Genomic DNA, 45,726 nt, shown 5'->3' on the forward strand with positions numbered 1-45,726 from the left:
GTCACGGCAGGAAGGCCCGGCCATCCCACCACACCGCACTGACATCACACTCAGTCAGACTCCACGTGGGCGGACTCCATCGCGGCCTGCTTGGTGGGTTCGATCGCCTCGCCGGTCTTTTCGGAAATCTGGGAGGCAGCCCGCTCCTCGGCCAGCGAGGTGGGCAGAAGCGAAGAGGCCAGAGCCCGGCACCGATGGCGATCAGTCCGGCCGCCGGCGGATTGCCCTGCGTCTGCCTCACGGCCTGCTCCGGCGCGTTGCTGACGGCGTCAGCGACCTGGCCGGCCGTCTTGCGCATGGTGTCGGTTGCAGGTCAGAGGTCACCTCCGACAGCGGCTCTGAGGGCGGGGCGCCGTTCCGGTGGCGTGCACGATCGACGACTGCGCGGCAGTTGAGCAGGATCTCCGGCGATGCTGCCAAGGCGTTGACCACTGCGGGTCCGCGCGTCGAGCCGCACCGCGAGGACCGGCTGATCGCCACCGCGCAACACCTTGCTGGAGCGGATGCCGGGCGGCGCAGGCCAAGCATCGGTGCTCGACAGGAGGCGGGGTTCACCCCTCAACGTCGGCCCGCCTTTCATGCAAGGCGGGCCGACATCGCATTGCACAACCCGACGGGGCCGACAGGGCCCGCGCAACCACAGGCATCCGTGCACACCGCGCCCCACCCGCACCGTCCACACCTCCTGACCGGCGGTTACGCAGAGGGGACAGCCCGACGTGCGAGCCCCCTCCCGGCGCGGTTCAGAACCAGAGTTGGTGGGCCGAGTTGTTGCAGGGGAACGCGCGCACACCCTGCTCGCTGTCGTCGAGGCACTGATCCGTGGCCCGGTTGCTCAGGATGATGTTCCGGCCGACGCCGACCGCGAGCCACTGCTGGTGGTGCGACTGGTGATCACACGGCACGGTCTTCAGACTCCCTGCCCACCCTCCCTCGTCCACGAGGCAGTCGGCCGTCACGAGGCTCTCCAGCACCGCGTACGCGTTGTCGACGCGGTGCACGAACCACTTCTGGTAGGCGTCACCGTTGCAGCTGAACGTGCGCAGGCCCGCCTCGTGACTGTCATCCAGACACAGTCCGGTGCTCACGTTCTGGTACGTCTGCAAGGGAGCCGCCGTGGAGAGGCCGGCCCTTGTGTCGGAGGCGGGCGCCGACGACGCGGAGGTCAGCGCATACGCGGCCGTGAGAAGCACCGCGCAGGTCAGAGTACGGATTCGCATATGCCGGACAGTAGGGAATGAACCGACCGGCATATGCCCTACGCGCGAGGCATCACTCCAATGGGCGCAATGATCACCTTGTCACGATGGGTAGTCATCGGCCTGTCGAGCAGTCCGGCCCGCACCCTCGGAGATTCCCATGCGCAAGACCCGCACCACCGCAGTGCTGTCCCTCCTCGGCGCCGTGGCGCTCACCCTCGGATCCTCCTCGCCGGCGAGCGCGGCAGCCGGAGCCAGGCGCCAGATCTGTCCTGACCACACGATGTGCGTGTTCTGGAGCGACGACTACACCGGCGAAGCGGAGTACTTCTACCCCATGACGCCCGGCTGCACCTGGCTGGTGACGAGGCGGTACTCGGTGATCAACAACACGGACCAGGCATTCGTCTTCTGGAAGAACGTCAGTTGCTCGCACGGAGGCGAGCACAAGCGTGTCGACGGCGGCATCATGGAGCCACTGCCCTTCGGTGCGGCGACACTCTCCCCGGTCTGACAGCAGCGGGGGCTTTCCGCGCCGCCGCCATGCCCGTTATCGAACCCTCCTCATCCGCTGAGCTTGGTGTTCAACTCGTGGGAGCCAATTCATTTGGGCGGGTCATCAGTTGACGATTGCCCGTGCCCTGCAGCCCACTTGTCATCGGCTGGTCATTCGGAGGTGATCTGCAGGCCGGGAACACGAAGACGGGCGTCGAGCTTGATGAAGCTCGGAGCAACGGTGAAGCGGAGGGTGAAGTGGTTCGCGGCTGTCGTCGCAGGGGCGGCAACCTTCATGGTGTGGTCGGCCGGTCCCGCGGAGGCAGGCACGGCGGACGTCCGCCGGACTCTCTACCTGACGGATTACCCGAGACGGAGTGATTCGCAGCACCCAGATCCGTCACATCTACCTGGCAGCGGACTACTACCTCTGAGCGGTGCTCCTGTTCGACGAGAGCTCCCACCAGATAGTGCCTGGCAGCCGGCTGCGGCGAACCAGCTGGCTCCGAGCGAACACCTATGCCTGGCCTTGCGCCATCGGAGGCGCCACCAGCGGTCTCTACCGGAACTGGTGCACGCTTTCGGCCGGCACCGACAAGGCAGAGGTAGGACCGACCGCCTTCGGCATAGAGGGCAGCGGAAACTACACGATCACCGGGCGCCTCCTCGGGTCGTAGTCAGCCGGGCCCCGTCCTCTGGGATTGCCGGGCGGTCTGCCGGAACCCCTCCCTGCTGACCGGGCGGCTCGCGCGGCTTCGCGGCGGCAGCGCCAGGACTGCGGACAGGCGGCGCGGTGATGACCGTAGGCACGGTCCGAGTTGGCTGCTGCACGCGGCGCAGGTCGCCAGCACCTACGAAAGAGCTGCCGAGACCGAGTACGACTCCAAAGGACTGAAGCCGCAGCCCAGAGGACTGCGGCCGCGTCGCCGTCCTGGCACCAGCCACCCTGTCCGCCAGGCCACGTCACAACAGCGAAGGCAAGTGATCAGCGCGAAACCGGGCCCAGAATCACCACGGCCGAGGAACTGCCCTCACGCGGCTGCACCGCACCAGTACGGCACCACTGCTCGTACCCCGAGTAGACGCCCGATCTCAGCCGTCTCCGCAGATCTGGAACGGATGGGCGGTCATATCCGCGTGGGCGCCCAGCATGTAGGCGGGTTGGCGCTCTGCCAGCGCGGCCCGCACATGGGCGTTGATGCAGTGGGCGGCATCGGCCACCACGACCAGCCGCGTTCAGCCGACGAGTTCAACAGCCAGGCCGGTTTTTGCAGCACCGGCCTGGCTTTCCTTATCCCTGCGGGATGGCGTCGATCACCCTTTGCGGAACGGTCCACACGACCGTCCCGGTGTCTTCCGTCAACAGCCGCTGACCACCGGACAACAGCCAAATCGCATCAGCGGCAGGCGCCTTGAGTCGGGTGCCGTCGGCTATCTGGCGTGGCAGTCCGTCCCAGATGCGAGCTGGGACGGTTTGGAGGGGTTTTGTGCCGTAGCCGGTTTCGTTGCGTTCGGTGGCGGAGTGGAAGGGTATGAGTGCGCCGCCGACGATGGCTGCTTCTCCGGTTGTTCCTGCCTTGCCGAGTCGGGTGCCGTCGGCTATCTGGCGTGGCAGTCCGTCCCAGACGCGTGCTGGCACGGTTTGGAGGGGTTTTGTGCCGTAGCCGGTTTCGTTGCGTTCGGTGGCGGAGTGGAAGGGTATGAGTGCGCCGCCGACGATGGCTGCTTCTCCGGTTGTTCCTGCCTTGCCGAGTCGGGTGCCGTCGGCTATCTGGCGTGGCAGTCCGTCCCAGACGCGTGCTGGCACGGTTTGGAGGGGTTTTGTGCCGTAGCCGGTTTCGTTGCGTTCGGTGGCGGAGTGGAAGGGTATGAGTGCGCCGCCGACGATGGCTGCTTCTCCGGTTGTTCCTGCCTTGCCGAGTCGGGTGCCGTCGGCTATCTGGCGTGGCAGTCCGTCCCAGACGCGTGCTGGCACGGTTTGGAGGGGTTTTGTGCCGTAGCCGGTTTCGTTGCGTTCGGTGGCGGAGTGGAAGGGTATGAGTGCGCCGCCGACGATGGCTGCTTCTCCGGTTGTTCCTGCCTTGCCGAGTCGGGTGCCGTCGGCTATCTGGCGTGGCAGTCCGTCCCAGACGCGAGCTGGCACGGTCTGAAGGGGCTTTGTGCCGTAACCGGCCTCCTGCAGTTCCTCGATGTGGATGAAGGGGACGACTGCACCACCGACAACGGCTCCCTGGGCCGTGGCACCGCTCCTGCCCACCAGCGTGCCGTCCGGGATCGTCGTGCTCATGGCGTCCCACACACGAGGCGGAACGGCCTGGAGGGGCCGGTTCCCGTACCCGGTCGCGTTGCGCTCCTCCTCGGAGTGGAAGTCGATCCGGGCTCCACCGACCACCGCCGCCTCCGATGTCGTTCCGCTCCTCTGCAGACGCGTACCGTCGGCGATACGCGTGCTCATGGCGTCCCAGACACGAGCAGGGAGCACATGGAGGGGCCGGTCGCCGTACCCGGTCGCGTTGCGCTCCTCCTGGGAGTGGAAGTCGATCCGGGCTCCACCGACCACCGCCGCCTCCGACGTGGTGCCGCTCTTTCCGATACGGGTACCGTCAAGAATCTTCGTGGGCAGGGATTGGAACGCTCGGGCCGGTATGTACCGGAGGCGTGTTCCCCAGTCGGTACCAAATCCGGAGTCAACGACTTCCTGCGGGTTGGCGAAGTCAATCCGGGCGCCGCCCATGATGGCCGCCACCGGCGTCGTTCCCTGCGAGCCCTGGATCAGCAGGCCGTCATGGGGTACGGGCGGGAGCGTGTGGAAGTGGCGGGACGGAATGCCGCGGACCTTGCTGGTCCAGTTGTCGCCGTAGCCCGCATCGATGACCTCTTGGGGGTTGGCGAAGGGAATCGCCGCTCCTCCGAGGATCATGGCCACCGGGGTAGACGTTCCTCCGCCGGCACCCTGGACCAGCGTGCCGTCGGCCGGAATCGTGCCGAGGCTCCGATAACTTCCGGGGGAGATGGCGACGACACGGCTCGCCCAGTCCTGGCCGTACCCGGCGTCGACGACCTCCTGCGGGGTGGCGAAGGGGATGAGGGCGCCGCCCACGGTCACGGATACGGGCAGGTCGGTCGAGCCGCTCTTCGCCTGAACCAACTGCCCGTCGGAGGGTGACTGGTTCATGTGGTCACGGGCGTCCACGGACCACGACGACACCTTGACCGGGGTGCCGCAGTTGACGGGCGGGTCGCAAGTCTCTTGCCATAGCGGTGCACCGCCCACGAACAGGTGGACTCGTCCCTGCTGGTCGATGACGGTCGAACCGTTCCTGGGGGTCTTGGGTCCGGCGTCGATGACCGCCTGAGTAGTGGGGTGCGGCGTGGTGGGGCAGATGCCCTCGGCGCAGGTTGCCTGCCAGATGGGGGCGCCACCGACCATCTTGTACACACGGCCGGTGTCAGTGGTCGCTAGGAGCGTTCCGTCGGCGAGGCCGTGCACCGAGGTCACAGGCTGGGGGCCGGTGGGCGGGACGGGAGTGGCACCGGGCGCGGAGCCGCCGCCGCCCTCCCCACGGCCGTGGGGAGGGCATTTCGCCTGGCTTGGCAGGCCCGTGAAGACACAAACCCACGAGAACACCGGTATCGTGGCGAAGGCCTTTGTCGTATCAGGACTGCGCTTGCACCAGTAGGCTCCCCCGAAGTAGGCCATTTCCGACGGGCCTGACCTGCTGTAATTGATCATCAGGTACCGGACGTACGGCTGAGCGTATAGGCCCGTGTGCGGTGGCACCGGGTAGGTTTCCTCGTTGAGGGTCGTCGTCTTGTCGATGACCTTCTCGGCCCACCCCGCCTCCAACACGGCTTTTATGACGTAGGTTGCCTCGACGGAACCGGTCACGGATGTAGTGGTCTCGACCTCGTGCGCGGTCGTGTAGCCGACCTTATGACTGCCCTGTAGATCCGTGCTGTTGTAGACACCAGTAGCACTACCGAAAGGCCGAACAACGTACTTGCGGCTCGACAGATTGACGTCGACCTTGGGTATGTCCTGGCACAGATACCAGCCGAAGATGTCGGCGCGGGCTGGTGAACTGCCGGCCAGCAAGCCGCTCACCGCCAACACCAGGGTCAGTGCCGCAGTCAGCAACGCGGCAGGCAGGCGATGTCTCACCCGTGTCATCCCCCTTGAGTTCGCACGGCCTTCAGCAGGCGGTGCAGTCGAATTGCGGCAGTCAGCCGCAGCGGCACGACATGTGATGCCGGATGTCGCGCTCCAGGCGGTGCTGCGTGGCAATCATCGCCATGCGGCCTCCACAGTGCAAAGCATTCGAAAATCTTCGTAATGTTGGCGTGTCACAGGCTGGAGTCGAGTCGGCCTGATGCCCGTCAGGGCTTGCTCACGTCGAAAATGTCGCTTCCTTCATCCAGGGCGGTTCCTGGTTCCGTGATGGGGGTGGGCTGGTTGACGGTTCGTGCTGGTGGGGGCCGGGAGCAGTGCAGGCGTGGGGGTCCTGATCATGGCGGAAGGTGCCCAGGCCGGTGCCTTGGGTTTGTCCCCGCTGGGCGATCGCGGGCCGGATTTCGCGCTGCCGCAGGATCCGGCGGTACTCGTCGTGGTCGTAGCCGCGCTCGGCGAAAAGCGTGTCGGGCCGCCTGCGCCGACGCCCGACAACCCCGGCCACCGCTGCGATCCTGTTGAGCAGGGGCAGGAGTTGGGTGACGTCGCCCGAGGTTCCCGCCGGTCCGCGGGGGAGTGAGACGGAGCGTTGTGGCGGCGCTCAGCCCTCAGTCGAGTGCGGAGATCTCCGTCATGGCTGCGGCGAGCTGGCCGGGGAGGTCGTCAATGCCGGCACTCCGCCGACCTCGCCGGGGGTAGGCTGCCGTGGGTGTGATGTGTGCGCCGTCGGCCAGGACCGTCGTCGCGCGGAACATGGTGGCGGGGCTGATGCCGGCTTCCAGAGCGAGGTTGTTCTTCGTGAGCCGGCCGTCGCTGTGCTGCGATTTGCGCGCCAGGAGCCGGTCCATGGCGTTCGCGCTGCGGAGCTTGGCGAGGAGGACCTCGTGCAGCTGGGGCCACACCCCGGCCTCGGTCCACTCGGCCAGGCGGCGTCAGCAGGTCATGCCCGAGCCGAAGCCGAGTTCCTGCGGCAGGTATTCCCAGACGCTCCCGGTGTGCACGACGAAGAGGATGCCCTGGCACACCAGCCGGTCCGGATGCCTCTTCCGTCCGGGGTGCCGGGCTCGACGCTCGACCCCGGGCAGCAACAGATCGCTCTCCGCCCACAGTTCGTCATCGACGTCCCACGGGTTCGGCCGCGCCACCCCGCACCCCCGGATCATCGGTCCCGCAGTGATCCAACCACCTTGAAGATCATTTTCTTAGGAGTTCTTGGCCGTAGGGTCGCGCGCGGCGGCCCATGGCGAGCGGGAGGCTACTCAGCTGGTACCTCACCGGAGGGAGGGTTCTGTGGGTCCGCCTGGTTGATCAGGCTGAGCAAGTACTCGGCCACGCTCCGGGCACGGGTACCAGTCATGCCCCTCTGCCGCCCCCTGAGCACGAGGCTCACGGCGCCTTGGGACAGATTCGTAGCTGCCGCAATCTGTCGGACCGAGGGGGCCCCTGCCAGCTCGCGCAGGGCTCCCCACATCGCAGGACTGTGCCGTTCATGAACGAGGTACGGCAGAAGCTCCTCTTGAGCGGAGCGCCGCATATAACTCTGCACCTGGGTCCGCCAGAACTCGTGCTGATCACGCCAAGCCCACCTGGGGAAATGGTCATCAGCTTGTTCGTTGGCGTACCTCTCGGCGAAAGCAGCCGCCTTCAGCTCCGCTACACCTCCAGTGGATTCGGCTTGTTCCTCGCCCACAAGTAGCCCCGACAGTACGCCGGCTCGTCGCAACAGTTCCAGCACGCGTTCGACAAGCTCAGGGTCCGACGCCACATCGGCTCGTCGCAACTGCTCCAGCACGCGCTCGACAAGCTCGGGGTCCGAGGCCACGTCGGCTCGTCGCAAATCCTCCAGCACATGCTCGACCAGCCCAGGGTCTGGCCTCGTCTGCATGCGGCGGATGTCCTGCCGAACATTCTCGTCGCGGGCGATTAGGCAGTGTACGTTCTCCCTTGCCTGCTCGCGCAGGGCTGCCAGACGGCGCCGTTCGATCTCGGTCTCCGTCTCCATGCGTCGCGTGAGCCAGTGCACTTCATCACCACCCCAGGCGCGGACGAGAGCAGCGAGGACCGGCACGCTGGGAAGTCGTTCGCCGCGCAACGCGGCATAGAGGGTCGACCTAGGCATGTTGTTGGCAGCCGCGATCGCATCGACGGTCTTGGCCTCGAACCCTGCTTCAACGCGCAGCTGGCGCAAGGCGAGGGCGAATTGAGCTAAGGGGCCGTCGTCGGGGTCCAGAGGAGTGGGACGTCGAGGCATGTGGTCTACACCTGTTGTCTCGCGTAGTGCGCGGTTTGTCAGCGCATTGTCTCGACCCCCTTACGGGGCGGCAAGAGCGTCGCGAAACTTGGAACCACCAACTCAGCGGCCACCAGGCGCCTCTGCCTCGCAAGCATCGTGAGGACGCCTGGCAGCCGGACCGCCGCTCTCGCGGCAGATAGGACGGCAATGATGCTGACGCCCTTTGGCCATGATGGACCCCGCCACCCCCTCCACCGCAAGCCCCGTCTCAAGCTTGTTGTTGTTGGCGTGCTTGTGGTCGGAGTCGCCGCGGTGATCCCGCCGGACCACATGAGCGCTGTCTCGCAGGCGGTGGGGGCCGCCGCCGCGTGCACGATGGTGCTGCGCAGCACGCAGGAGGACGGGCTGGTGCTCGGCTGACCGTCTGCACGAGGCAAGGCCCCGGCTTCGGCCGGGGCCTTCTTACCGGACCGCGCCGGTCTACTTCTTCGGGTCGTGCTCGCGGATTTCTCACTGCCCGGGGACCCCTTGGCGACGCCGTCGGCGACGCTCTTGTGCTGCGAGGAGTCGGTCATGACCTATTCCGCACACCGGAATATCCGAACCTACGCACATGGATGGAGCACACTCGGCAGGCCGCCTTCGCGCTCCGGGGGGGGGAGCGGCCCATGTCGACCAGGCCGCTCACGTCCTGGCGCTCCTGGTTGCTGCACTGTTCCTCGCCGCTGTCTGACCGACCTTGCCGCCGGTCTGAGACACCACTTCGGGTGATCGGCCATGGACGCTCGTCGCCCCATTCGGTCCGCGATTCAAACAGACGGGACGACTCGGCGACGGCGGTGTCACCACCGTGCCGCTCTGCTCCGGTTCGTGTGCCCTCGCCTCGGCTGGGGTCGGCCATGCGTTCGTGTCGATCGGGTGCGGGCTGACCAGGCGTACGCCTCCCGCAGGAACCGCGCCTGCCTGCGCCGTCGCGGGATCCGCTGCACTGTCCCGGACAAGGCGGACCGGGCCCGCGACCGCCGCAAGCTCGGCTCCCGTGGTAGCCGACCGCCGCGCTTCGACCCGGTCGGCTACCCGTCAGCGCCGTGCGGTCGAGTGTGGGATCAACCGCCTCAAGAGGCACCGTGCTGTCGCCACGCGATACGACAAGCTCGCCGTCCGCTACGAGGCGATCGTGCTGGTCGTGGCCGTCAGCGAGTGGCTGTGACCTTGGGCCGTCACGTGGTGGGATCCACGTTCCATGCCGCGGGCAGATCGCTGCCGCAGAAGACACAGACGAAGTCGTCCTCACGGACGATGTTGTGCTCCTGGCAGTCGGGGCATCGCCGGAACACCACCTTGTGGGTGAAGTCGGATGGCCGCCGGAGCTCTGCAGCGTCCAGGGCGCGGGCGACTTCCGCCCAGGAGGTGACATCTGGGCAGTAGCCGGTGGACTGGTTGCTGACCTCGCTCACGGTCCACCGGTCTGCCTCGCGGATGAAGCTGATCTCGCCAGCGCTCAGGACCATGTCTCCGCCGGCACAGGCCACGTGCTCGCTCCGGCGAGGCGCCAGCCGAAGCACCCCGTCCACGCCGACCACGAAGGTGAACGGTTCGGCCAGCTCGGCTGCTGGTTGCTCCAGGATCCAGCCGTCGAAGTCAGCTGCCGAGCCGATACGACGCCCGCCGTCACCGGGCCGGACCGCGGCCTTCAGCTCGACCGGTCCGACGTATCGATAACTCCGCCCCCGCTCAGTCACGTCAGCCAACCTAGAGCACTTCCGACACACGCCTAGGCCGTTTCCTTCGGATCATCTGATCGTTGGTTGATGTGTGTCGTTGACTGACGCCCAGTGGGCGAGGATCGAGCCCTTGCTGCCGGACCGGACGCCGAAGCGGGGTGGGCGGTGGCGTGATCACCGGCAGGTGGTCGACGCGATCTCGTTCAAGTACCGCACGGGCACGCCGTGGATGGACCTGCCCGAGCATTTCGGCTCGTGGAAGGGCGCCCGCAACCGCCTGCGGAAGTGGGCCGCAGAGGGCACCTGGGAGAAGGTCTTCACCGCCCTGCTCGCCCAGGCCGACACCGAAGGTGATCTCGACGGGATCGTCGCGGTCGACTCCACGATCGTCCGGGCTCATCAGCACGCTGCCGGGGCCCGTCAAAAGGGGTCCCGGTCGGCGAGCCGGACGACCATGCCCTCGGACGGTCCCGCGGCGGTCTGACCACGAGGATCCACCTCGCCGCGGACAGCCGCTGCCGCCCGCTCGCCTTTCGCCCTCACCCCCGGCCAGGCAGGCGATGCACCCGCGTTCCCGGAGGTCATGGCCCAGTTACGGGTGCCGCGGCCGACCGCCGGCCCAGGGCCACCCCGGACGTGGTCCTGGCCGGCAAGGCCTACTCGTGTCGGCGTACACGTGAACCTGCCCAGGCACGTACGGATGAACATGCTCACCTCCTGACGTATCGGAGATTGATCGTGGGCAGTGTGCTGCCGGCCTGTGAAGGGTGGCGGAGGGCGGCCGACCGTGGTCTTGGACCCGCAACGATGGATGGAGCTTCGACGCTGCGCGGGCTGTTCGAGTCCGGGGCGATGAGCCTGTCGGAGTTCGCGAAGGAGAGCGGACTCAACCGCCGAACGGTCCAAGCGCTACGAAAACGGCTCGATCATCTTGACCTCGAACAAGACCTTCAGCGAATGGGGACAGGTGCTCGGCGACGAAGTCCTGGCCACAGCCATCCTCGACCTACTCCTGCATCATTGCGACGTCGTCTCCATCAACGGACCCAGCTACCGGCTCAAGAACCGGCTCGCCGCCATCGAACGCGACACCAACGTGGCCTGATCACATCAACTGCCCGTCACCCGTCGTCATCCCGCCGGCTTCCTAGGCGGGCTGGCGGGGAGGCAGAGCCGCACGGGCACGCCAGAAATCCGCGTCGCGAGGGTCGGTGAGCCATCCGATCAGACGCTCAGCACCAGCTTCGAAGGCGCGGGGCAGTGAGGTCTCCTCGCCAACGACAAGCCTGAGGGCGTCGACGTCATGGCTAGCGTGATCGGTGTCGCACCAGCAGGCCACGTTCACCGCCGCGTCGACCGCGAGCTGGCCGAAGTCTGTCCACACGACTTGAAGCAGGAACTCCAGCTGATCACCCCCATCCGCATGCTCAATGACATCCAGGCCAAGCACGACGGGCGTCCACGGCTGCGGGCCCGGGAAGACCACGTGATCCAGTGCCCACTCCCACTCGGCCTTGTCTCCTTGCGCGCGAGCCGCATCGACTGCACGAGCGGTTTGTTCCAGGGATTCCACGTCGGCAGGCGACAGGCGGGGGAAGAGCGTGGTCAATGGGACATCGTCGAAGACACCTTGCATGAGCCGATCATGCGTTCGCTTTGCCGCCAACGACAAGGGCCCACCGCCCTGAGGTTTCCCACCACACGACCGGCATCCCGACGCTCACGAAGCTGAGCACGTTCATCCGTACCTGGCTGAGACCTTCAACGAGTACGCCGACAACTCGTCCCGCGCGATCCCGGAGCCACCTGCGTCGGCGCGGGATCCGGGCGGTGATCCCTCAACCCTCCGACCAGGTCGCCAAGCCCAAGAAGCGAGGCCGATCAGGCGGCCGCCCACCTGCCTTCGACCGCGAGGCATACAAGCAGCGCAACACCGTCGAGCGGTGCATCAACAAGCTCAAGCACTGGCGCGGTTTGGCCACTCGATACGACAAGACCGCCACCGTCTACCTCGCCGGACTCCACATCGCCGCCATCTTCATCTGGTCGGCGAAGTGATCCGCAGGAAACGGCCTAGCGCTCTGGGCCTGCCAGCAGCAGGGTGCTCCGGGCGCGGCCGGCGCAGGAGGACCAGGCGGTCGAGGCCCTCGAGGACGGCTTCGTCGTCGAGGTTGGCGGGCCGTGCTGGCTACGATGGTGTCGGTGGCCACGGTGAGGCTGCACGTGGCAGCTGTCGCCGTCCGCGTCGTTCGGGCCGTCGGGAGCGACGGCCCACCGGCGTTTCTCGGAGTGGACGAAGGCCCGCGTGTGGGCCAGGCTCTACCGCCTGGTCTTCGACGAGGGCGGCTCCCCGGGGCGAGCCGGTGCTGGTCCCGTTGTGTGATCGACTCGGTGAACATGCGGGCGGTGAAAAGGGGGGCCTGACAGGCCGTAACCCTGTGGACCGGGGCAAGTGCGGCTCGAAGATTAACCTGGTCACCGAGCGGACCGGTCTGCCCGTCTCCGTGGGAAGCTCGGCAGCGAGCCTGTACGGCAGTCAGGCCCTGATTCCGCTGGTGAAGGGCATACCCCCGATCCGGTCCCGCTGCGGGCCCCGGCGGCGCAAGCCGGGCAAGCTTCACGGCGACAACGGTTACGACTACTCCCACCTGCGACAATGGCTGCGCGAACGTGACATTACCGCCGCATCGCCCGCAGGGGCGTCGAGTCCTCGCAGCGACTGGGCCGTCATCGCCGGGGCCGTCAAAACGCATCATGGCCTGACTCGCCGGCTGCCGACGACTCCACCGCCGCTACGAACGCAAAGCGGCACACTTTGTCGGCTTTGCCGCCATCGCCCGCACCCGCATCTGCTACCGCAGACTCGGCGGCCTCCCGCCTCGCCAAAATTCGATGGCGCCCGTGAAGTGGTGTGATCACCCTGATCCAGTGACAGAACCCAAGCATCAGATCCGAGCCCTTCACACGGACGCCACGGTCACCGTCTACCAGGCGTACTCGCCGGAGATCGCTCTGGCGGCGGCCCGGAACGGCCGCTTCCCAGCAGAGTGGCAGCGGGACCGGATGACGTGGATCAAGCCGTCATTCCTGTGGATGATGTACCGCTGCGGATGGGGCACCAAGGAACGTCAGGAGCACGTCCTCGCCGTCGAGATCACCCGGGAAGGCTTCGAGTGGGCGCTGCGGCACGCCTGCCTGTCGCACTATGAGCGCGGACTCCACACCGACCGCAACGCCTGGAGACGCCAGCTGAAGCGGGCCCCTGCCCGCGTGCAGTGGGATCCGGAACGCGACCTGCACCTTCAGCCTCTTCCCCACCGAACACTCCAGCTCGGCCTGGCCGATGAAGCCTCCCACCTTTACGCCGACGAGTGGATCGTCTCCATCACCGATGTCACAGCGCTGGCCCGCCTGGTGCATGCCCATGTGCAGGGCGGAGAGCTGGACGCTGCCCAGCAGCTCCTACCGCATGAACGTCCTTACCCCGTGAGTGATGAGGTTCTGGCTCACCTATACGGGTAGCTACACCACCACATGAGATGACGTCCAAGGATCCGAGGCGACCCGCTGGGAGAGGTTCGGCGCCACGCTCACGGCCGCCGGCTACCCAGTGCCCCGGACCGTGCGCGACCTGTCCGAGCTCAGGATCGTGTCTCGCCGTTACACGGGTGCTGGCTGCGGTTCCTCGAGGACCTTGGCGACCTTCCGCGCGAGCGCGGGGACGTGGGGCGGCAGGTAGCTGTCGAGCGCTTCGACGTCGGCGCACAACCGGGCCCGCAGCCCGTGCAGACATGCCTCGGTGAGCAGCCGCTGCTATCAGGCTCGTACATCAGCCTGCCTTCCGCGTGCCCCTGGCTCATCGAGTACGACCGCCGCGCGTCGTGATCGTTCTCGGGAGGAAGCGACGTGCCGAGCGTCCCGGCGACGCCGTGGTGGTCGGAATCCCTCGGGCCAGCCGCCCTGCTGCGCTGCTGCCGGATGTGGAGGTACAAGGACCGCGGCATCGGGGCGCCGCTCGGCCCGCTCGGGCTGCTCGCCGCCCAGCGCCGCGTCCTGAAGAAGGTCGCCAGGCTGCACCCACGACAACACGCAGCCCGCCACGACCACATCCTGGCCCACCTGCGCGCTGCCGGTCTCGGAGCGTTGGCCAACCTCGGCTTCCGCGGCCGGGACAACGACATCCTCGACCCGTGGTCGTCACCGAGCTGGAGAGGTTCACCGCCGACCCGGTCGGGGCCGCGGGGAAGGTGTGGCGCAGGCTCGGACGGGAGAGTGGCAGACGCTGGTCGAGGGGCTGGACCCGGACGGTGACCGGCTGTACGCGCCGCAGCGGGAACAGGCCCGGCGACGGAAGGCGGAGAGGGAGGCCGCTGAGCGGGAAGCGCGGTGACCGGTGTGCACGAGCTGCGGGGCGGAGTTCACTAACGACCGTTTGGACGAGGTGCGCGGGCGGGGCCGGTCCTGGTGTAGCGGGAGCGACGGCCTGTGTGCGGCCTGCGCGGGGGCGGTGAGCGTTCGGGGCGAGGTCGAATGCCTTGCTCGCCGTCGGGCGGAAGAGGTTGTTGTCCGCGCGGCGGTCGATCTTCCGGCGGCTCGGAGTTGCGGTGTGTGCGGGATCGGGCGGCGCCGGTAGCCGTGGGCAAGCCCGAGGGGGAGTGGGTGAGCCGTCTCTGGAGGGTAGCTTGCCCGATCCGGCCGGGCCCCCTCAGAACGGAGAGGGCCCGGCGTTCATCGGCGGTCAACTGGCGTAGGTCGCTCTGCTGCCGACGTATGTTGGGTGATCAGGAATAGTCGTTTCGATAGGAGCGGCGAAGGATGTCGCGTTCCTGTCTGGTCTGGTCGTCCTCGTAGTCGATCATGATGGTGGGCTTGGCCGGCCGGGCGCGTACGTGCCTCCCATAGGCGTCGGTTGCCTTCAGCAGAAGGGCATCCTGGTGCGCTGCGGGCCAGCTCTGGATCAGGTATGCCTCCACGACCCCGCGTACCGATGACCCGTCGATCGCCAGGCCCCTGCCAGTGGCGTGCACACGCAGCCGGTAGCTGCCAGGGCCCTGGAACGCGAGGGAGGGCAGGTCTGCCGGGTCGTCCATGAGGGGCGTAACCAGCATCTCCCCGGACGGGGAGTGGCAGGAGATCTCGGCGATTTCTTCCCAGTCGCCGACCGGGTCGGGGCGCTGTGTGTGCAGTTCGACGGTTACCTCGACGTTGCCGGTGTGGATCCCCGTCAGCACCTCGATGTTGCCGCCGAGGGCGGATACAAGCCCGTTGTCGGTCCGGTGAACGTCATCGCTCAGCGCCCCTTCCGGGTCTTTGATCTGGAAAAGGTGGTACTCGGCGAATACCAGAGCTGTACGTGCGCCGTCTGGTTGGTTCACTGCGTTCCTCATCCGGGTCGATACCTGGGCTACTTGATCCGGACGACGAGGAACCGGTCGCCCACCAGGACGCGCTGCAGACGCAGCCGTTGAGCGCCCGGCCTCCGTCGGTGTGGTGGGCCCTGGTCGATCATACGGCGGCTGAATCGGCCGCCGCTGTGCTTTGCACCCTGCCATGTACTGGCGAAGGGATTCTCGTCCAGGACTTACCGGGCGGGCGCTGCAGGCTTCGCGGGCACGCCTCGTCTCAGTTCTCGTCCTTTTTCCCGAGGTCGATGAGCCGCGTGAGGTAGTTCGTCGTTCCGTACCTGCCCGGGGCCCGGTGGCCTGGGCGTCCCTGATGTGGTCAGCCGGTCCTGGCCACGGCCCGTTTTCGTAGATGAGCAGCGGCACGCTGCGGAGGTTCACGCAGCCGACCTGGCGGGTAGCTCCGGGCATAGCAGTGTCACAGCGGACTTCGAAGCTGGACAGCTATACGGGGTTCAAGGGACCGAGCGGTGCAGGCGTGCCGCGACCCCTTGTGCTCAGAACCAGGCGACCTTCCACAAGTTCCCGGCGCTGAAGTGGTGGATGCTGGCCGGTGACGGGTTCTTCGTGACCCTGCCGGGATTCGAGCACTGCTCGCTGGTGGCAATCGCCTGCACGTGGCACAAGATTGGCTGATTGCACGCTCATACAGCCAAAGCGGCGGGACGAGGCCAGACCCGGAGGACTGGCCTCCTTGACTTCGGTGATCAGCCGGTCAGCGGCTGCCACCGGTCTTCCCGCTCGGGGTCGATGCTGCTCAGCCACACCAGCGTCCCGTCGATCAGGCCAGGCTTGTCCCGCACGGCCAGCGCTGGTGATTCGAGCATGTCGGCGGCTTCCTCCAGGTAGGTGACCAGCGTGTCGCGCTCCTCGCCGGCGTCTTCGCTGTAGCGGGACCAGCGGTCCAACAGGCCGGTTTCCGTGTCGAGATACAGTCCGGTGGTGCGGTCGGCGGGGCCGAGGGCGACCACCGGGATCCAGGTCGGTTTCCACACGATGGTCCGCTCGTCCGCGGTATTGGAGATGTTCTGACCGGCCTGGAGGTCCATCCTCAGCCGGTAGACGGCGGCCACCGCGTCCAAGGTCATCAGGGCCCAGTTGCCGGGCATGCAGCCCCAGCCGTTGGCCCCGTCGTCGCCCTCGGCCAAGAGCCAAAGCGTGCGAAGCTCCGCGGGTATGAAGACGCCGAGTTCGGCCTCAAGGGCGGCCAGGGCATCGGGGCTGGCGCCCGCACGGAGCGCGGCACGAGAGGCGGGGGCATTGCGCCGGAGCCAGCTCGTGATGCGGTGCCAGGCGTCGGCGATCTCCCGCACGACGACCGCTTCGGTCGCAGGATCAGTAGCCCTGACCTTCTCCTGCGCAGACTCCTCGCCCTGGGCGGTCACGTCGGATTCGGGCGACGGAACTGCGTTGATGTACCGGATCTCGATCCGGTCGGGCTCGCGGACGTACCCTATGGCGAGAGCGGGGCAGTCCTCGATCATGTCTCCGTCGATCGACACCGTGAGGACGCCGGGACGTTCTGACGGCTCGCCCATATCCGGGTTATCGGTCAGCCAGCCGGCCACAGCCTTCAAGGCGTAGGGGGCGCCGCCCCCTAACCGGGCGGCGGCGCTGCGGGCGAGCGGATCGATCTCGACGTTCACGGCCCAGGCTCCTTACCGATCGGATGCGGGACATCGCCCCTGACACCCTAAGCCGCCCCTGTTCACTGGTGGATCGTGGCGGAAACCAGCATGTGCAAAAGCGTCCTGTCCGAGGATGTGGGGTGCGAGACGGTCCGATCCCAACTGCCGCCGCGTGAGGTGTGGTTGTGACCCCTTTCACAGGTCTCCGCCCGCCGATGAGGCAGGGACGTCCAACCGGTAGCCGGGCGGAGTGTGTCTGATACGTGAGCAGCGGGACCACTGGCTTCGGACCAGCTGGCCCGCAGTGGTGACAGCTCACCTTGAACACGCGGAATGTGCCTGGACGTGGACGGTGAGCCCCGCATGTGGAGACCGCGACCAAGCGACAGGGGATCCGGTGCAAGCCCAGGTCCGGTCAAGCAACAGTTGTCCGGAGCCGATTCACGACGGCACCTCCGCCCGCCCATCCGTCCGGGCCTGCTCGGCTTCGGCGTCCAGCCGCTCGACGCGTGTCTCGCTCTTGATGAGGACATCGGCGTGAGACGCCCCGTGGTGGTCGAGCATCAGCGTCTCACGCCCAGGCCGGCTCAGCCCTTCCGGGCCGCCTTCAAGGTGTCCCGCAGCGCGTAGAAGGCGGGCTTGCGGACGAAGTCGTCGGTCATGACGTTCGCGAAGCCCTCGCCCTCGAAGAACACCGGCACCCACGAGTACTTGTCGGTGAAGCCCCAGATGGTGAAGGAGTCACAGCCGTCGACGGCCAGGCACGCGGACAGCGCCCGCTGGTAGTACTCGGCCTGCCGGCGCTGCTGCGCCTCGGTGGGCACCCCGCCCTCCGGCACGTCCATACGGACGTCCAGTTCGGTGATGGCCGTCTCCAGACCGAGCGCGTCGAACCGCCGCAGGTTGGCCTCCAGGTCGCCCGGGAAGCCGTAGCGCGTGCTCAGGTGGGCCTGCGCGGAGAAGCCGTGCACCGGCACGCCCTGCTTGAGCAGGTCCTGGACGAGGGCGTGGTAGGCGTTGCTCTTCGTGTTGACGCTCTCGACGTTGTAGTCGTTGAGGAACAGTTTCGCCTCGGGGTCGGCCTCGTGCGCCCAGCGGAAGGCGTCGGCGACGATGCCGGGGCCCAACTCGCGGATCCAGATGTTGTCCTGGGTGCGCAGTCTGCCCTGGTCGTCGAAGATCTCGTTGGCGACGTCCCATTGCTGGATCCGGCCGGCGTAACGGCCGACGACGGTGGTGATGTGCTCGCGCAGGATCCCGCGCAACTCCTCCTTGGAGAAGTCGCCCTGCTCCAGCCACTGCGGGTTCTGGCTGTGCCACAGCAGGGTGTGGCCGCGCACGACCTGGCCGTGCTTCTCGGCGAACGCGACGATGGCGTCGGCCGCCCCGAAGTCGTAGCGGTCACGCTCGGGGTGGATGAACTCCCACTTCATCTGGTTCTCGGGGGAGACCGAGTTGAACTGCCGGCCCAGGATCCTCCGGTACTCCTTGTCGTGGGTGAACGGGTCCGGGTAGTCCTGCTCCAGGTGGTGACCACCGCCCGCGACGGCGGTGCCCACGAAGAAGCCCTCGGGAGCGGCCGAACGGAGCCGGTCGGGCTGGGCGTCGGAGTGGGGCGCGGCCGCGATGAGGGGGAGCGACAGTGCGGCCGTGGCGAGGGCCGCGATGGCGGAGCGAACGGGTCTCATGAGGAGTCTCATTCCGTCGTCTCGAAGTCCGGGAGGTTCGAGAGATTCGAAAGTTTCGAAGCAATATCCGAAACATTAGGTGAGGCGGACACTAAAGTCCGGGCAGACGGCCCGTCAATATCCGTGCACGGATAGGTGGAGGGGAGGGGGCTCGCCTACCGGCGGCGGTACACCAGCCGCCCCGCGACGACCGTGGCCACGCAGGTGGCGGCGCCCTGCCGGACGAGGGACGCGCGGTCGGGGACGTCGAAGACGGCGAAGCGGGCCGGGGCGCCCGGCGCGAGGGCCGGCAGCAGGATCAGCGGCGTCGGGGAGAGCGACGGCGGGCCGGGCAGGGACGGCGGGCGCCTGCCGACGGCGGCGAGCCCCGTGCGGCGTACCGCGTCCAGGGCGGCCCGATCACTTTGTGAAGATCCCCGCCTGTGCGGGGCAGTCATGGGCGGGGCAGATCGGCCAGCAGTGAACGCGTCGCTGTCACGTTCCCTGACGGCATGAAGATAGCCACGCACCTCCGCCAAGTTGAGCTCCGCTTCTCTGACTGCCGCGTCGTCTTGAGCCACCAATTCCCTGAACTGCTCTGCAGTCTCTTAGAACCACTGACGATGCCCCATGTCGGACAAACGAATGAATTGACAGCTGGCAACGGCCGCCCGTCTCTGCAACAGGTGCCAGCGATCAGCGACCTCGAGGGCGTTGGGGGTGCTTCCTTGACCGCCGTGGCGTAGGCGGTGGCCCGGTCCCGGCAGATGATCTCGGCTCCGGGATGCTCGGTGAGCCAGGCCGCGAACGTTTCGGACGTGCGTTCGGGCAGTACGTCCACGCCCCGGCCGGCCTCGACGTCGACCAGCACGGTGCCGTAGGTGCAGCCCTTGCGGAAGGCGAACTCGTCCACCCCCAGCACCCGCGGGGCACGGTCCGGCACTGTCGGCGCCGTCAGCAGTCTGAGCAGCCGTGTCCGGCCCGCGGTCAGCCGCAGGCGGTGGCACATCCGCGCGGCCGGACGTCCGCCGAGTTCGATCGCGATCGACCGCAGCCATCCTGTCAGCCCGGTGCTGGGGCGGCCGTGCCGTTCGGGCAGGCCCGGCACCTGCTCGACGAACGCCTTGCGGGAACAGCTCTTCCGGTCGCAGAAGTACCGGTGGCCCCGCAGCCGGACCATGACCCGGCGGGATCCCAACGGCCTTTCACCCAGTGCCCGTTGATATGTGCTGTGTACGCGCATCGCCTGTTTCCGGCAGTCCGGGCATCGGCCCGGGTGAGTGGTGGACACCGCCTCCACCACCAGGACGTCGGAGGAGTACCTGACGCGCTCTACTCGCACATCGATCCCGGGAAACAGCACAGACTCGACCGTCTTGCTCGCCATGGCAGGAGACACTCTGCCGAAACGATCCCTCGTTCCCCTTGCTGACCTGGAGATGCACGGAACTGCGGACAGAGCCGTTCTCAAGAAATCCCCATCAGCACTGACCTTCGCGGGACGCCAGCGCCGAGCCGCGCACGGGGTTGGGCCCGGCTTCACCGTGTGATCCGGGACGGGTTGGGAGTCCGGGGAGCTGGACTGGTCCCGCTGTGTGATCGACTCGGTGAGTGTTCACGCCGCGAAAAGGGGTTGCTGAGGGGGCTGAATCCGATCGATCGCGGTAAGAACGGATCGAAGTTCCACTGATCACGGGCCGGAACGACCTGCCACTATCCTTGGGTATCTCGGCCGCCGGCCTTCACGACAGCCAGGCTCTGAAGTCACTGATCTGCGGACTCCCTCCAGACCGTTCCCGCCGTAGCCCTCGTCGACGCGAACCCGCTGGCAAGGGGTATGACTACGCTCGCCTGCGGCGATGGCTCCGAGAGCGGAACATCACCCCTCGCATCGCACGCAAGGGCACCGAATCGTCGAACTGTCTCGGCCTGCACCGCCGCTACGGGCGCGAGTCCGAAGGACCTCCTGGTCTTCGTCGGCATGGCAGCAGCTCTCATTGGACTTCGCCGCCTAGCAACTGAAGTGTGAGATCAGTCCGTCAGCGGGGTCAGGGGGTCCGGTCGGGACAACGCCTCGGACAGCGGCAGCCCCTCCCTTGCCGCAACCATCCGACGTACCCGCAGCTCGGCCCGCGTCCGAGGGCGGTACTTGGGCTCTTTGCCACAGCCACAGACCGACAGTCCCTCGTAGCGCAACCCTTCACGCAACACCGCAGCCACCACAGACCAACTGCGGACATCACGCCTGGGCGGCGGAGCGAAGTCATGGCCAGCGCAAATGAGGGGCTTAGAACAGTTCGGGCACAGGTGCTCACGCTGCGGACAGGCATGCTGCTTGAAGCTGACACGGCACGAGACGCACGCGTAGTGCAGCCTGTAGCAGGTCATGGCGTAGAGGCACACCCAGTCACCGTACCGAGCAGTCCTTCAAGCCGACCACCCGTTTCGAGCGGCCGGCAGCCCGCCGTCAGAAACGGTGCCTGAACGGCCAGGCGAACCCATGCGGTCACAGCACGAGCGAGGCAGAGCGCGCCCGGCACGTACCCGCCCCTACGCGTTCGACCAGCCCCGCTCGCAGAGCACGAGCCGGTAACCGTCCGGGTCCTCGATCGTGACACCCCATCGGTTCCAGTACGGGTTCGGGGACGGTACCTGCTTGCCGCCGTGCTGCTGCAGACGGGTGACGAGGTCGTCGGGCACCGGGCCGTCGACGTAGATCACGAGCAGATCCTCCTCGGTGGGCCGGGGCTCGACGGGCCCGGAAGGCTCGTGGACCAGCTCCAGATGCCAGTCGGCGTCCGGCCAGCCCAGCATCAGCAGGTCGTGCCCACCGGGTTCCGGCCCGCTCTCGGCCCGCCACACCACACCGAGTCCCAGCCCCTGCACCCAGAATCGCTCGGCCACCGCCAGGTCCCGGGACGGCCGGGCGATGCGGATGTGGCTATGACCGTTGACGGGCATCGTGACCTCTTCCTCAGCTGCCGATCCTGCCCGGCAGCTTAGGGATGAGGCTCGCGCGCGACCATCGGCCGATCGGCCCGGACCTCTGGTCCTAGTCCTGTGACCGGAAACCTGCTGGGCGTCGCGCGGCGGTCAATCCTTCCGTGCGCAGAACTAGTGGGGCTCTCGCATGAGGTTGGTTCCGTCAGCACCTGGCGGGCGCCGCATGCTGAGCCGCCACTTGCGCCAGCGCCTCTGCACTGATGAGCCGCTACCGGCCCACGGGTGTTCACCGGTTGGCAGCAAGCGGGACCGGGCAGGCATGGCGGCGGCTGCATGACGCCTCCAGCGCTCGTTCAACTACGCGTTCCAGTTATCCCACCTGCAGCGCGAGGGGCCGGGCGGCGCACAAGCTCCTGGAGCAGATACCGCAGGAGTGGAGGCCAGCGGCGAACTCGTCAGCGCGCTGTATGGCGTACGGCTGGCCCGCTGGCTGGCGCACGCCCTGGCCACCACCCAGGCCGCCCCTCCCGCCGACACAGCCGAGCTCACCCACGTCGCCCACGGTCGCGGCGACACCCCCTCCTGGGAGGGCCTGACGGCAGTCGCCGGGACCGCCCGTCGGCAGCTGTGGCGCGAGTACCGCCGGCATGCAGCACGGAGCGTGTGGTGGCGGAGATGCTTCCGGATCGCGTGGGATGAATACGCGCGGTCTGCGAGGACGGCGTCCGGCCGAGCCCTCGGTCTCCCAGGGCCGGTGCGCGGACCTGATGCTTGCCCTGGCGTTCTGGAAGCCGGCGCGTCACCGGCCTGGCTTCTGGCCACGTGGGTGGCCAGAGGCCCCGCAGGGCGGGAAGGCGCTGCAGGTGATTAGGGGTGCTGTTCCTCTGACAGAACCATGGCGAGACCCGAGCTGACGGGACGTTCCTCGTTGACAAGCATGAGGCGGTTTGCGGCCCAGGTATCGAGCCGGTCGCACGCCCAAGCAGGGTCATACGCTGCCGTGGGCAGCTGGGGTATGCGCTTTCGACCGGTGCCGTCGAGCCGGTAGGGAACCTCGAAGGCCGTGTTCCAGCCGTTCAGGTTCGAGGAAAAGCGCCTTTCCGCTTCTACGGGACTGATGCCCAGGTACTGGGCGATCTCGGTCCAGGAGCTGCCTCGCTCGCGTTCGTAGATCACGGCCGAGACCAGGGTACGTTCCGCGAGTTCGAGGAGCTGGAATGCCTGGCTGACCCGGCCCCCGGGTCCAGTGTCCGGGTCGTTCCCGGTGGCCACCAGGCCAGCGGCGCCATCGGCGACGTCCACGGCGTGATCGCAGAGGACCAGGCGTGCCAGCGCCTGGCGAGTGAATCGGGCACGGTCGGCGTCATAAGGGGTGGTCTCAGTCACCCGCCCAGCATCCCAGGCTGTTTCCGCATCGAGTACGCGACTGCCGTCGTGGGCAGCGCTCTGCTTGTCGGCTTAGACGGTGTCTCGATTGGTAATCGGGGCGGGGTCACAATTCGCGCCACTTACCGAGCTCGCCAGGCGTCCCGGTATGGATGAAGTTGCGAATGATGGCCCAGGCGCGATCGACAGCCACGACGCAGTCGCCACTGAACGCAGCCATGTCGTCCATGATCGGCACTTGTACGACCGCATCCGCTGCGGCGGTGCCATCGCCGACGACCCGTTTCGTGTCCTGGCCGTCTCGTCGGCGGTTGGTCCGGGTATGGAGCTGCTGAGCCGGTGACCGGCGACTACTCGGACGATCCCGTCTTCCCGTTCTGACTGCGGCGGAGGCGCGGGAGGCGGTCGGCTATCTGCGGCTGCTGGAGACGCTGGACGTCACGCCGCGCGGCCGGGCGGCCGGTCACCTGGCCGCGGATCTGGCGCAGCGGATCCCGGCGGAGTGGGGCGCGGGTCAGTCCAGGACGCCGAGGTCGGTGTCCGGGCGGCAGATCGCACAGGCCGGTACCTGCCGGCTGCCGAGGAGCCGGAGCGCCTCTTCGCGGTCGAGCGGTTTGGTGTGGCTGCTCGCCATGCTGCACCCGCTGAGGTGGACCCGGTCCACGACTGGGCGTCCGCCCTCGCGCAAGTAGGACACCACCCACTCGACCTTGCGCAGCTCCCGCGCGCCACGCACACCGCCTGCCTGTGCGCAGAAGTCACGCCGTGCTGCTGGTGGCCCGTTCGGCGGCCTTGGGCGCGCTTGGGCCGGGCAGTGGTGCGAGCGTGGAGGAAGTTGGCGGTGCTGGTGCTGTGATGCGGGTTGGAGCACGGTGATGGCTCGGGCGATCTGGACAGGTGTGATTACCTTCGGGCTCGTGACCATGCCCGTCGGCCTCTACACGGCGACCGAGGGTCACACGGTCCACTTCCACCAGCTGCAGCGCGGCACCTCCGACCGGATCCGCAACAAGCGGGTCAACGAGCGCACCGGCGACGAGGTCGGCACCAGGGACATCGTCAAAGGGTTCGAGATCGACGAGGGCCAGTACGTCGTCGTGGAGCCCGACGAACTCGATGAGATCGCGCCGGGCCGCTCCCGGAGCATCGACATCACCGACTTCGTCGACCTCGACCGGATCGAGCCGGTGTACTTCGACCGCACCTACTACATCGCTCCCCGCGGCAAGGAATACACCAAGATCTACGAACTGCTGCGCGCCGCCCTCGCGGAGGCGGACAAGGTCGGCATCGCCACCTTCGTCATGCGCAACAAGCAGTACCTGACCGCGCTGCGCGCGGAGGACAAGGTGCTAGTGCTGCAGACGCTGCACTGGGCGGATGAGGTCCGTGACCCGCTTCAGGAGCTGCCGGAGCTGCCCTCGGGGCGGGCGGGCCGCGGCAAACAGCTGGACATGGCGCTGCAGCTGGTCGACGCGCTCAGCTCCGACTGGGATCCGTCCCGTTACCACGACACCTACCAGGAGAAGGTGCGCGAGCTGGTCAGGGCCAAGGCCGAGGGCCTGGAGATCGCGGCGGCCGAGGAACCGCCGGAGGCGACCAACGTGATCGACCTGATGAAGGTCCTCGAGGGCAGCCTGCAGGCCGCCCGCTCCGGCCGCGATGCCAAGGAGCCGGCCACCGAGGGCAAGGGGAGGGCCGCGTCACGGAAGGCGGCTGCCCGGTCGACGGCGGGCAACGCGAAGACGCCGGCGCACAAGGCGCCTCCGAGGAAGGCCGGAGCAGCCCGTGCCCGCAGCAGCGGTACCGGCGGCAAGAGGGAGCTGCAGAAGCTCAGCAAGGCGGAGCTGTACCAGCGGGCGACCGAGCAGGACCTTCCCGGCCGGTCGAAGATGAGCCGCGAGGAACTCGTCGAGGCCCTCGCTCGCAGCGGCCGTCGCCGCAAGAAGACTGCCGCCTGAGGCGGGACTGCGCTCCCACGACCGCCCCGGCCCGGCGTGGTCGTCGTCCGATGGCGGTACCGCAGATGGAAGAGCGCTGGCCGAACGCTGGAAGACCGCCCGTCCGGCCGGACCGCCGACGCCCCGCCCACGCCGGCCGAGGACCTCCCGCGGGTCCTGGTTGTCCTGACGACGGTGGATGGCCGCGTCACGTACCGCGGCACGGAGGTGTGAACGCTCGCGGAGGACAGGGCGCCGCGCGGAGAGGAGACTGGAGTGGTAGGTAGGCGATCGGCCGAGGAGCGGCGATGTCTGCGTTCGATCCCACTCTGATCTGCACACGGATGATGCCTCATTCATCCACCACCCGATGGGTCCGGCTGACCGATCCTCCCTCCGGAAACATGTCGCTCGACGTCCAAGGCGTCAAACCACTCGTCTCGGTAGGTGAGATAGTCGTCTCCGAGACCTATTGGCGGCCCCTGACGGCCGACGAGATCCAGGAACTGCCCGAGGACCAGCAGGACGACCCGGCCCAGCACGTCGTCCAGGACACCCGGGTCGTCGTCAGAGGCCATGGTGCGCAGTCCGTGCCCGTGGAGCCTGATCAGGACGTCGACATCGAACTCCTGTGTGAGTACACGTCCGGCGACGGAGCCGAGAAGTGGCATGTGGGGCGCCTCGTCGCCCACCTGCCCGGCCCTGCGACCAGTGAGCTGCCGCTGTACTTCGCGGTCGGCGGCGACGGCGTGGAACCGCACGTCTCGGAGGAGCAGCTGAGTATCTGGCTCGACCCGGGCCAGGAGAGAAACCCCTCCTTCTCGATCGACAGCGCTCCGTCCGACGCCGATGTACGCGCCTGTCTCATCGGCGGTGAGCGGACCATCCGCTCCTCGGAGATCCTTGTCGAGAAGGAGCAACAGCTCACCTATGAAGAGGCCCTGCGTCTCGGGCTGCTCGACGGCATGACCGAGGACGAGCTGGACGTGGTGCGGGAGAACGGCCTCAGCCACATGGTGCAAATCGCGCACGCCACGGGCTCAGACCCGGTTCGGGTGTCGTGGGGGAACCAGGTCAGGGTGAACATCGCATGCCGGGCTCCGGAGAACGGCGGGGGCGTCGAGCGGGCACACGTGGCGCTGGTCGCCCCGCAGTGGAAACCCGTCATCGTCCCCGTCACCGCGGTGGTCCAGAGTGTGTCCGTCTCCTTGGACAAGGACAGGTTCACCCTCGCCCGGGCCGCGCGTGCGGGGCTCGATGTCACCGTGTCCTCGGGGCTCGGCACCGCGGGATACGTGATGTTCGAGCTCTGGGGAGGCGACGACGTCGTGAGCCTGCCGCCGCCGGCGCCTCTGGGCTACGGGCCCCAGGCGAAGGTCCGCACGTGGATCCCGATGTCCGTCTCTCCCACCGCGCCCCTGGGCCCGGCCGACCTCCGGCTGGTGGCGCTGTTCAGCGCCGGAGGCGCGGAGGACGCCCTCACGACCACCTTGGACTTTCGCGTCACGGTCGTCCCGAGCGCGACTGAAGTGCGGGTGATGCCGACCGCCATCGGCGTACCCACAGGATCGTCCGGCCTGCTGACGGTCGCCGTGCTCTCCGGTGGAGGCTCCAAGGAGGTCGAGCTGGCCCCCGGTCCGCTGCCGCCGGGCGTGCGAGTGGAGTCGGCGACACTGTCTCTGGGCCCCACCGACACCGAGGTGCAGCGTGTACTCCGCATCGACGTCGATCCGGACAACGCCCGTCTCGTGTCCGGGCAGCCCGTGGAGATCCGCTGGAAGGCCAGCCACGGCCAGAGCGGGACCGAGGTGTTCCGGCTGACCGTCCTTCAGCGGCCCGAGTCGAGGACGTTCTCGCAACCGATCGTCACTCCGGCCGGTGTCCCGCTTGCCGGGCGCGCCGAATTCGTGATCAACAGTGACGGATCGGCGCGGTTCAAAGGATTCATGCGGGCCACAGGACTCTTCTCGTACAAGTTCACCGTCCGGGCCGTCCTGCAGTCGCGCAGCCGCACCGTGGTGCTCATCCACCAGAAGTCGGGCCGGGTGTACGGAACCGACACACCCGGCCCGCGTCAGTTCGACTGGGACGAGGACGTGAGCGCTCAGGTCATCGCCGACCTGTGGCCCGACTTCCGGGCGGGTTCGATCGCGGTGAGCCGCAGCTCGGACATGATCGGTCTGATCGGCGGCGGCGCGGAGCTGATCGGCGATGTACTGGAATTCGCGGTCGTGTCCTCGCTGCTCCTCCCCTTCGGGCCCGCCGGCCAGTGCCTGGCCGGCCTGGCCTTCGTCGGCAGCGAGATCGGCGACATCGCCGACACCTCGATCATCGGACCGGGAGGTCTGGTCGGTGTCCTGGTGGCCGGTGGCGTCGCCTTCCTCGTCAGTCCCACCCTGATCATTCCGGCCTTCGTCGGAGGAGCGCTCATCGGAGAGGGTCTCGTGGGACACCGAGAACTCGAACCGCCGGAGAGGGCTGAAGCCGAGCAGGTCTTCGGGGACACCTTGCCGTGGGACCGCATCCGGCTCACCGATCTATCAGGGCCCGGAGGAAGTCCGGTGACGCTGCCCTCCTACGACGACACCATCCTCGTCAACCTGGGCGACGGGTTCGACAGCCCGCTGAACTGGTCCCCTCCGCCGACGGCGCTGCCTTTCACCGTGAAGCCCGGACAGGTGTTCATCCACGAACTCACGCACGCCTGGCAGATCGCACACAAGTCCTTCAAGCTCGAGTACTTCTGGAAGGGCGCGGTGGACCTGTTCAGCGGCTTCACGAGTGCCGTCGGCGGCGGCAACCTCCACACCGCCTACTACTACGGGCCCGCCGGAGAGCCGTGGCGGCACTACGGGCTGGAGGAGCAGGCGTCCATCGTCGACGAATGGTGGGCGGGAACGACGGACAGGTCGTCCGGACAGTTTGCCCCAGGCTTCACACGATCGAAGAAATCCGAACAGGATCCCTACTTCCGCTACATCTCCGAGAACCTACGCATGGACGAACCCCTGTGACCATGGCCGGGGACACCGCTCAAGGACAGGAGGTCGCGGGACGGGCCCGTGGGCCATACCGAACGCGGGGCCCGGCTCCCATGCTGCGATGTGCTGGGGTGTCAGTGGAGTGGTGTCGGTGACGCTATGTCAGGCCGGTGCGTTGTCGCTGGTCGGGTGTTGAGGAAGGGCATGGTGCATGTCGTGGGGCCTGGCGAGGCCCAGACGACCATCGCGCGCCGTCGGTAGCCAGCCCTCAGGCCGCTGTTGCACCACCGCGTTGCAGCGCCTGAACGCATGAGACCCCGGGCCCTTCGGCAGGCCCAGGATCTTGTGGGGTGGGAGCGGTCAGAGGTTGTCCCAGTAGCTCTCCCGATCGGAGGGCGGCCATAACCGCTCGATGGAGCAGCAGGTGCAGTTCCCGCCCTCGTACAGCTCCTCAGCTCAGTGGTCGAGACTGATGGTGAAGTCGGCGATCCGTGGCGCCACCTCGCTAGCGATGGGGTGGGCGACTTCGACGATTGTGGCCGGTGTCGGTGATGGGCGGCGGGTGTAGCGCAGTACGGGTACGCCGGAACCAGGATGACGAGTCCCTCAGCACCGGGCACCGCGTTCCACGAGGTCAGCCACTCTGAGGGCTCAGCACCCCCTGTGGTTGCGGTCACACGTCTTGTGCGTCTGCGCAGCGGAGCCTTGGGCGGGGGCGCGCGAGGCTGCGGGTACGGCGAGGGGCGGCCGACTCACTGCCAGGCGACCGGCCGCCCCTCACCCCCATCAGTCCGTTCGCAGACCAGGGGAGACCTTCATGTTCGCAGAGCTGTTCGTCCTGCTGTACGTCGCGCACCTGACGGCCGACTACCCGTTTAACGCGGCAAAGGCCGTGTCCACCATCCGAAGTGTCTCGGTCCGTTCGCGCTCGCGCCGTAGCTCCGGTCTCCCGTCGCAGGGGGGCCGTGTCGCGGTCGTCCAGCCTCGCGGTCTCGCCTCGCGATTCGCTCTTGTGGGTGGTCGCTGATGAACTCCATCGGCCAGCTCGTCACCTTGGCAACGTTCGGCTCGGTGTGGGCCGTGCTCTCCGTCGGACACAACCTCGCGGACCACGTGATCGGGCAGACCGACCACCAGGCCGGGAACAAGGCGGCGCCGTCGCCGGCCGAGGTTGCCGATGGTGTGAGCCCGCGGCGGGGTTGGGGTGCCTGCCTGGCCCACGTCGCCCAGTACCACGTCGTTATGGCAGTCATACTGGGCCTGGCCTGGGCTGTTCTCCCGCTCCAGCTGTCCTGGCCCGGGCTCGTGGCGGGGCTGGCCGTGTCGGTTTTGACCCATGCCTTCTTTGATCGCCGGTGGCCGGTCCGCTGGCTCCTGGAGCACATCGGCTCCAAGGGGTTCGCCGAGCTGAAGACAGCCGGGATGAACGGCATGTATCTCGCTGACCAGGCACTTCATCAGACTGCACTGTTGGTCTCCGCTCTGCTGATCGCGGTCGTGTGACATTAGTGGCGGGGCAGGGGGACGACGCTTCCGGCGTCGTCCCCCTGCTCGTTGTCGCGAGCGGGGCCGCCGTGCGTACGGGCGAACGTACTCAGCTCGCGGCGGAGACGCTCCAGCTCGTCGTCCTTCGCGGCGAGGACCGACAGCAGTCGGCGGTGCTGCTGCTTGAAGAGGGTCAACTCGGTGTTGGTGCGGGCGAGTTTGCTGGTCAGCCGCTGATTCAGGTCCCGCAGCCGGCCGATGCGGGCCGCGCGGGGGTCGGGCTGGTGCCCGGCCGTCCAGGCCGCGGCCCGTCGCTGCTCGAACTCGTTCTTGAGGTGGCCCCAGGTCCGGTAAAGGGCCGCGCGGGAGATCCCGGCCTCGCGGGCGAGCGTCTTGACGTCGCAGGCCCCGCCCTCGGGGATCTGCCCGGCCAGTAGGCGGTCGACGGCGGCGCGGATGCGCCGCTCGGCCTGATCACGCTGGGGCTGGCTGAGTGCCATGTTATCCGGCTTTTCCGGCTGCCTTGTCGATCTCTTCGAGGACGCGCATCGAGCGTTCGTGCTCGGCCTGCAGGCGCTTCTTCTCCCCGGCCGGGACGCGCGGGCTGGCCAGTAGGACGGCGCCGTTGTCGGCCGCGGCCTGCCAGACGGGCCGGTGGCCGAGGTGATGGGTGGCCTGCGGGTAGCGGGCGCTGTCGCAGAGCCCGCTCAGCGGGCCCGCCACCCCCTTCGCGCCGGCGAGCTTGAGACACAGCGCCTTCGCTGGGTCCTCGAACCAGCAGTAATTCGCCGTGGCCAGGTGCAGCACCGACGCCTTCTGCTTCAAAAGCAGCTCGATCTGCCGGTCGGTGACAACCTTCGCCGGGCCCGGCTCGTGATCCTCCAACTCCTCCTCGACGGACCGGAAGAAGGCCAGCAGAGCATCCGCTTCGGGGCCGGCGGGAAGCTGACCCTGCTGGAACTGGTGGAAGGCATCGACGGTCCGTGCCCGCTTCTCCGCGTCCTCCGCGGTCTTCCACTCCTGATGGAAGACCGCCTGGGCTCCTCCGGGCCGGGCTAATGGTGGAGTCGGGTATTGGAACTGCTGGAATGCCTTCACAGCGGAAGCCTACGAACATGGCCAATCCGGACTGGAGTAGCCCTGATGGGCTGGCATCGGCTTCATCCGGTGGGCTACGTTGTGTAGCCATGACTACCCGGACGGCGTTGCGCCACACACGGATTGGTGTCCCGGTGCTCTTCTGAGCGCCGTGCGGGCCGGTGGTGGCCCTCTGTTGGATCGAGGATCCGGCGCTGCTGCGCGGGCTCCGCCTCCTGTCGTGTTGATCGCAGCTCGACACGTCAACCACGACAGGAGAACTCATGCCCACCAAGATGCTGCAGATTTCCACCGCGGACGGCCAGGCCGACGCGTTCGCCGCTTTCCCTGACGGTGGCGGGCGGCACCCGGGGGTGCTGATGTACGCGGACGGCTTCGGCATCCGGCCCGTGCTGCGGGAGATGGCTCACGAACTGGCCGGGCACGGGTTCTACGTGCTCGTCCCCAACCTCTTCTACCGGCACGGCCCGGCACCTGTGATCGAGCTTCCCGAGCACATCGGAGAAGAGGCCCGGCCCGCGGTCTTCGCCCAGCTGATGCCCATGATCGAGGCGCACACCACAGAACGTGTTCTGAGCGACGCCGACGCCTATCTCAAGTTCCTCACCGCTCAGCCCGAGGTCAGCGCCGGACCGGTCGCCGTGACCGGCTACTGCATCGGCGGCCTCCTGGCGACGCGCACCGCCGCGGCCCACCCCGGCCAGGTGGCCGCCCTGGCCGCATTTCACGGCCCGGTGGGAGTCGACGGCCCCGACGGCCTCTCCAAGCTCACCGCCGAGGTCCACTTCGGCCACGCCGAGAGCGACTTGACGCCCGAGACCCTCGGCGAGCTCAACCAGGCCCTGGACGCGGCGGGTGTCGGTTACACCTCCGAGGTCTACCCCGGCACCGTCCACGGCTTCACCATGTCCGACACCGATGCCTTCAACCCCGCTGCGCTGCAGCTTCACTGGGATCGCCTGCTGCACCTTCTCAGCCGCACCCTGACCAAGAGCTGAGGCTCCGGCCCGGAAATCAAGCCCGAGGTACACGTCTTCGGAGTTCTGGCGATGTTTCGGAGTCGGTGGAGGGCGGGCGTCGCCCGCCCTCCACCGAGGGGTCCTTGAGGCAGAGCCGGCCCGTCCGACGGGCGAGCTGTGGTAGGCACGGCTGATGATCAGCCGACTCCCTCTCGAGTAGCAACTTGAGTCCCTTCGCGTGGTGCTGCCCCGTAACGACATGTTGACGGAGGTCTTGTCGCGGTCGGCGACGCTGGAGCTGCCTGGGTGGTATGTGACGGCTGGCTGCCTGTTCCAGACCGTGTGGAACGTCGTCATGGGCAGGCCGCCGACGAACGGCATCAAGGACTACGACCTCTTCTACTTTGACAGCGACGACCTGTCCTGGGAGGCCGAAGACACGGTGATCAAGACCGGACGCAACGTCTTCGCCCGCCCTGCTCGTCCAAGAGCGCGACGCCCGCTGAGGCCGGCAGTTCCTTGGGCCGAACTTGCCGAGCGGGGGGCGTACGGAAGTCGTCTGCGTTCGCGCAGGCCTCGACTGGCCCTCTTGACCACAGGCCAGTCCGTCGTCGGGGTCAAATTGGGAGCCAAGCCGTAGGGCAAGCTCGTGTCGTTGCCGTTCCGGCGCCCGGCGCGACCCCGGGCCTGGGTTGCTAATGAAGTCCTGGGGCTGGCAGGTCTCGCCCGCGGCGGCGGGCTGCGGCGAGGAGGCGAGCGCGGTCTCGGTGACCGCCAGGGTGTGCCCCGCGCGCAGACGGGCCGCGGTTGGATCACAGATGCGCCGGGGCGGCCGCCGCCCCCGCAGCTCCGGCCACTCATCGCGATCCGCACGCCGTACTCGGTGGGAAACGACGCCCGCAACCGGCCGGCCGGCTGCGTGACCCGCTCCACCAACTGCTCCGCGCGCAGCTTGGCCAGCCAGCGCCGCGTCTGCTCGATCCGCACGTCGTGCGCCAGCACCCGGCGCATCTGCTCGGCGCTCGCCATGCGGTATTGCACCAGTACCGCCAGCGCGAGCCGGTCTCCACCGCCTCCTCCGACATACGCCGCCCTGCGTCCCCCGTCCTGAACACCGCGCCGCACTTCCGGACACCGCGCACAGGGGATCAACGGCAGCAGCTGGCCCTGACCGGACCACCGACCACCGGATCCCGAACGCGGTCACGAAGCGACAACACCGCCGACAACCCCTCCGTGAAGGGGGCCGGCAACCCGGCCGACAGGGCGCCGTCCTTCTCCGCCTGGGCGTCACGAAGCGGCAGGTCGCCATGAGGTTCCGGGCGTGGTCGGGTGGCCGACATCCCCTGTATGCCCCCTCGCCCGCCCCCCTGGAGAAGAGACAGGCGGGGAAGGGACGGGCCGCGGTTGTCGGACAGGGGATCGCCGCGGCCGTCCTGGACGAGAGCGCCGGCGCGAGGGCGAGCGCCGCGGCCCTGCTGTGGATCGGCGCCACGCATTCGGTGATCGATCGCCGTTGGCCGGTCCGCTGGTGGATGGAGTTCGGTCCGCGATTCAAACAGACGGGACGACTCGGCGACGGCGGTGTCACCACCGTGCCGCTCTACTCCGCCGAGGACATCGCCCTGGTGCCGGCCTCCCGTCCGACCACGGGCTGGCACGCGGTCCACGCCGTCCCCCAGGCCGCCACTGCCCGTGGCGGTAGGCTCGTCCGCCACGGCGGGCCCTACACCGCCCCCACAACCGCATGCATCTGCGCCCGGCAGACCTGCGGCGGCATCATCCCCACCCCGTACTGCGCCGACCACGGCATCGCCGTGGAGCCGGCGCTGGAGTGGCACCCCGCCGACGGCATCCGCTGCACCGACCTCACACGCTGAGCACAGGCACGCCCAGCCGGGACTCCCGGAGGGTGTACGTCACGGACTCCACCGGGCGCAGGCACCTGCGCGGGCCTGCGCCAGCATCGGCTTCCGCTCGGCCGCAGCGCGCGGGTGATCCTGCCGCGGCCTGCGTGCCTGCCCCGAACCGCGGCGCGTCGGCGACGGTGATGTCGTGGCGCATCCGGGCGAGGCGCACCGGGTGCCGCCACGCGCCTCGTTCCTGGGCGGTGTCGACCATGATCTCGGCGACCAGCAGCGGCTCGACCAGGTGCTTCCGGGCACACTGAACACCGGCGGCCGGCTCTAGCGCTCGTACTCGTCTCTCGAATATCGGCAGACCAGCAGCTCGAGGCTGGATCACTGTCCTGCGGCGCAGGGCCAGGTGATCTAGCCTAGATGTACCGCTCCATGGCAATGCCGCCAGGGAGGGAGTGATCATGGAACGGGCTGTGGTCCTCATCGGGGTACGTCGCTCAGGAAACCTGCCCGAGCTGCAGGCGGTCGGCCAGGGGATCGAGGCCATGCGCGGCTGGGCGGTCCAGCAGGGCATCCCCACTGAGCTCATCACCACTCTCTCCGACATCGATAATCAGCCCGTGTGCCTCCGTGACATCTTCCAGGCCGTGCGCGCCTACGCCGACCGGGGCACGGTGGAGCAACTCGTCGTGTACTTCAGCGGACACGGAATCTTCCACAACAGCAGCGAGTACTGGCTGCTGTCGGAAGCCCCGGAAAACGGAAATGAGGCAGTCAACGTCGATCTCAGCAGGCGTCACGCCGAAAGGTGCGGGATTCCCCACGTCGTCTTGATTGGCGACGCCTGCCGCACGCCGCCAAGCGGATTCCTCCACAGTCAGGTGACCGGAGGCACCTCGTTTCCCAACCGCCCCCCTGGCCTACATCGTACGTCCGTGGACGTCTTCTATGCTTGTCGGCCCGGTGAGGCAGCAAGTGAAGTCGCGGATACGGCGGCGCAGACAGGCGCGGGCTACCGAGCCGTGTACACAGACGTTCTCGCCGACGCGCTGCAAGGTCGCTACCCCAGCGTCCTCGAGCGCGAGACGGACATGGAGGCGGCCGTCGCCCGCCTCCTGGGGAACAGCCTGGATGCCGAGTCCCACGTCACTCTGGTGCGTCCGCACCGTCTGCGAGACGAGTTGCCGCTCCTCCTGTCGCAGCGGATCAGCCAGCTCAAGGCCCTCCACTCGGTCACGCAGTGGCCCGACGGCCACGTGACCTCCCCGCAAGACGCCTGGTTGTCGCGATTCGAGCTCCCGCCGGCTGGGCCCCCCGCTCCTCCTCCGCCTCTTCCTCAACCGGGCGGAGGAACAGGCGGCCAGTACGAGCGCATCGTGGCCCTGGAGTCCAGGCCGCGATTCTCCCAGAGGGATCCCGCACCCAGCGCTTCTGCCAGCGCAGCCATCCGCCTCTCCGAGCAGCGGCTGGCAAGCGAGGCGGCACGGGATGCCGGGGCCGTGCTCGAGGTGGTGGGTTCCAGAGTGGGGGCCGTGTACACGGCCGTGGGGCGGCAGAAGCAGGCCGAAGCCAACATCGTTCGGATGCCTCGGGAGCTTATGAAGCCGGAGCCTGGTGTCGTCGTGCTGGCCGATGGCCGCAGTACGGTGATCCCGCTGTTTCCCGGCCTGGTCGGCAAGCTCACCGTGGAGCAGGACAGGATCGCCGACCTGGGGTACAGCTCGCTCTCGACGCCAGAGGACCCGCGGTACAGCAGCTTTCGGGCCGAGATCGCAGCTGCGTCGCGGTTTGGGATCGCCTGGTGGGAGTACGCATCGCCCGAGGCATTGTTCGACCGCTTCGTGGAGCAAGGGGCGCGCGATCCCTCCCTCGCCGTCTACCTCGCCTACGCCCTGGCGGACATGGGTCACCGCGACGCGGTCCCGTCGCTGCTCGGCCTCCATCCACACCTCACCCGCTTCCTTCCTGACCCGTGGCTGGTCCTGGGAGAACAGCCGCCACCAACCACGATCCCGATGCCCCTGCTGACCCGCGGCTGGGCACAGTTGGACCCTCCTGGCCCTGAGCAAGGCCTCCCGGTACCAGATCCGTCGCACTGGACGCTGTTCCCGGCGGCGGAGCTGCCCCGCCTGCGCCGCCTCCTGATCAGAAAGGCGTAGCTGATGCGCAGACTCATTCTTATCCATGGGCGTTCTCAGCAGAACAAGGCCCCAGAGGAGCTGAAGAAGCAGTGGATGGAAGCCCTACACGAGGGGCTACGCAAGGCGGGGCGCGACGTCACCATTCCGGGCGACAAGATCAGTTTCCCCTACTTCGGTGACACCCTCTTCCCGCTTTCCGAGGACCCAAATGCGCCGGCTCCAGAACTCATCGTCAGGGGGGCTGAGACCGACTCGCTTGAGCAGGTCTTCGTCACCGACTTCCTGCGTGACGTGGTCAAACAGCTGGATATCTCGGACGCCTACATCAGGGGCGCGGCGGACGATCCCAGCGTCATCCACCGCGACGTCCAGAATTGGCCCTGGGTGCTGGCCGTGCTCCGGGTCCTGGACAGGATGCCCGGCCTTGGCGCGGTGAGCCTCGCGCTGGTTACCCGGGATGTCTACCAGTACCTCGACAAAGGCGGCATCCAGCGGATCATCGAAAACGGCGTGGCGCAGGCGTTCCGTCCAGACGAAGAGACTGTCGTGGTAGGGCACTCGCTCGGCTCGGTCATCGCCTACAAACTCCTCGTCGAAGAAGGCAGGAAATCAGGCTGGAGGGTTCCCACGCTCATCACTGTCGGTTCACCGCTCGCCGTGCGCACAGTGGCTACCAAACTGAGCCCGGTCGCGTGGCCGGACTGCGTTGGCTCCTGGTTCAATGCCTACGACCCCCGGGACACGGTGTCCCTGTTCCCCCTCATGCCGGACCGGTTCAAGGTCACATCCATCGAAAACGCCACGGTCGAGAACCGTACCCCCAACCGCCACGGCATCACCGGCTACCTCGGACACCGTGCGGTGGCGGAACGCATCCATGACGCCTTGATTGCCTGACCGCGAACGCCTGCCGCGCCCGGTCGGCGCACGGACTCCCGGCATGGGAGTTGAGGGAGTCCGCTGTATGGGCAGGGTGGTCGGCATGGCAAACGTTGACGAGCGGGACGCTGGCCGCGAAGGCCCCGAACGTGGCGTGGGCACCGGGCGGCCACCCTGGCAACGGTTCCTACACGCGATCAGGCCTGGGGGATCTTCCGCCTGCCCGATGTAGCCCGAACCGTATGACGTCATTCGTCAAGCCGTCCTCAACCTGGAACAGTTACGCTGAAGAAGCTCACTGAAAGCCGACTAAGCCTCGTACGATGACGTGGGATTGTCGAAACGGTCGGGGGCGAGCGGCCATGAAGGTTCAGCCAACTCAGCAGGTCGAGCGGGCTGGTGTGCCTGGATCGATCACCTGGTCACAAGCGAACTGGGATGGTTGTTCAGGGAGCAGGCCACGGCGGATATGGGAATCGACGCTCACCTGGAACTCGTCAACGATGCTACTCGGGAAGCCACTGGGCACTCATAGGTGTGCAGATTAAGTTAGGAAACAGCTACTTCCGGAACCCCACTGACGACGGCTGGTGGTTCTCGTGCGACGTTGACCATGTGTCGTACTGGCTCGGGCACTCGCTTCCAGTTCTTGTCAGCCTCTGCGACCTAGAAACAAAGCGCATCTCCTGGCAGCACGTCAGTGAGCAAACAGTGGTTCACACCGGTAAGGGGGGCGAAAATCATGTGACCAGGAGCCAGGAACTGACAAAGAAGTCGACAGCGGTTCTCCGCCCGCTTGCCCGCTCATCGGCGGAAGTGCCGGTCATGGCCGCATGGCTCACCTCGCAGGTTGAGCCGCCCCAGCAGGACGCCTTCTACATGCACTTGCTGTCGGCCCGCTTGTACGCGAGGTCGCCAGCCACGCGGCCAACCGGTCTTGGTCCTCCTCGGTGTTCGCCCGGAACCCGTAGGCCGCCCGGATCTCCATGCGGTGCCGCTTGATCCGGTCGCCCTGCCAGTCGTAGGCGCCCCACGCCTCCGCGGGGACCTTCACCTGCTGGGCCACGTACTCCACCGCGGCGGCCGGTATCTCCCCGGCCGACTCCGGGAACCGCGCCTCCACCTCGAAGAACTTCAGCAACAACGAGAACCCGAGCCGGGTCGCCCCGGACTTGTTCCGCACCCGCTTCATGTCGTCTTCGAGTAGCGTCCAGACCTCAATCAGGTCCTCCGGCTCCCAGTCCTGCCGCACCTGCGCCCCTCCCGCGATCACTCGTTCAGCTCAACGAGACGACCGACGAGGAGAAACGACGACCCGAGTCGTTACGCAGGGCTACACGCCACCTGACCGTAGCTATATCAGAACGGGGCCGCAGCCAGCGCTCCGCCGGAGAATGATGGACCCGGCGGCCACTCGAGCCGCGGCAGAGCAGCCCAGGATCCCCCATGCCAACACGTACTCCAGGGCGATGCCCTGCATGCATCGGACCCCGCCAGGCCGCCGTGCTGCAGGACACCGTCGGCCTGCTCGCCGCCGTCGCGCGCGGTCGATCTCCTTGCTGCCGACGTATCCGCCCTGGAGGCACGCCGCTATCGTCGCGCCCCAGTTGAAGCTAGCGTGCCGGTATCGGATCTGACCGGATCTGGTCAGGGAGGGGATCCGTCGAGTGGTAGCTCGAACCAGACGACTTTTCCGCCGACCAGCCGGCTGATCCCCCACCGCTTGGCTGTTTGGATAAGGAGGCGCGGGACGCCGCCGCGTGGCGTGTCTCGGGTCTCCATGCGGCGCGGTATTTCTGTCGATCGGTCCTGCACTTCGCATCGCAGTACATGTGTGCGCATAAGCCGCAGCTCGATGGGCTCGGCAATGGTTGGGGTCGCCTCCACGGCCTTGCTGATCAGTTCGCTGATCAGTTGTTCAGCCACGTCCGACAGATTTCTTAGACCCCACCTGTCCAGTGTCTGACGGGTGAGCTGCCTGCCTTCGTGCGGTGCCTTGTGTGTGTGCCCGAGGGACCACTGGGCCACATCACTCGCCGTGAGGCCCTCGAAGCGGGCTGCGAGCAGTGCGATGTCGTCCTCCCGGTCACCTGGGCCGAGCACACACAGGGTCTCGTCACAAAGAGCCTCCAGGGGCGGCGGGAAGTCGGGCGCAGTGAGACGCGCCGTCGCGGCCAGTCGCTCGCGGAGCTGTTCGATGCCCGTCCAAATATCCCTGAGTCTGGACTCGACCAAGCCGTCGGTGTAGAGGATCAATGTCGAGCCAGCAGGTGCTCCCAGTTCCACGGCTTCGAAGTCGACGCCCCCTACCCCGATAGGGGCGCTAGGCGGCACCCGCAGGACTTCGGCCCTACCGCCCTGGTGCAGCATCAGCGGCGGCGGGTTGCCAGCGTTAGCGATGGTGATGCGGTGTGCGACCGGGTCGTAGACGCAGTACATGCAGGTCGCGATGCGATCAATGCCCAGGCGCTGAGCCTGTTCGTCGAGATGGTGCAGGACCTCCTGCGGAGGCAGGTCGAGGCCGGCCAAGGTCTGGGCGGTGGTGCGTAACTGACCCATGATCGCTGCGGATGTCATGGAGTGACCCATGACATCTCCGACGACGAGCGCGACGCGGCTGCCCGGTAGCGGGATCGCGTCGTACCAGTCGCCGCCCACACGAGCTGTCTCGGCAGCGGGCAGATAACGCGAGGCCAGCCGCACGCCGGGCACGCGAGGCAGGCTCTCGGGCAGCATGCTGCGCTGAAGCTGGTCCGCGGCATACGCTTCGCGGCCGTAGAGCACAGCCTTGTCGATGCCCAGGGCAGCCTGCGTGGCCAGCTGCGCAGCAACCTGAAGATCGTCCGGTTCGAAAGCCACCCGGTCAGAGCTCCGCAGGAAGACGGCAGCCCCGACAACTCTGCGACGTCCCCGCAGCGGCGCCATCAGAGACCGTGAGCCGGGAGGTGGCCCGTTGAAACTGTCGCCGATCAGCTCAGAAAGGGCAGCATGATGCGCCAGGTCACCGAAAACCGGGCGCACGCCCCGGAGAACCTCGGAGAGCATGCCGCCGGGGCGCACGGCGCATACGTCCGACGGCCTGGCAAATCTATCGTCGCCCCCGACAGCGAAGTAGTCCCACGGCAGCTCGACGGACATCGGCAGGCCCGGCCCTTGGTCGATCCGCCGCAGCCGCAGCAGCACCGGACCCAACGGACGTTCGTCTCCGATCGGCAACGGATCACGCAGATAGACCAGGACCGAATCCGCGAACGCAGGCACCGTCGCGCGGCACAGCGCGAGCACGATCTCGTCCAGATCAATACCCCGCGAGATCCGGCGGGCAGCTGCGCCGACGAACCGCATCCGGTCATCGCCCCCGTGAACAACAAGGCCGGTCCCCGCTGACTGAGGGTTGTTCCCAGTTGTTCCGAACAACCCACCCCGGGACGACGGCGAGCCCGCCTTGGCTCCGCTTACGTGCACGATGCGGCCCGGAACGGCTTCGGCACCCACCGCGCGGTCGTGATCGGCACCGAGTTCGTCGGCGATCTCCTGAACCGTCTCGTGCTCGCGGTCAAGGACCTCCCGCGCCTTGCGAAGCACTGCGTCCACCTGGTCGAGCCTGCTGTCCGCATCCGCCTCGAAGGGAACCTGCTCAGGAAGCACAACCGCTCCCGACCCGCTGCCGTCCCCGGGGGAGTCCACATATCCAAACCCGCGGAGCTTGGACTCGAGGAACTCGATACGGCGAGCGGCGACGTCGGCCAACGCTTGAGCTCGTTCACGCTCCGCCTCCGCACGAGAAAGCTGTGTATGCAGGTCATCATGCTGTGTCGTGGCACGCATCAGCCGAAGATGCGTCACGTCGATCTCACCGCTCAGGGCATCGGGCGAAGCCTGGAGCGACTCAAGCCGACGGGACAGCTCCCTCACCTGCGCCTGGGCCTGTCCGAGTAGTGCGAACAACATCGTGGCCATCTGCAGCGACTGGGTCCGGGCACGCTCGCTGGCCTCATACGCCTTGCGAACCCGGTTGAGTTCCTCAAATGCCCCGATCGCGCGCTCCTGAGCTTGCAAGAGTTCGCGCGCAGGCACGGCAGGTTCGCCGTCAACACCCACAACCGTGGGACGCTCTGCCGAGGCCTTCCACAGAGCCCTAGGCCGCTCCAGCCGCTGGTGCGTCATGGCCTGAGACTCGTCCGCGAAACACACGTCCGCGACGGCCTCGACGGTATCCCACGTCAACCCGACGCCGGCGAGACGCTCACGCAGCTTCCGTCCCTCCGGCACCTTGCCATCGGCGAAGTGATCCTGCGTCAGCGCCGCATGCAGCGCCCTGACAGTGATGCCGGCGTCGTCCAGCCAGTTCCGAATGATGGCGACGACCTCGTTGATCTCCTGACATGCGCCCTTGGGCGGACTCCATGGCCGCCCCGGACGCTTCCCCCCACTCACACCGAAGACCCCTCACCCAGGTTGTCGCCGACAACCCCACGTTGTCAGCCGAACAACATCCAACCGACACACCGGGCCCGGTCGCAGGCAGATCATCGAATCAGCTGCTGCAGGCTTCCCCGCCGCTATGCCTGCAGACTGGAACCCAAGGAGACACCACCCATGCAGATCCTTGTCGAGTCCCTCCCAGAGCTGCTCGGCGCGCTGGGCTCGACCGGACTCATCAGCGCCGCTACCTGGTACATCAGCCGACGACGACACCGGACCGCCCGGTCGGCCGAACAGCGCCCCACTCCCTCCCAAGGAATGGGACACCGGCGGATTCGCACGTACACGCTGCTTGGCACCGGTGGCCGGGAAGGAGCACCGATTCGGGTGATGAGCACCCGGACCGCCGGCGCGGTCCTCCTCTGGCCAACCGGAGGCCGACAGGAACGGTTCGAACTTACAGACTGCCTCCTCAGCGATGGCACGTACGCGGCCGAACCAGTGGATGGGTTCGAAAAGGTCTCATAGCTGGGGGACGCACCACCGACGCCGGGGCGGCAGGAGCCGACAAAGAACTGGAGACCCTGGGACTGTTTAGCGCTCGGTCGTCTCGCGTCTGCGGTCATGCTCAGGCGGTTTCAGCGGGCTGAGGATTCCAGAGCTGCGTGTAGTGCTCGACTTCTTCAGTGGACAAGTTGTTGTCGCCTTCCGTGCGCAGCAGAGTGGTGTCCCAGGGCCGCTCGCCTGCGGTGGTTGGGGTGAGCAGTACACCGAGGGTGGATGTCTGTTCGGCCAGGCCGGTCTGCTGGTGGAGTTGGTGGTGGCGCAGGAGCACGTAGGACTGGAAGGCGGCCTGCACGTCGGGGCCGAAGCGCGTGGCGCATCCGAAGATGAGCTGGCGAGTGCCGGACGGGTCGATGGAACGGCGCCAGCGCCACTTGCATTCGCCAGCGGGCACTTCAGCGACGTCGGCCAGCATGTCCAGCAAGAGTTGTCCCCACTCGGCGCGTGCTCCGACCGGCAGTTTGTCGATGTCGGAGAGGACAAGCAGTCGGTCGGGCTCAGCAATCCCTCCCCGGACCGCGGAGGTGGCCACGTCTTCCAGGAAGATCCTCATGACCCGGTGCGTGGCGTCCGATCCCACCGGGGCTTGGGGGAGCAGAGGAACGGAGTAGTGGGTTCCGCCGAGTTCAGCGACGTCAGAGCTCAGGGGGCCGGGAGGTGCCTCAGCATCGGCCGCCGCCAATTCGTAGTACCGCACAGGCTCTTCCCCCAGCGCGATCGGAGGCTCGGCAGCGGCCCGGAAGAGATAGTCCAGCACGGCGGTGGTGGAGCGGAGCTGGTCGAAAAGGAAGTCCCAGTCGCGTCGGGTCAGAGCGATCGCGGGGATCCCGATCGGCTCCAGCACGCAGCGCGTGTCCTCGGGTACCTGCTCGTGATCCAGCAGGAACACTCCTATCCAGTCGAGGGCATTGCCGTCGACCGACAGCGTGCGACCGCGGTCGCTGACCATGTCGGCTGGCAGCATTCGCAACTGCCGCACCGTGCCCTTGGCCTGGCGCATTGCCTTGGCCGCGACCTTCCGGATCCAGGCGACTTCCGCGTCCGCGCTCTTGGGCTGGACCGTGCGCGCCTTCACCTGGATCACCGCACCACGCCCCCCTGCGATCAGCAGTCGGTCGCCGAGTTCACGTCGCCCAGAGCTCTTGCTGGCGTAGGCGGACTGGAAGACGAAGTCGGACAAGCCCCAGGTGGCTGCAGCGGTATGCGCAGCCTCTTCGGCACCCGTTCCGTGCTCGACTCCAGCGGGCAGAGGTAGTGCACGGCGTATGCGCCGTATGTATGGTCCGTTCGCGGTGTCCACGATGAGCGTGAGTGTGTCGGGGGCGTCGTCCTTCACGGGCCGCCCCGGCGCGGATGAAAGCTGATCAGTCACGCCGTCTATTAGACGCCCCACTCAGACGCCGCCGCCTGCCCCTCCTCACCGATTGCATGGGACGGTGGGCGCATGCGCCCCGTTCCAGCAGGGGCAGGTGCGGCCTCAGAACGGTGGCGGGCCGTGCTGGGTCCAGCGGCAACGATGTCGCCTTCAAAAACAGGGGGCTCCGGTTCTTGCCTGACCCACCCCGGCTACCACTTCACCCCGAGCTGCTTCAGGTCTGCGCGGCGGGCCTCTGTGAGTCCTGCGGTTCGGCGTTTGACGTTGTTGAGCCATGTGCCGAGGCGTACCTGGGTGCCGTCGTCGAGGTGTTCGGTGTGGTGTCTGGGTACGACGAGGTGGCCTTCGCGCTCGTAGAACTGTCGTGCGGCGGTGATGCTGGCGTTCCATCGTTCGTCTTGTGATCGTCGTTTGGGCTGTTCCGCCTCGTCTTCGGCGGGTTGGAGTCCGAGGACGCTTTTGAGGAGCCATTGCTGGGCGGGCAGGAGTGTGTCCCATGCGTGCCGCTGCGCCTTGACCCAGGCTCCGAGGTCTTCGCCTTGGGCGATGATCTGGCCTGGGTTGTGTGGGAGGGTGCCGCCGGCGGCGAGGTGGGTGCGGGTGAGGTGGAAGGTGCGTTGCCAGGCGATGTCCCATCCGGTAGGGCACCAGGCCGGATCGAGGGCTTCGAGGGCCTCCATACGGCTGTCAGGAGGCTCCCCGGCCCCGGAGGGCACTGTCTCGCCCGCAGCGCGTCGTTCAGCGTTGTGCAAAGTTCTGCGGGCGGCGGCGCGTTGGTTCTTGGCCCATACGCCGATGGGGAAGCCTTCCCATACGGCGTTGGTGGGTGGGAGGAAGTGTCCGTGGGCGGCGGTGTACGAGCGGGCGACGGCAATGCCCTGTTCCCAGGCGATGTCGTGGTGGGACCAGACCATCCCCAGGGCCTCGAGCTGCTCGACGCGCCCCGCGTCGAGGTCACCGGCGTTGTAGTAGCGGCGTTGGTCGGCGATCCATACCCCGAGCGGGAACCCGGCGGTGCCGGCCCACTGGTCGGGGGCCCGGTAGTCCTGGGGCACGCGTAGCTGCGTGTTGCCGGTTTCGCGGAGCCACCTTGTGGCGGCCTGGATGCCGCGGCGCCAGTAGGTGTTCTCGGGGTCGATGACCCGCAGTTGCACGAACTGGGCCAGGAGGGCGGGATCGCGTTCCTCGCTGAACCGCAGCAGCTGGGCCGCCGCCCGGCTCCCCGTGACCGTGCTCTCCTCTTCGACTAGAGCCTCCTCCTCGAGGCCCGGAACCTGGTCTTCGAGGGCCTGGCCGTCCCCGCGATCCGTGAAGCGTGCACCGCGCTCGCTGTGTTCGAGACTGCCGCGGTGGCCGGTGCGGGGGCGGGGGTCGGCGAGGGCTTCGATGGTGTCACTGTCATGCGCCCGCAACGCACCGAGGACCTTGGCGAGGGTGCCGTAGGCCGGTGAGGTGAGCATTTCATCGGGCTCTTCACCTGGTGCGAGGAACACCGGCACGACCAAGGACGCAATTTTCCCTTCGCCGGGCCGGATACGCAGGGCGCGTCCGACTGCTTGGACGATGTCGACCATCGAGCCGCGTGCATCGCAGAAAGCGACGGCATCGCAGCGTGCGGTATCGACGCCTTCACCGAGGACTTTCACGGAGCAGAGAACCCGCAAAGCGGCCGGGACTTCAGCGTTTTCATGGGTGATGAAGTCGGAGGCGAATGCGTCGAGAACCTGGCGGCGATGTGAGGGGGCATGCTCGCCGTGCAGCCACTGCGCCCACACCCGCTCCGCCGGCGGGAACACCTCCGGGTTCTCCTTCCGCAGCCGGGCTGCTGCGCCCGGTACACCCGCCGCCATCGCCTCCGCCTCCACGACGCGGCTGTGGAAGGTCAGCACCCGCCGCAGCCGCTCCCGCGCGGCCGCGGTGAGCAGCCCGGTCTGCAGCGCAGCCAGCCGGGCCCCGCGTACGAAATCCGAGCCGGCCGACCCGACGGCCATGGCGGTGTAGAGCTCGTGGTCACGAATATCCAGGCATACCACCTGATACGGCGCGACCAGCCCGCGCCGGATGGCGTCGGACAGCTTCAACTTGTAGGCCACCGGCCCGAACACGGGACTGTTCTCGTCCATGCTTGCCACCAGCCGCGGCGTCCCGTCCTCGGCCTCCCACACGCGGGCGGTGGCGGTCATGTACAGCCGTCGTGCGGCGGGGATGCGGGTCTGGTCGTGTACGGCGGCCCAGGGCTTGCCCACCGCCCCACTGGTGCGGTGCGCCTCGTCCACGACCATCAGGTCCCACACCGCCAGGCCGGCCTGGTGTGCGCGTTGGAGGATGCCCAGTCCGACGGCGGCGTACGTCGCGAACACCGTCACCGTCTCCAGGCTCTTGAGCCAGTCGACCAGCTCGTCTGGGTCGGTGGTGCAGGGGATGCCGCCCGAGTCCTCGGCGCGCAGCGAGCACGCCCCGACCATGGCGCCGCGCCGGCCGCCCTCGCGCCAGGCGGTGGCCATCTGCGTGAGCAGATCCAGGGTGGGGACCAGGACCAGGACGCGCCGTGCGGTTAGCCGGCGCGCGGTTTCCACTGCGATCAGCGTCTTCCCGGATCCGGTCGCGGCGATCACCTGCGCCCTGAGTCCTTGGGGAGGCATGTGTTTGCCGGGTGGGTTCTGGAGGTGGCGCATGATTCCGTCGACTGCCTCGACTTGATGAGGCCTCAATTCCATTCGTGGCATTAGTTTGGCCCTTCTCCCCAGATTAAAGAGGCAGTTGACGGCAATTCATTTTCACGGCAGTCGAAGGCTATTTCGTACGATGGGGACCCGGACTGATCGGGTGGCTGCGTGGGTTGTAGTGGTGGACCCTCAGCCCATACTCTATCCGTGGGCTCAGAATGACGCACCGTCCTTGGCAGCGGGAGAACTCAGGGGGCAGCCCCTTAGTTCCCGGGGAGGCGAGGACGGAAGGACGCCCATACCCCACCCCGCAGCTGCTACTCCTCTGACGCGCGCGGAGCGTGCGTCAGTTCCCGTACAGGACTGCGGAGCAGGCCGGTACGATTGCGATCCGGCGAGAGCCGGATCGACCGGCCACGGAGTGGCCGGCAGTCGGGGCGGAGCCCCGACGATCCCGGCGCGGAGCGCCGGGATGGAACCGCCGCGTAGCGGCGGCGCGTCGTCTTCGC

General features: G+C 67.5%; 33 protein-coding genes and 9 pseudogenes. 19 read left to right on the forward strand and 23 right to left on the reverse strand.

Translation table 11 applies throughout. From position 1 onward, the window contains the following. Nucleotides 1-743: 743 nt before the first annotated feature. Nucleotides 744-1,220 (reverse strand): RICIN domain-containing protein, encoded by a 477-nt coding sequence (locus tag ACSU6M_RS33375; RefSeq protein WP_437074885.1) that lies wholly within the window; start codon nt 1,218-1,220, stop codon nt 744-746. 139 nt (nt 1,221-1,359) lie between these two features. Here ACSU6M_RS33375 and ACSU6M_RS33380 point away from each other — a divergent pair, with 139 nt between their 5' ends. Beyond that, the gene (locus ACSU6M_RS33380; protein ID WP_437074887.1) at nt 1,360-1,713 is read left to right on the forward strand and encodes a peptidase inhibitor family I36 protein; all 354 of its coding nucleotides are present in this window, start codon (nt 1,360-1,362) and stop codon (nt 1,711-1,713) included. Nucleotides 1,714-2,985: 1,272 nt separating this feature from the next. On the opposite strand, the gene ACSU6M_RS33385 is transcribed toward ACSU6M_RS33380, so the two are convergent. The 4 genes and pseudogenes from ACSU6M_RS33385 to ACSU6M_RS33400 all read right to left on the reverse strand — a co-directional run bounded on the left by ACSU6M_RS33385 (nt 2,986) and on the right by ACSU6M_RS33400 (nt 8,113). Further along, nucleotides 2,986-5,856, reverse strand: a complete 2,871-nt coding sequence (locus ACSU6M_RS33385; protein WP_437074889.1) for a hypothetical protein — start codon at nt 5,854-5,856, stop codon at nt 2,986-2,988. A 349-nt stretch (nt 5,857-6,205) separates the two neighbouring features. Beyond that, a pseudogene (locus ACSU6M_RS33390) lies at nt 6,206-6,437 on the reverse strand (transposase); the annotation flags it as partial. A gap of 267 nt (nt 6,438-6,704) precedes the next feature. Beyond that, nucleotides 6,705-7,007: pseudogene (locus tag ACSU6M_RS33395) on the reverse strand (transposase); the annotation flags it as partial. A gap of 110 nt (nt 7,008-7,117) precedes the next feature. Beyond that, a complete protein-coding gene (locus ACSU6M_RS33400; RefSeq protein WP_437074891.1) occupies nt 7,118-8,113 on the reverse strand; it encodes a helix-turn-helix domain-containing protein in 996 nt (331 codons plus the stop codon). Nucleotides 8,114-8,383: 270 nt separating this feature from the next. Between ACSU6M_RS33400 and ACSU6M_RS33405 the strand changes: the two genes are divergently transcribed. After that, entirely contained in the window at nt 8,384-8,515 is a 132-nt protein-coding gene (locus tag ACSU6M_RS33405) for a hypothetical protein (protein ID WP_437074892.1), read from the forward strand. Nucleotides 8,516-9,315: 800 nt separating this feature from the next. Here ACSU6M_RS33405 and ACSU6M_RS33410 read toward each other — a convergent pair. Continuing rightward, entirely contained in the window at nt 9,316-9,837 is a 522-nt protein-coding gene (locus ACSU6M_RS33410) for a hypothetical protein (protein WP_437074894.1), read from the reverse strand. A 79-nt stretch (nt 9,838-9,916) separates the two neighbouring features. On the opposite strand from ACSU6M_RS33410, the gene ACSU6M_RS33415 reads away from it, so the two are divergent. Beyond that, a complete protein-coding gene (locus ACSU6M_RS33415; protein ID WP_437074895.1) occupies nt 9,917-10,303 on the forward strand; it encodes an IS5 family transposase in 387 nt (128 codons plus the stop codon). Between the two features lie 417 nt (nt 10,304-10,720). Beyond that, nucleotides 10,721-10,924, forward strand: a pseudogene (locus ACSU6M_RS33420) (ATP-binding protein); the annotation flags it as partial. A 42-nt stretch (nt 10,925-10,966) separates the two neighbouring features. Here the strand turns inward: ACSU6M_RS33420 and ACSU6M_RS33425 are convergent. Next, the gene (locus tag ACSU6M_RS33425) at nt 10,967-11,455 is read right to left on the reverse strand and encodes a hypothetical protein (protein WP_437074896.1); all 489 of its coding nucleotides are present in this window, start codon (nt 11,453-11,455) and stop codon (nt 10,967-10,969) included. 161 nt (nt 11,456-11,616) lie between these two features. On the opposite strand from ACSU6M_RS33425, the pseudogene ACSU6M_RS33430 reads away from it, so the two are divergent. The 3 genes and pseudogenes from ACSU6M_RS33430 to ACSU6M_RS33440 form a co-directional block, all read left to right on the forward strand. Beyond that, nucleotides 11,617-11,877, forward strand: a pseudogene (locus ACSU6M_RS33430) (transposase); the annotation flags it as partial. A gap of 21 nt (nt 11,878-11,898) precedes the next feature. Next, a pseudogene (locus ACSU6M_RS33435) lies at nt 11,899-12,684 on the forward strand (IS5 family transposase); the annotation flags it as partial. 27 nt (nt 12,685-12,711) lie between these two features. Next, nucleotides 12,712-13,341: a DUF4291 domain-containing protein gene (locus tag ACSU6M_RS33440; protein WP_437075456.1), complete on the forward strand. Its 630-nt coding sequence runs from the start codon at nt 12,712-12,714 to the stop codon at nt 13,339-13,341. A gap of 1,259 nt (nt 13,342-14,600) precedes the next feature. Here the strand turns inward: ACSU6M_RS33440 and ACSU6M_RS33445 are convergent. From ACSU6M_RS33445 to ACSU6M_RS33470, 6 genes and pseudogenes are all read right to left on the reverse strand, one after another. Continuing rightward, the gene (locus tag ACSU6M_RS33445) at nt 14,601-15,194 is read right to left on the reverse strand and encodes a hypothetical protein (protein WP_437074897.1); all 594 of its coding nucleotides are present in this window, start codon (nt 15,192-15,194) and stop codon (nt 14,601-14,603) included. A gap of 734 nt (nt 15,195-15,928) precedes the next feature. Beyond that, complete coding sequence (locus ACSU6M_RS33450) at nt 15,929-16,867, reverse strand: SMI1/KNR4 family protein (RefSeq protein WP_437074899.1); 939 nt, start codon at nt 16,865-16,867, stop codon at nt 15,929-15,931. Nucleotides 16,868-17,290: 423 nt separating this feature from the next. After that, nucleotides 17,291-17,413 carry a hypothetical protein gene (locus ACSU6M_RS33455; protein ID WP_437074900.1) on the reverse strand — a complete coding sequence of 41 codons (123 nt, stop codon included), beginning with the start codon at nt 17,411-17,413 and terminating at the stop codon, nt 17,291-17,293. 23 nt (nt 17,414-17,436) lie between these two features. Continuing rightward, complete coding sequence (locus ACSU6M_RS33460) at nt 17,437-18,537, reverse strand: endo-1,4-beta-xylanase (protein ID WP_437074902.1); 1,101 nt, start codon at nt 18,535-18,537, stop codon at nt 17,437-17,439. 155 nt (nt 18,538-18,692) lie between these two features. Beyond that, a pseudogene (locus tag ACSU6M_RS33465) lies at nt 18,693-18,935 on the reverse strand (hypothetical protein); the annotation flags it as partial. 35 nt (nt 18,936-18,970) lie between these two features. Then, nucleotides 18,971-19,903, reverse strand: coding sequence for a transposase (locus ACSU6M_RS33470; RefSeq protein ID WP_437074903.1), 933 nt, complete (start codon nt 19,901-19,903; stop codon nt 18,971-18,973). Between the two features lie 126 nt (nt 19,904-20,029). On the opposite strand from ACSU6M_RS33470, the pseudogene ACSU6M_RS33475 reads away from it, so the two are divergent. After that, nucleotides 20,030-20,545 (forward strand): annotated as a pseudogene (locus tag ACSU6M_RS33475) (IS5/IS1182 family transposase); the annotation flags it as partial. 521 nt (nt 20,546-21,066) lie between these two features. Here ACSU6M_RS33475 and ACSU6M_RS33480 read toward each other — a convergent pair. The 4 genes and pseudogenes from ACSU6M_RS33480 to ACSU6M_RS33495 form a co-directional block, all read right to left on the reverse strand. Then, nucleotides 21,067-21,477: a VOC family protein gene (locus ACSU6M_RS33480; protein ID WP_437074904.1), complete on the reverse strand. Its 411-nt coding sequence runs from the start codon at nt 21,475-21,477 to the stop codon at nt 21,067-21,069. A gap of 633 nt (nt 21,478-22,110) precedes the next feature. Beyond that, nucleotides 22,111-22,296: pseudogene (locus ACSU6M_RS33485) on the reverse strand (IS5/IS1182 family transposase); the annotation flags it as partial. A gap of 30 nt (nt 22,297-22,326) precedes the next feature. After that, the gene (locus tag ACSU6M_RS33490; protein ID WP_437074906.1) at nt 22,327-22,845 is read right to left on the reverse strand and encodes a hypothetical protein; all 519 of its coding nucleotides are present in this window, start codon (nt 22,843-22,845) and stop codon (nt 22,327-22,329) included. A 514-nt stretch (nt 22,846-23,359) separates the two neighbouring features. After that, a complete protein-coding gene (locus ACSU6M_RS33495; protein WP_437074908.1) occupies nt 23,360-23,581 on the reverse strand; it encodes a DUF6233 domain-containing protein in 222 nt (73 codons plus the stop codon). Between the two features lie 139 nt (nt 23,582-23,720). On the opposite strand from ACSU6M_RS33495, the gene ACSU6M_RS33500 reads away from it, so the two are divergent. The 3 genes from ACSU6M_RS33500 to ACSU6M_RS33510 all read left to right on the forward strand — a co-directional run bounded on the left by ACSU6M_RS33500 (nt 23,721) and on the right by ACSU6M_RS33510 (nt 29,269). After that, entirely contained in the window at nt 23,721-24,806 is a 1,086-nt protein-coding gene (locus ACSU6M_RS33500) for a Ku protein (protein WP_437074909.1), read from the forward strand. A 383-nt stretch (nt 24,807-25,189) separates the two neighbouring features. Continuing rightward, complete coding sequence (locus ACSU6M_RS33505; RefSeq protein ID WP_437074911.1) at nt 25,190-27,799, forward strand: hypothetical protein; 2,610 nt, start codon at nt 25,190-25,192, stop codon at nt 27,797-27,799. A 993-nt stretch (nt 27,800-28,792) separates the two neighbouring features. Then, nucleotides 28,793-29,269, forward strand: coding sequence for a DUF3307 domain-containing protein (locus tag ACSU6M_RS33510; protein ID WP_437074913.1), 477 nt, complete (start codon nt 28,793-28,795; stop codon nt 29,267-29,269). 2 nt (nt 29,270-29,271) lie between these two features. On the opposite strand, the gene ACSU6M_RS33515 is transcribed toward ACSU6M_RS33510, so the two are convergent. Both ACSU6M_RS33515 and ACSU6M_RS33520 read right to left on the reverse strand, forming a co-directional pair. After that, nucleotides 29,272-29,751 carry a hypothetical protein gene (locus tag ACSU6M_RS33515; protein WP_437074915.1) on the reverse strand — a complete coding sequence of 160 codons (480 nt, stop codon included), beginning with the start codon at nt 29,749-29,751 and terminating at the stop codon, nt 29,272-29,274. A 1-nt stretch (nt 29,752) separates the two neighbouring features. After that, nucleotides 29,753-30,349 (reverse strand): hypothetical protein, encoded by a 597-nt coding sequence (locus ACSU6M_RS33520; RefSeq protein ID WP_437074917.1) that lies wholly within the window; start codon nt 30,347-30,349, stop codon nt 29,753-29,755. A 263-nt stretch (nt 30,350-30,612) separates the two neighbouring features. Here ACSU6M_RS33520 and ACSU6M_RS33525 point away from each other — a divergent pair, with 263 nt between their 5' ends. The 7 genes and pseudogenes from ACSU6M_RS33525 to ACSU6M_RS33555 all read left to right on the forward strand — a co-directional run. Continuing rightward, nucleotides 30,613-31,347: a dienelactone hydrolase family protein gene (locus ACSU6M_RS33525; protein ID WP_437074918.1), complete on the forward strand. Its 735-nt coding sequence runs from the start codon at nt 30,613-30,615 to the stop codon at nt 31,345-31,347. Nucleotides 31,348-31,546: 199 nt separating this feature from the next. Then, a complete protein-coding gene (locus ACSU6M_RS33530) occupies nt 31,547-31,948 on the forward strand; it encodes a nucleotidyltransferase family protein (RefSeq protein ID WP_437074920.1) in 402 nt (133 codons plus the stop codon). 862 nt (nt 31,949-32,810) lie between these two features. Next, entirely contained in the window at nt 32,811-33,188 is a 378-nt protein-coding gene (locus tag ACSU6M_RS33535) for a hypothetical protein (protein ID WP_437074922.1), read from the forward strand. A gap of 175 nt (nt 33,189-33,363) precedes the next feature. Beyond that, entirely contained in the window at nt 33,364-33,498 is a 135-nt protein-coding gene (locus tag ACSU6M_RS33540) for a hypothetical protein (protein ID WP_437074923.1), read from the forward strand. 130 nt (nt 33,499-33,628) lie between these two features. Then, nucleotides 33,629-35,326, forward strand: a complete 1,698-nt coding sequence (locus ACSU6M_RS33545; RefSeq protein ID WP_437074925.1) for a hypothetical protein — start codon at nt 33,629-33,631, stop codon at nt 35,324-35,326. Between the two features lie 3 nt (nt 35,327-35,329). Then, nucleotides 35,330-36,205, forward strand: coding sequence for a hypothetical protein (locus ACSU6M_RS33550; protein WP_437074926.1), 876 nt, complete (start codon nt 35,330-35,332; stop codon nt 36,203-36,205). A gap of 310 nt (nt 36,206-36,515) precedes the next feature. Continuing rightward, a pseudogene (locus tag ACSU6M_RS33555) lies at nt 36,516-36,967 on the forward strand (DUF4365 domain-containing protein); the annotation flags it as partial. A 58-nt stretch (nt 36,968-37,025) separates the two neighbouring features. Here the strand turns inward: ACSU6M_RS33555 and ACSU6M_RS33560 are convergent. Beyond that, nucleotides 37,026-37,439 carry a DUF4158 domain-containing protein gene (locus tag ACSU6M_RS33560; RefSeq protein ID WP_437074928.1) on the reverse strand — a complete coding sequence of 138 codons (414 nt, stop codon included), beginning with the start codon at nt 37,437-37,439 and terminating at the stop codon, nt 37,026-37,028. Nucleotides 37,440-37,834: 395 nt separating this feature from the next. Continuing rightward, nucleotides 37,835-39,682: a SpoIIE family protein phosphatase gene (locus ACSU6M_RS33565; protein WP_437075458.1), complete on the reverse strand. Its 1,848-nt coding sequence runs from the start codon at nt 39,680-39,682 to the stop codon at nt 37,835-37,837. Between the two features lie 1,104 nt (nt 39,683-40,786). On the opposite strand from ACSU6M_RS33565, the gene ACSU6M_RS33570 reads away from it, so the two are divergent. Further along, nucleotides 40,787-41,140 (forward strand): hypothetical protein, encoded by a 354-nt coding sequence (locus tag ACSU6M_RS33570; protein ID WP_437074929.1) that lies wholly within the window; start codon nt 40,787-40,789, stop codon nt 41,138-41,140. 100 nt (nt 41,141-41,240) lie between these two features. Here ACSU6M_RS33570 and ACSU6M_RS33575 read toward each other — a convergent pair whose 3' ends face one another. Then, nucleotides 41,241-42,548, reverse strand: a complete 1,308-nt coding sequence (locus ACSU6M_RS33575) for a hypothetical protein (RefSeq protein ID WP_437074930.1) — start codon at nt 42,546-42,548, stop codon at nt 41,241-41,243. A gap of 194 nt (nt 42,549-42,742) precedes the next feature. Further along, a complete protein-coding gene (locus ACSU6M_RS33580; protein ID WP_437074932.1) occupies nt 42,743-45,277 on the reverse strand; it encodes a Helicase associated domain protein in 2,535 nt (844 codons plus the stop codon). Between the last annotated feature and the right edge of the window lie 449 nt (nt 45,278-45,726).

Origin of the sequence: Streptomyces sp. enrichment culture (assembly GCF_964272895.1) — a bacterium.
Classification (GTDB): domain Bacteria; phylum Actinomycetota; class Actinomycetes; order Streptomycetales; family Streptomycetaceae; genus Streptomyces.

Bases quoted from the DNA above. Each gene is read 5' to 3' on its own strand.
- ACSU6M_RS33375 (WP_437074885.1), bottom strand. From the start codon at position 1,220: ATGCGAATCCGTACTCTGACCTGCGCGGTGCTTCTCACGGCCGCGTAT.
- ACSU6M_RS33380 (WP_437074887.1), top strand. From the start codon at position 1,360: ATGCGCAAGACCCGCACCACCGCAGTGCTGTCCCTCCTCGGCGCCGTG.
- ACSU6M_RS33400 (WP_437074891.1), bottom strand. From the start codon at position 8,113: ATGCCTCGACGTCCCACTCCTCTGGACCCCGACGACGGCCCCTTAGCT.
- ACSU6M_RS33425 (WP_437074896.1), bottom strand. From the start codon at position 11,455: ATGCAAGGTGTCTTCGACGATGTCCCATTGACCACGCTCTTCCCCCGC.
- ACSU6M_RS33440 (WP_437075456.1), top strand. From the start codon at position 12,712: ATGGCGCCCGTGAAGTGGTGTGATCACCCTGATCCAGTGACAGAACCC.
- ACSU6M_RS33455 (WP_437074900.1), bottom strand. From the start codon at position 17,413: ATGCTCGACCACCACGGGGCGTCTCACGCCGATGTCCTCATCAAGAGC.
- ACSU6M_RS33460 (WP_437074902.1), bottom strand. From the start codon at position 18,537: ATGAGACCCGTTCGCTCCGCCATCGCGGCCCTCGCCACGGCCGCACTG.
- ACSU6M_RS33470 (WP_437074903.1), bottom strand. From the start codon at position 19,903: ATGGCGAGCAAGACGGTCGAGTCTGTGCTGTTTCCCGGGATCGATGTG.
- ACSU6M_RS33480 (WP_437074904.1), bottom strand. From the start codon at position 21,477: ATGCCCGTCAACGGTCATAGCCACATCCGCATCGCCCGGCCGTCCCGG.
- ACSU6M_RS33500 (WP_437074909.1), top strand. From the start codon at position 23,721: ATGGCTCGGGCGATCTGGACAGGTGTGATTACCTTCGGGCTCGTGACC.
- ACSU6M_RS33505 (WP_437074911.1), top strand. From the start codon at position 25,190: ATGTCGCTCGACGTCCAAGGCGTCAAACCACTCGTCTCGGTAGGTGAG.
- ACSU6M_RS33510 (WP_437074913.1), top strand. From the start codon at position 28,793: ATGAACTCCATCGGCCAGCTCGTCACCTTGGCAACGTTCGGCTCGGTG.
- ACSU6M_RS33515 (WP_437074915.1), bottom strand. From the start codon at position 29,751: ATGGCACTCAGCCAGCCCCAGCGTGATCAGGCCGAGCGGCGCATCCGC.
- ACSU6M_RS33525 (WP_437074918.1), top strand. From the start codon at position 30,613: ATGCCCACCAAGATGCTGCAGATTTCCACCGCGGACGGCCAGGCCGAC.
- ACSU6M_RS33545 (WP_437074925.1), top strand. From the start codon at position 33,629: ATGGAACGGGCTGTGGTCCTCATCGGGGTACGTCGCTCAGGAAACCTG.
- ACSU6M_RS33550 (WP_437074926.1), top strand. From the start codon at position 35,330: ATGCGCAGACTCATTCTTATCCATGGGCGTTCTCAGCAGAACAAGGCC.
- ACSU6M_RS33570 (WP_437074929.1), top strand. From the start codon at position 40,787: ATGCAGATCCTTGTCGAGTCCCTCCCAGAGCTGCTCGGCGCGCTGGGC.
- ACSU6M_RS33580 (WP_437074932.1), bottom strand. From the start codon at position 45,277: ATGCCACGAATGGAATTGAGGCCTCATCAAGTCGAGGCAGTCGACGGA.